At 61.5% G+C, this 56,216-nt stretch carries 53 protein-coding genes and 12 pseudogenes (2 of these 65 running past the window's edge); 35 read left to right on the top strand and 30 right to left on the bottom strand.

The annotated features are described in order from the left end of the window. Nucleotides 1–374, top strand: partial view of a hypothetical protein gene (locus EHW12_RS33350; protein WP_125053462.1) — the end only. The gene continues 1,312 nt to the left of window position 1, outside the view; 374 of the gene's 1,686 nt are visible here — the last part of the coding sequence; the start codon falls outside the window, past its left edge; the stop codon is at nt 372–374. A 144-nt stretch (nt 375–518) separates the two neighbouring features. On the opposite strand, the pseudogene EHW12_RS33355 reads toward EHW12_RS33350, so the two are convergent. Beyond that, nucleotides 519–1,373, bottom strand: a pseudogene (locus tag EHW12_RS33355) (IS256 family transposase); the annotation flags it as partial. 68 nt (nt 1,374–1,441) lie between these two features. On the opposite strand from EHW12_RS33355, the gene EHW12_RS33360 reads away from it, so the two are divergent. The 9 genes and pseudogenes from EHW12_RS33360 to EHW12_RS33395 all read left to right on the top strand — a co-directional run bounded on the left by EHW12_RS33360 (nt 1,442) and on the right by EHW12_RS33395 (nt 8,469). Beyond that, nucleotides 1,442–1,906 (top strand): hypothetical protein, encoded by a 465-nt coding sequence (locus EHW12_RS33360; RefSeq protein ID WP_125053464.1) that lies wholly within the window; start codon nt 1,442–1,444, stop codon nt 1,904–1,906. Between the two features lie 202 nt (nt 1,907–2,108). Next, nucleotides 2,109–2,747, top strand: a complete 639-nt coding sequence (locus tag EHW12_RS33365) for a hypothetical protein (RefSeq protein WP_125053466.1) — start codon at nt 2,109–2,111, stop codon at nt 2,745–2,747. A gap of 434 nt (nt 2,748–3,181) precedes the next feature. After that, nucleotides 3,182–3,403 carry a hypothetical protein gene (locus tag EHW12_RS33370; protein WP_125053468.1) on the top strand — a complete coding sequence of 74 codons (222 nt, stop codon included), beginning with the start codon at nt 3,182–3,184 and terminating at the stop codon, nt 3,401–3,403. A gap of 328 nt (nt 3,404–3,731) precedes the next feature. Then, nucleotides 3,732–4,925 (top strand): IS30 family transposase, encoded by a 1,194-nt coding sequence (locus EHW12_RS33375; protein ID WP_125053470.1) that lies wholly within the window; start codon nt 3,732–3,734, stop codon nt 4,923–4,925. A 38-nt stretch (nt 4,926–4,963) separates the two neighbouring features. Continuing rightward, complete coding sequence (locus EHW12_RS33380) at nt 4,964–5,311, top strand: DUF3024 domain-containing protein (RefSeq protein ID WP_125053472.1); 348 nt, start codon at nt 4,964–4,966, stop codon at nt 5,309–5,311. 28 nt (nt 5,312–5,339) lie between these two features. Further along, complete coding sequence (locus EHW12_RS33385; RefSeq protein WP_125053474.1) at nt 5,340–5,900, top strand: IS3 family transposase; 561 nt, start codon at nt 5,340–5,342, stop codon at nt 5,898–5,900. Between the two features lie 110 nt (nt 5,901–6,010). After that, nucleotides 6,011–6,178, top strand: a pseudogene (locus EHW12_RS35685) (transposase); the annotation flags it as partial. After that, nucleotides 6,145–7,128: an IS3 family transposase gene (locus EHW12_RS33390; protein WP_241064820.1), complete on the top strand. Its 984-nt coding sequence runs from the start codon at nt 6,145–6,147 to the stop codon at nt 7,126–7,128. The pseudogene EHW12_RS35685 and the gene EHW12_RS33390, both read left to right, overlap by 34 nt. A 57-nt stretch (nt 7,129–7,185) precedes the next feature. Continuing rightward, nucleotides 7,186–8,469: an IS256 family transposase gene (locus EHW12_RS33395; RefSeq protein WP_075832375.1), complete on the top strand. Its 1,284-nt coding sequence runs from the start codon at nt 7,186–7,188 to the stop codon at nt 8,467–8,469. A 103-nt stretch (nt 8,470–8,572) separates the two neighbouring features. On the opposite strand, the gene EHW12_RS35985 is transcribed toward EHW12_RS33395, so the two are convergent. Both EHW12_RS35985 and EHW12_RS35990 read right to left on the bottom strand, forming a co-directional pair. After that, nucleotides 8,573–8,707, bottom strand: a complete 135-nt coding sequence (locus tag EHW12_RS35985; RefSeq protein WP_265155426.1) for a hypothetical protein — start codon at nt 8,705–8,707, stop codon at nt 8,573–8,575. Next, nucleotides 8,682–9,062, bottom strand: a pseudogene (locus EHW12_RS35990) (recombinase family protein); the annotation flags it as partial. The gene EHW12_RS35985 and the pseudogene EHW12_RS35990, both read right to left, overlap by 26 nt. A 148-nt stretch (nt 9,063–9,210) precedes the next feature. Here EHW12_RS35990 and EHW12_RS35995 point away from each other — a divergent pair. Next, nucleotides 9,211–9,336 carry a hypothetical protein gene (locus EHW12_RS35995; RefSeq protein ID WP_256670359.1) on the top strand — a complete coding sequence of 42 codons (126 nt, stop codon included), beginning with the start codon at nt 9,211–9,213 and terminating at the stop codon, nt 9,334–9,336. 228 nt (nt 9,337–9,564) lie between these two features. Here EHW12_RS35995 and EHW12_RS33405 read toward each other — a convergent pair whose 3' ends face one another. After that, a complete protein-coding gene (locus tag EHW12_RS33405) occupies nt 9,565–11,757 on the bottom strand; it encodes an Rv1355c family protein (RefSeq protein ID WP_082920565.1) in 2,193 nt (730 codons plus the stop codon). Between the two features lie 274 nt (nt 11,758–12,031). Between EHW12_RS33405 and EHW12_RS33410 the strand changes: the two genes are divergently transcribed. Then, entirely contained in the window at nt 12,032–12,790 is a 759-nt protein-coding gene (locus EHW12_RS33410; RefSeq protein ID WP_064442793.1) for a hypothetical protein, read from the top strand. Here EHW12_RS33410 and EHW12_RS33415 read toward each other — a convergent pair. From EHW12_RS33415 to EHW12_RS35690, 4 genes are all read right to left on the bottom strand, one after another. After that, nucleotides 12,787–13,710 (bottom strand): GGDEF domain-containing protein, encoded by a 924-nt coding sequence (locus EHW12_RS33415; protein WP_241199238.1) that lies wholly within the window; start codon nt 13,708–13,710, stop codon nt 12,787–12,789. The two genes, EHW12_RS33410 and EHW12_RS33415, sit on opposite strands and share 4 nt — an antisense overlap. A gap of 655 nt (nt 13,711–14,365) precedes the next feature. After that, nucleotides 14,366–15,241, bottom strand: a complete 876-nt coding sequence (locus tag EHW12_RS33420; protein WP_241199239.1) for an IS3 family transposase — start codon at nt 15,239–15,241, stop codon at nt 14,366–14,368. Between the two features lie 55 nt (nt 15,242–15,296). After that, nucleotides 15,297–15,560: a transposase gene (locus tag EHW12_RS33425; protein WP_125053477.1), complete on the bottom strand. Its 264-nt coding sequence runs from the start codon at nt 15,558–15,560 to the stop codon at nt 15,297–15,299. 975 nt (nt 15,561–16,535) lie between these two features. Then, nucleotides 16,536–16,763 (bottom strand): hypothetical protein, encoded by a 228-nt coding sequence (locus tag EHW12_RS35690; RefSeq protein WP_231783839.1) that lies wholly within the window; start codon nt 16,761–16,763, stop codon nt 16,536–16,538. Nucleotides 16,764–17,144: 381 nt separating this feature from the next. Here EHW12_RS35690 and EHW12_RS33435 point away from each other — a divergent pair, with 381 nt between their 5' ends. Next, nucleotides 17,145–17,513, top strand: coding sequence for a hypothetical protein (locus EHW12_RS33435; RefSeq protein ID WP_125053479.1), 369 nt, complete (start codon nt 17,145–17,147; stop codon nt 17,511–17,513). 187 nt (nt 17,514–17,700) lie between these two features. On the opposite strand, the pseudogene EHW12_RS33440 reads toward EHW12_RS33435, so the two are convergent. After that, nucleotides 17,701–18,604, bottom strand: a pseudogene (locus EHW12_RS33440) (IclR family transcriptional regulator). Nucleotides 18,605–18,802: 198 nt separating this feature from the next. Between EHW12_RS33440 and EHW12_RS33445 the strand changes: the two are divergent. The 4 genes from EHW12_RS33445 to EHW12_RS33455 all read left to right on the top strand — a co-directional run bounded on the left by EHW12_RS33445 (nt 18,803) and on the right by EHW12_RS33455 (nt 21,653). Continuing rightward, nucleotides 18,803–19,000 (top strand): hypothetical protein, encoded by a 198-nt coding sequence (locus EHW12_RS33445; protein WP_125053481.1) that lies wholly within the window; start codon nt 18,803–18,805, stop codon nt 18,998–19,000. An 819-nt stretch (nt 19,001–19,819) separates the two neighbouring features. Further along, nucleotides 19,820–19,975 carry a DUF6131 family protein gene (locus EHW12_RS34910; protein ID WP_087503832.1) on the top strand — a complete coding sequence of 52 codons (156 nt, stop codon included), beginning with the start codon at nt 19,820–19,822 and terminating at the stop codon, nt 19,973–19,975. Between the two features lie 245 nt (nt 19,976–20,220). Further along, entirely contained in the window at nt 20,221–21,153 is a 933-nt protein-coding gene (locus EHW12_RS33450; protein ID WP_003944048.1) for a DoxX family protein, read from the top strand. 278 nt (nt 21,154–21,431) lie between these two features. Beyond that, entirely contained in the window at nt 21,432–21,653 is a 222-nt protein-coding gene (locus EHW12_RS33455; RefSeq protein WP_178377395.1) for a hypothetical protein, read from the top strand. A gap of 69 nt (nt 21,654–21,722) precedes the next feature. Here the strand turns inward: EHW12_RS33455 and EHW12_RS33460 are convergent, their stop codons facing one another. Continuing rightward, nucleotides 21,723–22,076: a hypothetical protein gene (locus tag EHW12_RS33460; protein ID WP_075836219.1), complete on the bottom strand. Its 354-nt coding sequence runs from the start codon at nt 22,074–22,076 to the stop codon at nt 21,723–21,725. A 1,174-nt stretch (nt 22,077–23,250) separates the two neighbouring features. Between EHW12_RS33460 and EHW12_RS33470 the strand changes: the two genes are divergently transcribed. From EHW12_RS33470 to EHW12_RS33480, 3 genes are all read left to right on the top strand, one after another. Further along, nucleotides 23,251–24,393 (top strand): alkane 1-monooxygenase, encoded by a 1,143-nt coding sequence (locus EHW12_RS33470; protein WP_125053485.1) that lies wholly within the window; start codon nt 23,251–23,253, stop codon nt 24,391–24,393. Beyond that, entirely contained in the window at nt 24,393–24,740 is a 348-nt protein-coding gene (locus tag EHW12_RS35025; protein ID WP_206434869.1) for a hypothetical protein, read from the top strand. The genes EHW12_RS33470 and EHW12_RS35025 overlap by 1 nt, the downstream gene beginning before the upstream one ends. A gap of 77 nt (nt 24,741–24,817) precedes the next feature. After that, nucleotides 24,818–25,024: a BldC family transcriptional regulator gene (locus EHW12_RS33480; protein ID WP_075836434.1), complete on the top strand. Its 207-nt coding sequence runs from the start codon at nt 24,818–24,820 to the stop codon at nt 25,022–25,024. Between the two features lie 66 nt (nt 25,025–25,090). Here the strand turns inward: EHW12_RS33480 and EHW12_RS33485 are convergent. Continuing rightward, nucleotides 25,091–25,338 (bottom strand): annotated as a pseudogene (locus EHW12_RS33485) (carbonic anhydrase); the annotation flags it as partial. Nucleotides 25,339–25,382: 44 nt separating this feature from the next. Continuing rightward, the gene (locus tag EHW12_RS33490; protein WP_125053412.1) at nt 25,383–25,730 is read right to left on the bottom strand and encodes a DUF3024 domain-containing protein; all 348 of its coding nucleotides are present in this window, start codon (nt 25,728–25,730) and stop codon (nt 25,383–25,385) included. 105 nt (nt 25,731–25,835) lie between these two features. On the opposite strand from EHW12_RS33490, the gene EHW12_RS33495 reads away from it, so the two are divergent. Continuing rightward, complete coding sequence (locus EHW12_RS33495) at nt 25,836–27,119, top strand: IS256 family transposase (protein ID WP_075832375.1); 1,284 nt, start codon at nt 25,836–25,838, stop codon at nt 27,117–27,119. An 11-nt stretch (nt 27,120–27,130) separates the two neighbouring features. Here the strand turns inward: EHW12_RS33495 and EHW12_RS33500 are convergent, their stop codons facing one another. Together EHW12_RS33500 and EHW12_RS33515 are read right to left on the bottom strand one after the other, a co-directional pair. Beyond that, nucleotides 27,131–28,309 (bottom strand): IS30 family transposase, encoded by a 1,179-nt coding sequence (locus EHW12_RS33500; RefSeq protein WP_125053487.1) that lies wholly within the window; start codon nt 28,307–28,309, stop codon nt 27,131–27,133. A gap of 1,242 nt (nt 28,310–29,551) precedes the next feature. Next, a complete protein-coding gene (locus EHW12_RS33515) occupies nt 29,552–30,493 on the bottom strand; it encodes a helix-turn-helix domain-containing protein (RefSeq protein ID WP_003941078.1) in 942 nt (313 codons plus the stop codon). Nucleotides 30,494–30,601: 108 nt separating this feature from the next. Between EHW12_RS33515 and EHW12_RS33520 the strand changes: the two genes are divergently transcribed. Further along, nucleotides 30,602–30,913 (top strand): antibiotic biosynthesis monooxygenase, encoded by a 312-nt coding sequence (locus EHW12_RS33520; RefSeq protein ID WP_003941073.1) that lies wholly within the window; start codon nt 30,602–30,604, stop codon nt 30,911–30,913. A gap of 291 nt (nt 30,914–31,204) precedes the next feature. On the opposite strand, the gene EHW12_RS34915 is transcribed toward EHW12_RS33520, so the two are convergent. Then, a complete protein-coding gene (locus EHW12_RS34915) occupies nt 31,205–31,369 on the bottom strand; it encodes a hypothetical protein (RefSeq protein WP_164490679.1) in 165 nt (54 codons plus the stop codon). Nucleotides 31,370–31,545: 176 nt separating this feature from the next. Between EHW12_RS34915 and EHW12_RS33525 the strand changes: the two genes are divergently transcribed. Further along, nucleotides 31,546–32,865: an ISL3-like element ISPfr2 family transposase gene (locus EHW12_RS33525; protein ID WP_125053489.1), complete on the top strand. Its 1,320-nt coding sequence runs from the start codon at nt 31,546–31,548 to the stop codon at nt 32,863–32,865. 57 nt (nt 32,866–32,922) lie between these two features. Here EHW12_RS33525 and EHW12_RS33530 read toward each other — a convergent pair whose 3' ends face one another. From EHW12_RS33530 to EHW12_RS33550, 6 genes and pseudogenes are all read right to left on the bottom strand, one after another. Continuing rightward, complete coding sequence (locus EHW12_RS33530; RefSeq protein WP_075832375.1) at nt 32,923–34,206, bottom strand: IS256 family transposase; 1,284 nt, start codon at nt 34,204–34,206, stop codon at nt 32,923–32,925. A gap of 348 nt (nt 34,207–34,554) precedes the next feature. Next, nucleotides 34,555–34,875 carry a hypothetical protein gene (locus tag EHW12_RS35695; RefSeq protein WP_241199240.1) on the bottom strand — a complete coding sequence of 107 codons (321 nt, stop codon included), beginning with the start codon at nt 34,873–34,875 and terminating at the stop codon, nt 34,555–34,557. Between the two features lie 132 nt (nt 34,876–35,007). Further along, nucleotides 35,008–35,406, bottom strand: a pseudogene (locus tag EHW12_RS36100) (hypothetical protein); the annotation flags it as partial. Then, complete coding sequence (locus tag EHW12_RS33540) at nt 35,393–35,608, bottom strand: antitoxin VbhA family protein (protein WP_075835818.1); 216 nt, start codon at nt 35,606–35,608, stop codon at nt 35,393–35,395. The gene EHW12_RS33540 and the pseudogene EHW12_RS36100, both read right to left, overlap by 14 nt. A gap of 156 nt (nt 35,609–35,764) precedes the next feature. Further along, a pseudogene (gene nhaA / locus EHW12_RS33545) lies at nt 35,765–37,555 on the bottom strand (Na+/H+ antiporter NhaA); the annotation flags it as partial. Between the two features lie 125 nt (nt 37,556–37,680). After that, entirely contained in the window at nt 37,681–40,362 is a 2,682-nt protein-coding gene (locus tag EHW12_RS33550; protein ID WP_051649789.1) for an excinuclease ABC subunit UvrA, read from the bottom strand. Between the two features lie 202 nt (nt 40,363–40,564). Here EHW12_RS33550 and EHW12_RS33555 point away from each other — a divergent pair, with 202 nt between their 5' ends. From EHW12_RS33555 to EHW12_RS35705, 3 genes and pseudogenes are all read left to right on the top strand, one after another. Beyond that, a complete protein-coding gene (locus EHW12_RS33555; protein ID WP_003943355.1) occupies nt 40,565–41,758 on the top strand; it encodes an alcohol dehydrogenase catalytic domain-containing protein in 1,194 nt (397 codons plus the stop codon). Nucleotides 41,759–41,968: 210 nt separating this feature from the next. Further along, complete coding sequence (locus EHW12_RS33560) at nt 41,969–42,943, top strand: helix-turn-helix domain-containing protein (RefSeq protein WP_003943380.1); 975 nt, start codon at nt 41,969–41,971, stop codon at nt 42,941–42,943. A 184-nt stretch (nt 42,944–43,127) separates the two neighbouring features. Beyond that, nucleotides 43,128–43,271, top strand: a pseudogene (locus EHW12_RS35705) (cyclase); the annotation flags it as partial. Between the two features lie 307 nt (nt 43,272–43,578). Here EHW12_RS35705 and EHW12_RS33570 read toward each other — a convergent pair. Together EHW12_RS33570 and EHW12_RS33575 are read right to left on the bottom strand one after the other, a co-directional pair. Beyond that, nucleotides 43,579–44,154: a recombinase family protein gene (locus tag EHW12_RS33570; protein WP_125053493.1), complete on the bottom strand. Its 576-nt coding sequence runs from the start codon at nt 44,152–44,154 to the stop codon at nt 43,579–43,581. 188 nt (nt 44,155–44,342) lie between these two features. Further along, a pseudogene (locus tag EHW12_RS33575) lies at nt 44,343–44,601 on the bottom strand (transposase); the annotation flags it as partial. A gap of 298 nt (nt 44,602–44,899) precedes the next feature. Between EHW12_RS33575 and EHW12_RS33580 the strand changes: the two are divergent. Beyond that, a complete protein-coding gene (locus tag EHW12_RS33580; protein WP_241199241.1) occupies nt 44,900–45,343 on the top strand; it encodes a hypothetical protein in 444 nt (147 codons plus the stop codon). Here EHW12_RS33580 and EHW12_RS33585 read toward each other — a convergent pair. The 3 genes from EHW12_RS33585 to EHW12_RS36000 form a co-directional block, all read right to left on the bottom strand. Continuing rightward, the gene (locus tag EHW12_RS33585; protein ID WP_073513721.1) at nt 45,294–45,617 is read right to left on the bottom strand and encodes a MerR family transcriptional regulator; all 324 of its coding nucleotides are present in this window, start codon (nt 45,615–45,617) and stop codon (nt 45,294–45,296) included. The two genes, EHW12_RS33580 and EHW12_RS33585, sit on opposite strands and share 50 nt — an antisense overlap. Nucleotides 45,618–45,728: 111 nt before the next feature. Continuing rightward, nucleotides 45,729–46,040 carry a hypothetical protein gene (locus EHW12_RS33590; protein WP_125053497.1) on the bottom strand — a complete coding sequence of 104 codons (312 nt, stop codon included), beginning with the start codon at nt 46,038–46,040 and terminating at the stop codon, nt 45,729–45,731. Between the two features lie 334 nt (nt 46,041–46,374). Beyond that, entirely contained in the window at nt 46,375–46,503 is a 129-nt protein-coding gene (locus tag EHW12_RS36000) for a hypothetical protein (RefSeq protein WP_277426221.1), read from the bottom strand. Nucleotides 46,504–46,538: 35 nt separating this feature from the next. On the opposite strand from EHW12_RS36000, the gene EHW12_RS36005 reads away from it, so the two are divergent. The 5 genes from EHW12_RS36005 to EHW12_RS33615 all read left to right on the top strand — a co-directional run bounded on the left by EHW12_RS36005 (nt 46,539) and on the right by EHW12_RS33615 (nt 49,821). Further along, on the top strand, nt 46,539–46,661 hold the full coding sequence (locus EHW12_RS36005) for a hypothetical protein (protein WP_277426222.1): 123 nt from the start codon (nt 46,539–46,541) through the stop codon (nt 46,659–46,661). A 102-nt stretch (nt 46,662–46,763) separates the two neighbouring features. Beyond that, nucleotides 46,764–47,327, top strand: a complete 564-nt coding sequence (locus EHW12_RS33595) for a hypothetical protein (RefSeq protein ID WP_003943350.1) — start codon at nt 46,764–46,766, stop codon at nt 47,325–47,327. A 381-nt stretch (nt 47,328–47,708) separates the two neighbouring features. Next, a complete protein-coding gene (locus EHW12_RS33605) occupies nt 47,709–49,259 on the top strand; it encodes a YhjD/YihY/BrkB family envelope integrity protein (protein WP_125053501.1) in 1,551 nt (516 codons plus the stop codon). Nucleotides 49,260–49,330: 71 nt separating this feature from the next. Next, on the top strand, nt 49,331–49,552 hold the full coding sequence (locus EHW12_RS33610) for a DUF3618 domain-containing protein (RefSeq protein ID WP_003943397.1): 222 nt from the start codon (nt 49,331–49,333) through the stop codon (nt 49,550–49,552). After that, complete coding sequence (locus EHW12_RS33615; protein ID WP_003943358.1) at nt 49,549–49,821, top strand: DUF4235 domain-containing protein; 273 nt, start codon at nt 49,549–49,551, stop codon at nt 49,819–49,821. The genes EHW12_RS33610 and EHW12_RS33615 overlap by 4 nt, the downstream gene beginning before the upstream one ends. Before the next feature lie 647 nt (nt 49,822–50,468). On the opposite strand, the gene istB is transcribed toward EHW12_RS33615, so the two are convergent. From istB to EHW12_RS33635, 3 genes are all read right to left on the bottom strand, one after another. Next, entirely contained in the window at nt 50,469–51,260 is a 792-nt protein-coding gene (gene istB, locus EHW12_RS33625) for an IS21-like element IS1415 family helper ATPase IstB (RefSeq protein ID WP_003944771.1), read from the bottom strand. Further along, nucleotides 51,260–52,801 (bottom strand): IS21-like element IS1415 family transposase, encoded by a 1,542-nt coding sequence (gene istA / locus EHW12_RS33630; protein ID WP_030538069.1) that lies wholly within the window; start codon nt 52,799–52,801, stop codon nt 51,260–51,262. The genes istB and istA overlap by 1 nt, the downstream gene beginning before the upstream one ends. 358 nt (nt 52,802–53,159) lie before the next feature. Next, nucleotides 53,160–53,858: an IS6 family transposase gene (locus tag EHW12_RS33635; protein WP_125053503.1), complete on the bottom strand. Its 699-nt coding sequence runs from the start codon at nt 53,856–53,858 to the stop codon at nt 53,160–53,162. A gap of 867 nt (nt 53,859–54,725) precedes the next feature. Here EHW12_RS33635 and EHW12_RS33640 point away from each other — a divergent pair. From EHW12_RS33640 to EHW12_RS33650, 3 pseudogenes are all read left to right on the top strand, one after another. Then, nucleotides 54,726–55,063 (top strand): annotated as a pseudogene (locus EHW12_RS33640) (DDE-type integrase/transposase/recombinase); the annotation flags it as partial. A gap of 114 nt (nt 55,064–55,177) precedes the next feature. Further along, a pseudogene (locus EHW12_RS33645) lies at nt 55,178–55,591 on the top strand (transposase); the annotation flags it as partial. Then, nucleotides 55,591–55,923: pseudogene (locus EHW12_RS33650) on the top strand (integrase core domain-containing protein); the annotation flags it as partial. The pseudogenes EHW12_RS33645 and EHW12_RS33650, both read left to right, overlap by 1 nt. Nucleotides 55,924–55,937: 14 nt before the next feature. Here the strand turns inward: EHW12_RS33650 and EHW12_RS33655 are convergent. Next, nucleotides 55,938–56,216: the 3' end of an IS110 family transposase gene (locus EHW12_RS33655; RefSeq protein WP_064444782.1), read on the bottom strand. It continues 783 nt past the right edge of the window; 279 of the gene's 1,062 nt are visible here — the last part of the coding sequence; its start codon lies off the right edge, out of view; the stop codon is at nt 55,938–55,940.

Below are 56,216 nucleotides of genomic sequence, written 5' to 3' on the forward strand. Positions count from 1 at the left end.
TGCTCACTGCTGCAAGAGATTTCTGCCGGCACGCCAAGAAGGTGACTCGCCCGAAGGCCGTCGATCAGACTCTCCTCGAGAGGGTCTCTCTCGCAGAGACGGAAATAGACAAGCGACTGCCTGCCGAACACTACGAAGCTGTTCGACAGATGCGGCGGCACGCAGCAACCAACGTCGGCCCCGACTTTCGAACCGGGGAACGAGCCTTCTCTGTAATTGCGGAAGACACGCTGACATCATTGGTTCTGAAGGCGCTGACCAGCGAACGGCTCGAACAGGAGCAGGTAAATACCCTTGCCAGCGCGGCACAGACCATCCACCGCTACCTCCGAGACAGTCGGAGCGACACCTCTTCTGAAGGCATCGATCCTTAAGCAGTCGTAATCTGATTCGGTGGTCGTCGTATCACGCAGGCGGGCGTGAGTGCGCCTACCAACTGCGCCGTAACCGCGTCCTCGATACGGGTTTCGAGGTCGATGGGGTCTGTCCAGAAAACGGTGTAATTGATTGGTTTCTAACTACTTTCGTCCGGCAGACAGCCGTCCGTCGAACGTTATCTCGAAGGCATTCAGTGCTGCCTTCCATCGGTTGGACCAGCGCCTGCGGGCGGTGCCTTTGGGATCGAGGCTCATGATGGCCAGATACACGCATTTCAAGGCCGCGGCCTCGGTCGGAAAGTGTCCACGGGCCTTGACAGCCCTGCGGATTCGGGCGTTGACACTTTCGATGGCGTTGGTCGTGTAAATGACCTGCCGGATGGCGTTGTCGAATTGTAGGAACGGCACGAACTCAGCCCAGGCGTTAGTCCAGAGCCTGATGATCGCGGGATAGCGTTTCTCCCATTTGTCACTGAACTCTGCGAATCGGTCGAGCGCGGCCTGCTCCGACGGCGCCGTGTAGACGGGTTTGAGGTCCTTGGCGATCTCGGACCAGTCCTTGCGGGAGGCATAGGCGTAGGTGTTACGGAGAAGATGGACCACACAAGTCTGCACGATGGTCTGTGGCCACACTTGCTCGATCGAGTCGGGTAGATGCTTGAGACCGTCGCACACGACGATCAAAACATCTTGCACACCACGGTTTTTCAGCTCGGACAACACCCGAAGCCAGTACTTCGCTCCCTCCCCGTCGCCGTGCTCACCGACCCACAGTCCGAGGATGTCGCGGGTGCCGTCGACAGTCACCCCCATCGCGACGTAGATCGGCCGGTTAGCGACGTTGCCCTCGCGGATCTTGACGTGGATGCAGTCGATGAACAACACCGGGTACACAGGATCCAACGGCCGGTTCTGCCACTCGGCCATGCCTTCCATCACCCGCTCGGTGATCGTCGAGATCGTCTGCTTGGACACATCAGCTCCGTACACCTCGGCCAGGCTCGTCTACCGAACCTGCCTCAAGTGAGAGAACAACTGCGAGCGCCACGACACCGAGCTCGTCAGTGGCACTCACACCGGTTTCCAGTGCCACGACGGCGGAGACCACAACGGAAACCATCGTCGAATCGCCCACCGCGGCGGCAACATTCATCGACACGCCAACGCCGGTGGTGACCAAGTACATCGACTACTGCACTTCGCCCGGTCCGAACACCGCGTTCACGGACGGAACCTACGGTTGGACGGACGAATGCGCCGGCCCCGCAGCGATCAACCGGGTCAGCGAAATCACCGCCAACGGAGGATCCTGCGACGGAACCACATGCACCAACTCACTGGGAATGACCTTCCCCGATCCTCGGGCCGCAGCCGGAATGACCGATGCACCGACAACAGCTGGCACTCCTCGGACCACGACAAACACGCCGACGGCAACGAATCCGCCGAATCACCCTCAGGTCCTGTGGTCGGATTGCCTACGGCAAGGCAACACCCCGGAACAATGCCGCGAAATACTCGACAACTGATGTCACACCCAGAGAAAGTCTGTCCAGTCCTGACACTTCGGAGCTGCAATTCCAGGGCGGCGACGGGGAAGGAACATGTAGCGCACACGATTCCACTGATCTGCCATCACCCAGCATGTTTCGGCAGCCGCGTCCCTCCCGTGATGTACGGCAGATCTAAGCTCACCTCAACAACCACGGCCTCAACCTCACAGGAGCAGCGATGAGTCCTCGGCCCACCTGGCTCCACACCCGATCCACCGAATTCAGGGCCGCCCTCCTCGACCTCGGGCTCACGATCACCGACACCGAAGCCCGCACAATCCTCGACGACAAACTCACCGAATACGCGACCCTGATGAGAGTCACCCGCCAGACCGCACAAAGAGACTTCACCGACGAACGCCTGATCGCGTTTGCGCAGTCCATCGCGGTGTCACTCTCCGACGAAGCCCCCGGCGCCGACCTGATCGAATTCGAACGCACCATCTCCATGCCCGTCGCCGCCGTCGGCCTGACCACCGCAGCACTGGCCGAAGCCTTGAAAGTCGCCCACATCAACCTCGACGACAAAGAAGCGGTCGCCGGCCTGTCCCTGCTCTCGACGCTCGGCATGATCACCGCCGACGCGGGTGCTTTCCTCGTCCCGACCCCACGCCCGCTGCTTCTGCGCATCGCCCGCTACCTCGACGGCGCCGCAGCATCCGTCACCAGCGGCGCGAACCTTCCCGACGGACTCGACGACACCCATAGACGGGACTTCGCGGACATCCTCGTCCAGGACGCCGACGGAATCCGGGCCCTCGCCAACACCGACGACGGCGATACCCCGACGCTGTGGCGCACCCCCAACCCGCGCTGACCACCGGGCAGCGAATCGCAGTCCACGCGCCGGAACCTGTAGGACGGCTCGCCCGCCGATAGACCACGGGTGGCTACCGGCGGAGCGTTCGCCATCCCCGTTGGGGACCGGGTGATGCCGCCCCCCGAAAATTTACGTGGCGCCCACCCCGGTTACCAGTCTTCGCACAGTTACAGCTACTTGAGCATTGAACTACCGAGGAGTCCTCGCCGTCGGCAGGTGACGGTACCCGAGCGGTACCCGAGTTAGTTCATCGCGCCCATGGGTGCGCCGTCACTTACCTCCCGCGTACCGACCGCCCAGCAATGACGCAGTAACATCACCCCCTGTGGTGCGCTGCTCTCCGCCTCGGTTCCAGCGCACCACCCGTTACCACCGCGCAGGCAGTCGCCCCTTTCGTTCGGCCTGCATGATCCACACGTGCAGGAGCTACCATGGCCTCTCCCGACGAGCGTCTGACCGCCAAACTCGAGCAACTCCCCATCAGCGACGACGCCCCCATGTGTTCACTCCTGCGCACGACGCTGCTCAATCACGCGCAGCAGGGCAGCGACATCACCGAACCCACCCTGCTCGGGCTGCTCGCTATCACCGGAGTCCTCGAAGAGCGCCTCACCCGAATCGAAGCCACACTCCAACCCGCCCCCACCCCATGACCCCCTCACCGCCTCGCACCAACCGACGACAACGCATGCACGAACGGCTCGGCGTACCAGTCGAACCTGCCCTCATTCTCGGCTGCATCCTCATCGCCATCGGCATCGCCTGGTGGGCAGCCTGAAACAAACCTCTTTGTCGAAAAGGAAAAGTCTGCAAGGTTATTCGACATAGATTTTCGACACGAGTTCTCGACACGAGTTCTCGACACCTCGCCCCTCTGCATGAGCTGAGGATACGCATGTTTCGCAGAAGCGTCGAATACCGATCTTGCTCTCAATACGTCAACGCATCACTGCTGGTGACATGATGCGTGATCGTGGAGGCATGGATGGGCAACAAGGCGCTCGGGTTCACTGTGGATCAAGAGAACTCGGGTTCACTGTGGATCAAGAGAACACGATCTGGGAGATGTGGCGTCGCGGTGATTCGCTGAGTGCGACCGGGCGGGTCCTCGGGGAGAGTGTCCCTCAGATCGGCCGGTTCCTGCGTAAATCCGGCGGTATCCGGCCGCTCCCACGTCGTCGGCGAGCATCTCATCTCACGGCCGGGGAGCGTGAAGAGATTTCCCGTGGGATCGCCGCCGGTGACAGCGCTCGGACGATCGCCGACAAACTCGGAAGATCCCCGTCCACGATCGCACGGGAGATCGCCCGCAACGGCGGCCGCGAACACTATCGGGCGACCCCGGCGGATGCCGCAGCGTATGTCCGCGCGCGCCGCCCTCAAATCTCGACTCTCTCTACCAGGCATTTTCTGCGGGAGGTTGTCACAGGGAAGCTGAGTGAGCAGTGGTCACCGCAGCAGATCTCCGCCTGGCTCCGGCGCGAGTATCCGTCCGATCCGCAGATGTGGGTTTCGCACGAGACGATTTACCGTTGCCTGTACATACCGTCGCGGCAAGTATTCGACGACACAAAATTTCACGAACTGCGTACCGATCGGCGGATCCGCCGGCCTCGTGGGAAGAAACGCTCCCACGGGCGCGGGCAGATACGGAACAGGGTCCCCATCGATCACCGCAGCCCAGCAGCGGATGCTCGTAGCGAGCCCGGACATCTGGAAGGTGATCTCGTGTTCGGCACCCGCCCGTCGGCGGTCGCGACGCTGGTGGATCGGCAATCACGCGCCGTGCATGTGGTCGCACTGCCGAACGGGTACCGGGCCGAGACGGTTGCGGACGCCTTGATCGCCTATCTGGGCCGGTTGCCTGCGCATCTGCGTCGGTCGTTGACGTGGGATCGGGGACTGGAAATGGCCGCGCACGAGCGCATCACCGCAGCACTCGACCTGCCCATCTACTTTTGCGCCCCGCATCATCCGTGGCAACGAGGGACGAACGAAAATACGAACGGGCTCCTGCGCCAGTACCTGCGCAAGAACGCTGACCTGCGCACTTTCAGCCAGGAGGACCTGAATTCGATCGCGGTAAGACTCAACAATCGGCCTCGTCGGGTGCTCGACTGGGACAGTCCACGCCAACGAGAAGACCAGGTGCTCGGTTCCTCCGCAGTTGGATAGCAAAGCTGGCCATAACGGCGGTTGGCATGATGATGGTCATGGCTGCCACCGGACTCCCCGAACTCGATGTCGCCCGTATCGTGAAGTACTGCGCCAGTAGAGTTCCCGATCGTCTGCGTCATGAGATTCGGGTCGAATGCGACATCGCGCCGCGCCATGTCACGATCTGCGAATGCCGGCCGCCGTGGCGTGAGGACTTCGGACCGGAGTGGACGCGATTCCCGATCGCCCGCCTGTCTTACACGAAGAAAACCGGGCTGTGGACTCTGTATTGGCGGGACCGGAACCTCAAATTTCACCGTTACCAGTTCTTGGCGCCGAGCCCTCACGTTCAGGATTTGCTCGATCACATCGAAAACGGTGGCGATCCGATCTTCTGGGGCTGATCCGTTATCGTCGGTGATGCGTTGACCTATTGAGACCAAGCTCTCTGACCGAGTCAATCGCGGCTTCACGGCAAGCCGGCCGAACGAGTTGTGGTTCACGGATATTACGGAGCATCCCGCTCGTGACGGAAAGGTTTACTGCTGTGCAATTTTGGACTGTTTCAGTAAAATGATCGTGGGTCGTTCCTTTTCCACGACGGCCGATACGGCACTTGTCAACAATGCGGTGAACATGGCCGCGCAGGAACGGATCCGTTGGGAGGCAACGATCTTGCATGCCGATCATGGTCCCCAGTTCACGTCATGGGGGTTCGGCGAGAATCTGCGAAGGTGGGGACTTCTCGAGTCATTCGGGACGGTCGGTGATTGCTTCGATAATGCTGTCATGGAGGCATTCTGGGGGCGGTTGCAGACGGAATTACTGAACACGAAGAAGTGGTCGACCACGCTGGAGTTGACTGCAGCCATGGCCGATCACATCGACAATTTTCACAATGGCGAACGGCGTCACAGTTATCTCGGCAACATCAGCCCGATCGAGTATGAGAAGCTCTGGGCAGACATCCAACCGTACCCTCAGCTCTCATAAAGCTGGTGCACTATTGGGGGCACGGATCAAGTTGGCATGACCCCCGTGAAGTGACCCGCAAGTTATGAGAATCCTTCCGCCCTGATCAAGGGCATGAAAGGCTTCATCTCATGGCTGGACGCAAACGGCACACACCCGAACAGATCATCCGCAAACTGCGCCACGGCGACGAACTCGCCGCCACAGGCGCCGACGTCGAGGAAATCGCCCGACAACTCGACGTCTCGGTGCCGACGCTCTACAACTGGCGCAAGCAGTACGGCGGTATGAAAGCCGACGACGCCAAAGAGTTCAAGGAACTCAAGAACGAGAACGCCCTGCTCAAGAAGCTCCTCGCCGAAGCCGAGCTCGAAAAGGCTGCCCTCAAGGAGATTGCTCGGGGAAAATTCTGAGCCCGACCGCCAAACGAAACGCCGTGATGATGCTCCAGGAAACAATGGGGCTCTCGCAGCGTTTCGCCTGCAGAATCGTCGGGCAACCGCGATCGACCCAACGGAAAGAGCCTGCGAGAAACACCCCGGACGATCCGGATGCCGATCTGCGGAAGTGGTTGCGGGACTGGGCCAAAGTCAACCAGCGAAAAGGGTTCCGGCGGGCATGGGCGGACTTGCGTGCCGCGGGCTGGGTGATTAACAAGAAGAAGGTTCAGCGACTCTGGCGCGAGGAAGGACTGCGGGTGAACGTCCGCAAGATACGTAAACGGGCCGGCGCCTCGACTACTCCGATCACCGAGGCAGATGCACCGAAGGTTGTGTGGGCGATCGACTTTCAGTTCGACTCGACCACCGAGGGCCGGAAGTTCAAGATCGCGTCGATGGTCGACGAACACACCCGCCAGTCCGTACTGAACATTGTCGAGCGATCCATCCCGGCAGAGGACCTCGTCGCAGCGTTGAAGAAGGCGTTCGCGCTCTGGGGCGGCCCACCGCAGGTCCTGCGGTGCGACAACGGGCCCGAGTTCATCTCCGAGGCGCTGAGGACGTTCTGCGAGGATCAGGTCGGTATCGGCTACGTTCCACCTGGTCAGCCGTGGAAAAACGGCTACATCGAGTCCTTCAACAACCGTGTCCGTGACGAATGCCTGAACATGAACGAATTCCACAGCCTCCTCGAAGCTCGGGTGGTCATCGAGGACTGGAAGGAGGACTACAACAACCGGCACCGTCATTCATCGCTGGCGTATCGAACTCCAAATGAGTACGCTGCCAGCTGTATTCACACGCATTGATTCTCTGATAGGGGACTGTAAGAACAACGGTGTAACTCTGAAAGGAGATACGCCACTATGACTGACGTGATTGAACGTGAGACAGAGACGAACTCGGCTCAGCCGGGTATCAGCGATGCGCGGCTCAAAGAGCTGGTCGAGCAGGCGCGAGCCGAAGGGCTGCAGTTGACCGGAGATGGTGGATTGCTGTCGAAGCTGACCAAGCTAGTCGTGGAGTCCGCGCTCGAAGGCGAGATGGACGACCACCTCGGATACGGCAAGAGCGACCCGGCAGGGAGGGGCAGCGGCAACTCCCGCAACGGCAGACGAGCCAAGAACGTGTTGACCGAGGCCGGCCCGGTCGAACTCGAGGTGCCCCGTGACCGGGATTCCTCCTTCGAGCCGAAGATCGTGGCCAAGCGGCAGCGTCGGCTCTCAGGCGTGGAGGACATGGTGATCTCATTGTCGGCCAAGGGTTTGACGACCGGTGAGATCGCTGCACACCTGGCCGAGGTGTACGGAGCTGATGTGTCCAAGCAGACGATCTCGACGATCACCGAGCGGGTGATGGAAGGCATGGCCGAGTGGCAGAACCGGCCGTTGGATCCTGTGTACCCGGTGTTGTTCATCGACTGCATCCACGTCAAGATCCGCGAGGGCAACGTCGCTAACCGGCCGATCTACGTCGCGATGGGGGTGACTGTCGACGGCACCCGCGACATCCTCGGACTGTGGGTCGGTGAGCACGGCGACGGGGAGGGAGCGAAGTACTGGCTTCGGGTGTTGTCCGAGCTGAAAAACCGTGGTGTGCAAGATGTTCTGATCGTCGTGTGCGATGGTCTCAAGCATCTACCCGACTCGATCGAGCAAGTGTGGCCACAGACCATCGTGCAGACTTGTGTGGTCCATCTTCTCCGTAACACCTACGCCTATGCCTCCCGCAAGGACTGGTCCGAGATCGCCAAGGACCTCAAACCCGTCTACACGGCTCCGTCGGAGCAGGCCGCGCTCGACCGATTCGCAGAGTTCAGTGACAAATGGGAGAAACGCTATCCCGCGATCATCAGGCTCTGGACTAACGCCTGGGCTGAGTTCGTGCCGTTCCTACAATTCGACAACGCCATCCGGCAGGTCATTTACACGACCAACGCCATCGAGAGTGTCAACGCTCGAATCCGCAGGGCTGTCAAGGCCCGTGGACACTTTCCGACCGAGGCCGCGGCCTTGAAATGCGTGTATCTGGCCATCATGAGCCTCGATCCCAAAGGCACCGCCCGCAGGCGCTGGTCCAACCGATGGAAGGCAGCACTGAATGCCTTCGAGATAACGTTCGACGGACGGCTGTCTGCCGGACGAAAGTAGTTAGAAACCAATCAATTACACCGTTTTCTGGACAGACCCTCTGATAGCGAGTGGCTCACCAAATGGGGTCCTGCCACACGAGCGCGTTCGGTGCGTTCGACGATCATGCGGCGTTCCATTTGAGTGAGCGCGGCCATGAGGTGGAAAGGAATTCGCCGCCAGCGGTGGTGGTGTCGAACCCTTCCGCGAGGGAACGGAACGCCATGCCGCGTTCACCGAGGTTGTGAACGGTGTCGATGACGTGGCGGACGGATCGTCCGAGCCTGTCGAGTTTCCAGACGACGAGGACATCTCACCGTCATGTCGCGGAGGTAGTTCAGGCATTCGGTGAGCTGGGGGCGCTGCATTTTGGAGCCGGATTTGTAGTCGGTGAAGATGCGGATTGCGCCGGCTTGTCGGAGTGCATGTTCTTGCAGTTCGGGGTTTTGTTCGAGAGTGGTGTTGCGCTTGAGCTTGAGCGTCAGCGTAAATTCGTCGGTCTCCTGGGTGAAATCGACCTCAAGGATCGTGTATTTCTTGATCTGCTCGGGGTTGGAGACTTTCTTGTTGGTGTCGGCGACGACCGAGTCGATTTCGGCGATCAGGTCAGCGTCATCCGACTTGGTCGCGTCGCGGAACTGATCGCAGACCGCATCAATCTGGTCGGCATCGGGCGAGTGCTCGAACTCGAAGCACACAGCGCCTCACTGCGACAGGACACTCAACGAATCACCCGCGACTACGTAAAGGATAGTAACGGCCATGACATCCATTCCGCACGCAGCGCACGATGCAACATCAGATGTCGATCGCGGCGAGCAGACAATCCCCGTCGACGATGACGCTCTCGAAAACGAACCCATCACCATCGACAACAACGTCGTCTGACCTGCGTCCCTAAGAGACCTGATCGAGCAGTCAATCCCTGCCCCGGTCGACGACTGACTGCAGTTTTGCCTTTTGACGACTCTAATCCTGCGCAGCGGGATAGGACTGTGCCCGCAGCGCGCGAGAAAAATGAGCAGCTTTACGTGCAACGGTGGCGTTAGTGGACGCTGCGGTCACGAGCATGTCGATCTCTGAGGTTGGTTCCGCCGGCGTCGGTTACCCACACAGTCATCCCTGCCAACCATCCGCCCAATTCAGCCATCGGTGGTCGCGCGCTTCTCTGTCTCGATGCGGCCTAGAGTACGCCTCCCGACGGCTCGCCGGGGCCGGGATCGCTGTGCGGAAGATGCGCACGATGAGGGCTGCATGTTCACCCGTATGGAGTGCCGTGAGTTTTGTCAGCTCGTCCGCCAGTGCGGTGAGCTCGCAGGCTCGGGTCGGCGCGAGGGTGCGGAGCTGGTCTACGTCGGTGGCGTAGAGAGACACGGGTGTGAGTGGGTGCAAGGAGTAACCGAGCGATTGGGCGCGTATCCAGAACTCTTCGGCAAGTACTCCGCTGCGGATGTAGTCCGCTGCGGAAATACCCTGCTGAGTGATGACGGCGACGGCGTCACTGCAGTTCAGACGTGTGCGGGTCTGTGCTCGGAGCGCTTGCCCGGCATCCCAGTCGTTCAATTGTTCCATGACGTCCGGGCGACGCAGGAGTTCGAGGGCGGCGAGTTCTGCCGTGGGAGTGCCCAAACTGGAGATCTCGATACCACGGGTAAGGTCGCGTGAATGCGGCCAGCATAGCTCGGAGATCATCTCCCGGTGCAGAGCGTCGGTGAGGAATCGGATGCGGTCGGTGGCACTGATGTTCTCGGCCAACCGTGCGATCGTATCCCGGTCCTGGATCAGATGTACTCCTGCCGTCGTGGAGGTCAGGCTCGCCGCTAGATGTGAGACGTCCGTCAGATCGCAAGGGGTCGAGTCGGTTTCAGGCATACCGCGATGTGTGCGTCGATCGAGCATTCCGGGGAGTTGGTGAGTGAGGGAGACGTCGGTGCCGGCAGTGAATGTGATTCGCACGGAGGTCGCCGGGCCGTCGCCGGTGATCACTGTGTCTCCGAGGATATGTCGGTGTGCAGCGGCGACCCGGGCGTTGTGCAATGCGGCGCCGAGCGCGACGAAACTTCCGCGGTACTCGATGTCCGCACTCGACGAGCGGGTTTTGTCGATACGGAGGGTGAGGGCATTGTCGTCCGTGTGAATGGTCCAGGGTTGCGCGTTACCTCCGGAGGGCGCGCGTGTAGCGGCAAAGGCGACTGCTTCTTCATTGGAGAGTGAGTCGTACTGTGCCCGTAGATCGATCGGGCGCGACCCGCCCCCCGTTCCTGAGGTGATCGAGTCGTGGGGAATGTGCGGGTCGCTCAGTTGGTCGAGGTGCTCACCGATATCGATGCGCACTCTCCCTGACGGGAGGGCCTCCCCGAGACCGAATCGGCGGATCGCGGCGACAACAGAGGCCCCACCGAGCAAAACATCTCCGCCGAGTTGAGGCCAGGTGGCCAAGGTGGTGCCCACTTCCAGGATCGAGGCGGCCATGCGGGCTGAAATCTCACGCCCTTCTAGGATTCGTAGTCCGAAGGGAATTTTTTCCTTTACGCTCAGCCCGGATACGGTGGCAGCGTCGAGATCCCCGACGAGGCCGTGAAAGAGTGGCCTGGCGGGTTCGAGGTCGAATCGTTCGACGTCGAGGAGACCGCGGTCGCTGGTTTCCATGATGACAGGAATGCCACGCTGCCGGGCCCGGTCGCGAACGAGTACTTTCACGTCGAAGGAGTCGCACTCCTCGATCACCAGGTCCAGTCCTTCGAGGAAGTCGTCGATAGTGGCTTCGTCGACGCCTTCTGTCCAGGCATCGACAGGGAGATACGGGTCCAGTTCTGCGATTCGTTGTTGAGCGAGTGTTGCCTTGTTGACTCCGAGGTCGAAGACCGTGGCCGAGAGACGGTTGAGGTTGGACAGGTCGAGGTCGTCGAAGTCCGCCAGACGCATATAGCCGACGACGCCTTCGAGAGCGAGGGCATGCGCGATAGCACTGCCGACGCTGAGCCCGACGATCCCGACCCGAAGCCGCGAGAGAATGAGTTGTTCCTCGTTGGTGATCTTGTTGCGGTTGCGATCCAGACGCAGACGGCAGAACCCGCCGGGTCCGAGAAGATGCACCAGGGTGCGGCGCCACGGGTAGTGAATCCAGCGAGAGGATTCCGCGACGTCGTCGGCATCCGACTCTTCGTTGAGAGTGAGCAGCGAATGCTGCTGGTCGGCAAGCGTATCGAGAATCATGGCTCCGGACGTGCGCAGTTCGGTCACACGGCGCATCTGCGCCGCGTCGGCTTCGTCGAAGATTTCCGCACGCCGTTGCGTTGTCTCGTTCATTGCCGAGACCTGGTCTGTGCCGGTGAAGTCCTGCATCACGATCCCTTCCGCTTCTCAGTTGTGCGGCGGGCCTTGATCACTCGTCCGTCACCTATATCCAAGCACTTCGTGTGTGAGGCGTTGCTCACCAGGGTGCGTGGTGGGGCAGATGTGTGTGTCGGGAAGCCCTAGCCGAGGCGTCGGCGGACAATCAGCGGGCGAGTGCCCGACTGGGCGGTACTCGCGAAGTTCCGGCTGCAGCTGGCCGATCCGGATTTTCTAGAAGGGGAATGTGATGACGGCGATCACCGAATACACGCTCGGTAACTTCGATGCGAATTACGCAGCTGTCGAGGTGCCCGACACCGATGGTGTCCGGTTGGTTCTCTCCCATCCTGCAGCGGATGAAAATCTCTGGGAAGAATATTTGTGCGGCGCTTGGGAAGCCTACGAGAGGTACGGAGCGCAAGCGGCCTTGGATGTACCGGCGGTGAGAGACGGCATTTCGACTTCCTTGTTCTACGCCCTCGTCGACGACGGGGCGGTCGTGGGCGGGGTACGCGCGCAGGGACCCTACGTCTGCGCTTCTCAGTCACATGCTGTGGTCGAATGGGCGGGCAACAGGGGTCTCGACGCTGTACGTGAGGCGATCGCTACCCGAATCCCCGACGGGGTGGTGGAGATGAAGTCGGCGTGGGTCTCTCCGAAGTCCCCGCATGCCGGGAAATTGTCTGCTGCGTTGGCGAGAGTGGCACTGCCGACGATGGAGCGTCTGCAATCTCGCTTCGTGATGGCAACGGCCGCGGACCACGTACTAAGTAGGTGGGAATCATCCGGGGGCCGGGTCGATACACAGATACCGGCGGCCGCGTATCCCGACGGGCGTTATCGCACGCGCATGATGTGGTGGGATCGTCGATCATTGCGCGCGGACGCAGATCCTGCCCTGTGGCCACTCATGCGGGCCGAGCACCAAACACTGAGCCCGAGCACGGTGAAACACAATCAACGAGCAGTCGACACGTATCTCGCAGCGGCGCAGGGGCTTCGCTAGTGAACGGGGTCGACCGCTGATGTCCCGATCTCGAACAACGCGGGCCGGCTGACATCGCTGGGTTGCCCATGCACCAAGTTCACCCTCATCCTCGGAAGCTGTTGACACCGAACCGTATTGCGTCCCCCTGCCTTGGCGGCGTACATGAGGGCATCCACACGGTGGGTCAAGACATCCGTCAACTCCCCCAACGACATCTCCGGCGAAGCAGGGTGATCGTCGAGTTCACAGTAAATCGCCCCGATACTCACCGTCACGTCGCACGACTCGGCTACCGACGCTCGGATCCGTTCGGCGAGAGCCTCGACTCCATTCAAGTCCGAGGCGGCGAAGAAAGCGACAAATTCTTCGCCGCCGGACCTGGCGACCAGCACTCCCGAGCCCACCGCTCGCGCGATGGCCGCAACAACGCTGCGAAGCGTCTGGTCCCCCGCGCTGTGACCGAACAGATCATTGATCTGCTTGAAATGATCGACATCGATCATCAGAAAACCCATCTGCCCCGTGCTGGCGGGATAGCTGCGGTGATATCGCTCGATTCGATCGAGAAACCCTCGACGATTGGGCAGACTCGTCAACGGATCGGTGTGGGCCAGCTCCCGGTACCGCGCTTGAGTGAACACGAGCGAGCGACGCAAGGCTCCGATCATGAACACCGGCAACCAAATTACCGTCACCGACACAGTGCAGCTGACCAGAGCAGCAGCAAACCCGTGAGCCACGGTGACCGCTACCGCACAAGCGAGTGCTATCGCGACGATCGTGTGCCCGACGATGACCCGTCTACTCGACGCCATCGCCGCGATAGCCGGTATCGCTGAGAGCAGAGTGACGATTCCCCGGGCTGCCAGCGGATCTGTCACCAGATAGGCGGATGCAGCGATGCCGACCATCCCGATCAAACCCACGACGGAAAACATTCGGTCCGACAAACGACCTACGGTCAGTGTCAGAAGAAAGATGACCAACGTGCTGACCCAGATAGCGGCAAAATACAGGCCTGTACCCGTTCGCGTGAATGAAGGAGACAATAGCGCGATCGCCGGCAGTGGGAGGGCCCCGCCCGTGCTCAAGAGGACAGCCAACGACCGAGCATCTGTCCTCTCCCGAAACCTGACATATCTCGCATACAGCCCATTTGGCCTCACTCCGCCCACCCTAGCGGAAAAAACCGCAAAAGTATGTTCAGTAATGCCGGGGTAGACAATTTCCAGCTTTGACGCTAACCGGAGCAATTTCGGGCAAATCAGCAGGAAAAAACCCAATCGTTTCGTCTCACCTTTCCGTTACACTTCGAATCTTCCTATTCAGCACATACTTCGTTACCTCGGTCTCGCTGGACGCGAACCACTCGCACTCGTCTCACTGCGGTTAGTGTCCGATCCATTCTCGGACGAGGCGCCTTCGCAGAATAGCTCCATCTCGGCGCCCCTGGATTACATTCGCTGCCGACGTCTCGGTCCCGTCACGTCGACAGCGACGCCAGGCAAATTACAACAGGTTTCTAGCTTTCGGTTGCTGGCATTCACACCTAGTACCGGTAAATTGAGGTTCACCCCGAAAAGTGGACAGTTGTTACGCGGCCATGATGGGCGCGGTCAGTGACTGTTCGTAGTTGTGGGGGCTGAGCATTCCGATCGTGGAGTGCCGACGTCGAGTGTTGTAGAAGTTCATCCAGTAGTCAACCGCAGCAACCAATTCGGCGGCATGGGTGAAGGTGTGACGGTAGTAGTACTCGTGCTTGAACGTCGACCATAAGCTTTCCGCGCCAGCGTTGTCCCAGCATATGCCCGTTTCACCCATCGAACGCCGCAACCCGTAGCGCTCACACGCCTGCTTCAGGATCCCCGCGGTATATTGAGTTCCTTTGTCCGAGTGCATGATTGTGCCCGCAACATCGCCGCCACGTTCGGCGACCGCCATGCCCAGAGCATCGAGAACGAGCTCGCTGCGCATGTGATCGGCCACCGCCCACCCGAGGACCTTCTTGGAATGTTCGTCCTTGATCGCGCAGAGATACATGTCGCCCTCTCCGCAGGTCAGGTAGGTGATATCCGAGGTCCACACCGCATCGAGGCGCCCCCGATCGAACCGGCGCTGCACCAGATCCTCAGGGAACGATACGAACGGATCGACCACGGTGGTGCGGACCTTGAACGTGCGTGGGCTGATCCCGGCGACACCGAGCGATCGCATGATCTTGGCAACCGTTTTCTCGGTGACGGTTTCACCACGGTCGCGGAGTTCAGCGGTGATCCGCGGTGCCCCGTAGACCCCTTTCGACTCCCGGTGGATCGCGTGGATCTTCACTTCCAGATCAGCTCTGCGCTGCTGTCGTTCTTCTAATCGGGTTGTCACACTGAGACTTTGATGTTTGTAGAAACCGGAGGTCGATACTTCGAGCAGGCGTGCCATCCGATGAATTGCGGAGTTCGCGCACTCCGCGGCCATCAACGCGTAGAGCTCTACTTTTGTTGATTGGCCGCGAAGTACGCGGACGCTTTTTTCAGGAACACGATGTCTTTCTCCTGCTCGGAAACCTGCCGACGCAACCGTGCCAACTCGGTGCGTTCCGCAGTCGTGAGCGGTTGGTCACCGGATGCTGCGGCGGCCTCGATCCGCCGCGTTCGTCGGCGACCCAGCGTCCGAGCAGGGCTTCGTTGATGCCGAGTTCTCGGGCGACCTCGGCGATGGTGCGGCCTGAATCGATCACCCGGTGGGCGGCCTCGACCTTGTACTCGGTCGTGAACGACCTGCGTGTGCGGGACATGAGGACATCCTTCCAGCGGAATTATCAGTCCCGCTATCTCGGTGTCCACCATCCGGGGTGAACCTCAAATGGAGACCCGATGTCCTTCCCACATTCGGCCGCGCAACTAGCCCCTCCCTGCTCCTTCTCGCCGCCGGTTTCATCGCTGCGCCCAGCACCTCCGTAGATCGGGATATTCCCGGCTGCGCACTCGCTAGGTCAGGGACCGAAAGCTGGGCGGGCCCTCGGATGCCTTTTACACCCTGATTAAGAAGGTTCTGGATAACCACAGGGAGCACTCTCACCTACCTCGCCGAGATCTACGCCTCGAAGCCCTCATCACCGAACTCCGCGACTTCCCCATCCGGACTTCAGTTGGTGAAGGCTCGCGCGAACGTCCACCCCCTACTGGCGGACGCCAACTGGAATGTCGATCCGATGGGCGTATTCGGCACTCTCGGTCACTGCCACCATTCCGCGCGGTCCTCCCATCGCTCGCAACGCGACGTATTTTTGCCTGCCCGGCAGGCAAGCAGGAACCGAGGTTCTGACGAGAACCTCGGTACCGGCGGCTCGTTCCCCTCTGTCACATGTTGAGCGAACTTGCTCAGCCGCCTCAAGGTGCTACTCGAGCAGGGCGGTAAGGGAGTGAAGCTTGCCGGCGAGCCGGACGCCCAGAGCCGGCAAAGGGCACGGGACCTCAAGTAGGGGTGGTAGGCAGAGAAATGCCGTGACCCGTCCCCCCGGCGCCATACTCTCGGGGTTGGGTCGATAATCTGGCGGAATCCGACCCTACGTCGGGTAGTGAGCGATCGCACCGCAAACACGCCGAACGTTCTCCGACGATCGAGCACGGCATAGTCGAACGCATCCCGGAGAGCAGTCCCAGTGGTCTTCGAAAACGAGTTCCCCAGTCAGGAGCAGATACTCGTCCCTACCACTCCAGACCGTTCACCTTTCAGCGTCGGGGAACCGGTCTATAGCAGTACGTTTCGGTCAATCAGCGCCCGCAGTGATCTCTGGAAGTTTTTCTGCGCGGCGCAAACGTTCCGCCATGTCGACGACCAGCCCTGTGGACGACTCGGAAAGGCCGACCACTGCAGCCAACAGTTGCCGCAACGCCCCCTGTTCGAGACAGTCGATGACAACCGACGGTTCCGCCCCCTCACTGTCGACCGGCAGATAAAAATACTTGTCATCGACGCCGAAGAAATTAGCAAGCACAGCGACCACATCCGGAGAAGGGTTCGTCCGCCTACTTCGACGTAACTGAGACAGATAAGGGCGGGAGAGGCGAGAGCCACTCGCGGCGAGACCGTCCGCCACCACAGCTTGCGTGACCGGACGACCGAATCGCGGCGAATCCTCGAACAACATATTCAACCGATCAGCGAACATACGATCCTCACGTCGAAAAACCTAGACAGTATCGATTTCAGAACGATGATCACATGTCGCCGCCGGTAAGAGGAGCGCTCGGACTCAGCAGCTCGTATCCTTCCCGCGCATGCAGCGGTTCCCTCGCCGCTATCGCGGTTAACCCTGCCGTTTTCTGCTTCCGACTCCCGTGCGCCCCTGTCAAGCAATGGTGAAAATAAGGACACATTGCAGCACAACACCATTACCGCCAATAGTTCGCTGTCGTGCCGACAAAACGGAAACATTGTCGCAGGCTCGGCACAGAAATTTCCAGCGGCAGCCCCGGCCGAAGCATTGAAAGTCGCCCACATCAACCACGACGACAACGAAACTGAGGCCGGTCTGTCGCTACTATCGACATTATCACCGCAGACGCCCACGTCTTCCTCGTTCCCGCCCCTCGGCCTGCTCCTGCGCATTGCGCGGCACCTCGACGCCGCCGCAGCATCCTTCTTGCGTGGCGCGAACCTCTCCGACGGACTCGACAAATCCAACCGCCACTTCGCCCACATCCTCGCCCAGGACGCCAACGGAATCCGCATTCTCGCACAATGACACATTCAACGAAAAATGTATCTGCTTGCAGCCCAACATGTTCAAAATGACATGGCTGATCCACGGCGAGCCCTGGAGAATGCAAACAAGCGCCATCCAGCGTGGTCGAGGAGTTAAGGATGCGTCAGCGAGTTCTCGGGAATACCGTCCAGGTACTGACACCGCGGACTCGATCGGTCGAGATACGTTAGATCCAGTCTTCCGGTGATGCCGCCAGGAGGCGATCCATCATCTCCACGGAGAATGTGGCCGCAGGAACGGAAGGCGCCTTTCGTGGTCTACGGGAATGGTCCGATTCGGGGTACAACGATCGAGAAATTTCACGGACCGCGTGGACGACCAAGGGGCGAGGCGTTCTAGCTGAACGGATTTGTTGTTGCCGCACAGGGCAATGCTGCCGACGGGTTCTTCGTATCCGCGAACCGCAGCAGCGATGCAGGCCACACCATGAGCTGACTCTCCTCGCTCGAAGGCCACACCGCGGCGCCGGCGGATGCGACTCAGTTCCTGGTGCAAAACATTGATGTTTGTGATGGTGTTTTCCGTACTGCGAGAAAGGACTGAGCCGAAAAGAGCGTCGACGCGTTCGGGGGTGATCCACGCCAGGATCGCTTTTCCGCCGGCGGTGCAGTGGGCGGGGGCGTGACCCCCGACACGCGACGGGATTGCAGCGGCGAAACGTCCGCCGACTTTGTCGAGATCGACGACGTCGGGGCCGTCGAGGACGGTCAGATGCACGACCATACCGGTCTGCTGGTGCAATTCGTGCAGAAACGGTGCGGCCGCTTCACGAAGCGAGCTGCGCCTCTCGCCGTCGCCGTCCCCCGGAGAGCGCGGCGACCGAGGCAGTATCCGAAGGAGGCGTGCTCGACCCATCCGAAGGTGGTGAGTTGATCGAGAATGCGGTGGACAGTGGAGCGAGGTAATCGAGTACGGCATGCAACCTGTTCGAGCGTGATCCGAGCTCCTCGGCCGCCGAAGGCGTCGAGAATCAACGTCAGTCGCTCGATCATCGAGGGTGGCAGGTCCTTGCCCGACTTCATCTCTGTCGAGACGCCCGGCGTTGTGCCATTCTGGTCAGCGATGCCCATGAAGCCCCTTCCGAAATTTACTAGAATTCATTCCATCTCCTGTGTTCCCCACCCAGTCGGTGGCTCGCTTGCAGAATGCGACGGTAAGCGCAGCAGACACATACATCGCGTCACAGACTTACCGGTGTCATCGGTGCGCGGGATGCGTTGCCTGCCAGTAGGAATGCGCGTTCGAAGAATTGGCCTATGGTCGATTTCGTGAGCACTGTGCCCGTCGTCGGCACCGAACTCGGACGCGACTGCCTTCAATGTAGATGTCCACTGTTTATTACCGTGCTCGAGTTCTACGCCGGTTCACCGCCTGAACTGACCGACCGCCGGGAAAGTTTCGTTGATTGCCGCAGCGGATGCAGGGGCGTTATCGAACAGCCGGTCGGTATCGACATCAGTCGTTGACCGATACCACGATCTCGCCACTTCGCGGGGAGTGATCACCAACGTCTATCCGCGTCGCAACCGCTGCAGAATGGCATCGAGTTACGGGCGTGAGGCTTCGCACCGCCGGCGTGATCGAGATGAACATTCTCGGTCCCCCACCCACCCGCGCCAGCCTGGAACGAGGGCCGAACACTACCCTTCTCCGTTACTTGTCAGGAACGCGGCAATGTACTTGTACTGACGCACGGCAGAATGACGCTCATCTGGTGCAGCAGGCGACTCTGGACGACAAGGCCAGCATCAGGGAGTGCTGCCCGTCGCCTTGATCGGTTTCTGCTGGGCCTCGTTGTGCCTGCTCGACAAATACGGCGGGCTGTTCATGTTTGGAGAACAAGGCACCAGGGCATGGAGGATGTTGACCCGCCGGTTGAGTCCCCCACTCCGTCCCGGCGGGTCTTCGATCTGCGTGTCGGAGTTGTCGCCGGTTCTGACACGCACGGTCCACCGACCGATGTTCACACCTGATGTCGGTGGACCGCCCGAACTTCGCGCTCGTCGCCGACACGGCGGGCGCGTGCCCGCCCACCGGGACTCTGCTCGTACTCAGTGTCGGTGGGCCCTTGACTACGCCCTTCCTCAATGTTCGCCAGGCACCGACCGGCCTCGTGGCCGGGCCAGGTCGGCGCTTAACGCCACCTCACTACATCTGGTTTCAATTTTGCCTATAATCTATGTCTGATGGTATAGATTCTGTGATCGATTGAACTTCTCGCACCGCCGGATCTGGTGGCTGGCCGGTGCGCAGAGCGAGAACCTAGCGAGAGAATAGGAATCACTGTGATTGTCCTCGGCATCATTCTGGCCCTGATCGGTTACTTCACCGCAATCAGTATTTTGACGACAGTCGGCATCATCTTGGTGGTGGTCGGCGCAATCCTGACACTTCTGGGCACCATGGGTCGCGCTGTGGGCGGTCGAAAAGTTTGGTATTAACACCCTATATACCCCGGCCTAACCCTCGCCTGGGACATCTGGCTCGCGCGGGTACCTAATTTGCTCGACCCATGATGATGCACCACTACCGGGATCGCCTCCTCCTGTAAGAGAGGGACTGGGCACATCCCACCTCCACGTTTGAGGGTGCCTGTCGACAGAGTTCAGTACAGCTGAGCAACCTGCCGGGAGGCCCGCGGAGAGTGGTTCTCCAAATGTCGCATTCACTCTGGAAGGCTTGAAACATGCTGGTACGTCGAATTGCTCGTCCACTGCTTTCCACGATCTTCATCGCCGGGGGAATCGATGCTTTGCGCAACCCCGCTCAGCGAGCAGCCAAAGCGTCACCGCTGATCGACAAATCCGTCGAGACGCTGCCAGGAGCAGTGACGCAGAAGGTGCCTGCTGATCCGGAAACACTCGTCAAGATCAACGCCGCCGTCCAGATCGGCGGCGGTGCCCTGCTGGCCACCGGCAAGGCGCCGCGGCTCGCGTCGTTGGTGCTCGCGGGGAGCCTGGTACCGACCACGCTTGCCGGTCACGACTTCTGGAACGAAACCGATCCGTCACTGCGAGCGATGCAGCGCACCAACTTCATCAAGAACGTCAGCTTGCTCGGCGGACTGATGATCGCCTCCGTCGACACCGAGGGCAAGCCGTCGCTCGGCTGGCGCGGCCGTCGCGCCGCGAAGAAAGCCCAGGCGTCTATCGCCGCAGCACTTCCATTGGTCGCATCGCAGACCGATCACACTAGCGATCGCGTCGAGCATGCTCTGTCGGTGGCGTCCGAACGCGGTTCCGAACTTGCCGAAACCGCGAAGGCACACGGCACGGATTGGCTCGAACTTGCCAAGGAGCGCAGCTCCGAATTCGCGGAGATCGCGAGCAAGCGAGCCGCGGAATTCGGAGAGGTCGCCAAAGAACGCGGCCCGGACATCCTCGAAGTCGCGCAGAAGCGCGGCTCCGAACTGGCCGAGACCGCACGCGAGCGCAGCGCCGAACTGGCCGAGCTGGCGAGCAAGCGCAGCTCGGAGTTCGCCGAACTCGCCCTCGAAAAGAGCAACGAGTGGGCCGAAACGGCGTCGGAGCAAACCGAGGTGCTGGGTAAGCGGGCCCGCAAGCGCGCCGAGAAGGCACTCGAAAAGGCTCGCGCCAAGAAGGACGAATTGACGCACTGAGTGCACCGAAAAACACGGTCACCATCCTGCAGTGACGTTGTTACGAGTTATTGGCTAGCATTTCCTGGCTAAATTTCATAGCCGACGAAAACACAATGGACATGCACTCCCAGAGATAAGTGCTCCGAGCGGATAACACAGCGGGGCACCTAGCTGCGCTCGCGCGAGGCTTTGTTTGAGAGCGCGACTCGGGGGGGCCGCCAACGAACACGAAGGTAGAGGCAGGTCATATGGGGACCTGGCTCGCGAAATTGACGGATGATCACGGAGAGTGGCTGATGACGGCTCGCGCCGACAAGACCAAGATCACCAGAGAAGACGTCACCCTCCTACGCGGAGGACAGGTGATCGGTGTTGACGACGGTGTCATCGGCGTGGTCGGGTCGATGCCTCTCGATCCGACCACCGCATCTCCGCGGTGGGTCACAGTACGCCGGGACCACTCAGGAGTGGTGCACGCACCACTCCCCCCTGTACAACAGCGAGGTGTGCGGCCCTAGACCTCACGCGTGAGTCGACTGCAGATCAGGAATCATAGGTCCCCGACCGATACCTCGCCGAGTCGTGCGTCATGTGGTCATGGAGAACGCGTTCGTGGGGCATGCTGAAGCGGATCGGCGGACATGCTCAAGCCATTGTGCGTGGCATATGTCTTCTACTTCCGGGAATGCGGGCCCTCCCGAGAGGTCGAGGATCTGGTCCGGTCGTCGAGGTAGGTCGGCGTCGGTCACACGCTCGATGAGCCCCAATGCTTTCCATCCGCACGAGCATTGCGCGCGCCAACCGATCGTCGCTTCATCGGGCACGTACGTTCCGTCCTCGAGTCCGAAGCCCCGGGCGCTGTACGACAGTGCGGTGCGATCGCCGGCGACGATCGTCGCCGGCGCTCCTTCGTGAGCGCCGTCAGTACTCGTCCAGCACATCCCGTCTCCTTCCTGCAAACCCTTTCACAGTCGGACCACCTAATTCGTGCAAACCTCGATTACTGCGCCCGATCACCCCGCGAAGCTCTCCGCTCGTAGCACCAACGCCGAACATGCCTCCGTCAGAACTCCGGCTACATCAGACCGCATTGCTGACTAGCGCGTGCAGTCAATACGGCTGATTTGATGCTCGATCGCACAAGGGTAACGGTCACCCCGTCACGGTGGGCTATCTGCCGCTGTGTCCAACCGCAGTAATATCCCTGGTAGAGGTATCTTCTTGCGCGGCAATCCCCTGTTGACCAACTGAAGCCGTCTTTGCATGCGTGGGCTTCCTCAGCCGATCCGGAGGCCTCCTGAGAGGACCATAAAGCCTCGCGCCGAGGGCGGGGAGCGAATCTTTTCTATCGCTCGCCGGTGAGCAATCATGATTACCCACGCCGTAGGGCTCCCGTTTTCCGTCTTGTACTCGGGCGCGCATGCCCATACCTCGCGATACACCGACCGTGCCAGTTCGTCGCTAACTCGCTGATCACCGAACATCTGCATGAGCAGGTCGCAGACCCAAGGGGAAGTCCGGTCGTAGAATTCGGCGAAAGCTGCACGACTCCCGGAGAAAACAGAACACAGCACAGCAACAAGGTGGTCGTCTGGATCAGCCTTTACCATCACGGTCGCCCCACTCTCACGTGAACTTACAGAGCGAGCATAGTCATCTGCACTCAGCAGGAACCTCGGAAAGTGGGGCTCGAACGTCTCGAATGAATGTCAGTTAGTACACAGCAGCCGGAAGTCGTGTAGCTAGCCCCTGCCATATTGCTGTGGTCTCCATCACCCGCATCCGAGGTTGATGGAGCGCTCGCTCCGAATCCTGGGCACACCCAAAGTCGCAACATGCCCAAGCAGGTTGGCAAAGGCATCCCGGAATGAACACGAGTCTTGTTCTTCACCAAGATCATTCATCGATCGTGCGAAAAAGACGGATTAGCCACCGGCGAGTCATGGATATCCGAGGAGGCCGAGATCGCAGGGCCGCGCCTCAGCCCCCGACTGGCGATCACCTCTTACTTCGATTCCACGTGTAACCCTCGGCTCTGGAATGAGATACACATATCGTAAACGTCCTCTAAGACTGAATCCTTAGGAAAATGCCCCCTATTCACCAGATGTCACCATGACTCCCGCGGCTTCCACACCCGCGAGCATCGAAGGTCCTTCGGTGTGGCGTGATCGTAAGAGGTACCTGTGGCCGCTCGGATTGCTGATTCCACTCAGCCCGTTCCTCTCCTGGATTCTCGTCGACAACCTTCGTCTCGGATTGTTCTGGGCGACCGGCGCGTGGCTACTGGTCATCGTCATCCCGATCATCGACATGCTGGCCGGTGAAGACGGCGAAAGTCCGCCGGACGATGCGATCCCACGACTGCAGAAGGACCGCTACTACCGCTGGTGCACTTACGCGTTCCTCCCCTTGCAATACGCCGGTCTGGTCTTCGCCTGCTGGTGCTGGATCAACGCTCCGATGGGAATCGCGGAGAAGATCGCGATGTCGTTCACGGTGGGCGTCGTCGCCGGCGTCGGTATCAACGCGGCCCACGAACTCGGCCACAAGAGCGAGAAGATCGAACAGTGGCTCGCGAAAGTGGCGCTTGCGCAATCTCTCTACGGGCACTTCTACGTGGAACACAATTTCGGCCACCATGTGCGTGTAGCTACTCCGCAGGACCCGGCCAGCTCACGGTTCGGTGAGAGCTTCTGGAGGTTCTTGCCACGAAGTGTGTTCGGCGGGCTGCGTTCGGCATGGCGCATCGAGAGCGCTCGACTCCAGAGGAAAGGCAAACGAACCTCGAGCTTCGAGAACAATATTCTCAACGCTTGGGCGATGAGTGTTGTCCTCTTCGCGACGCTGATCGGTATCTTCGGTTGGGAGGTCGCGCCCTGGCTCCTGCTGCAGGCAGTTGCCGGATTCACCTTCCTCGAAGCCGCGAACTACCTCGAGCATTACGGCCTGCTGCGTGGCAAGCGTGCCGACGGCTCGTACGTTCGCGCCAGCCCCGCTGACAGTTGGAACAGCGATCACGTCGTGAGCAATCTGTTTCTCTACCAACTGCAGCGGCACAGCGATCACCACGCCAACCCGAAGCTGCGGTACCAAAGTCTGCGTAGCGCGGCCGAAGCGCCGCAACTTCCGGCCGGCTACGCAATGATGATCGTGATCGCGTGGATTCCACCGCTGTGGCGCCGGGTGATGGATCAGAGATTGTTGGACTACTACGACGGCGACACAGAACGAATCAACGCCAGGAGCACGACCTGATGAACGCCCACGACCCAACGGATACAGAGTCAGATCCGTACCCGCACACCGACATAGATCGCCACCTGCAGTCTCACGCCAGATTCGCACGTGTAGCGCCGAGTCCAGAAGTCATCGCCGCCGCGCAATTCCTGCTGCAGCAACCCGATGCCTATCTATACCGCCGCCGCTACCTCGAACTCATCGTCCAGACCACAGACTCAGACGGCACCCCGATCACCGTCTACACCGCTGCCGAAAAATATCTGCTCACCGCGTACAGAAAAATTCTTCGATCCGATACCGGGCATCCGAGTCAGAAAGAATCACGCACCGTCGACTCCTCGAAAGGACAATCATGGGCCTGAACGGGTCGACTCCAGCCACCGCTCAGCACGAAAGCAGCGGCGGCAATGGACCGCCACCTCCTCCCGCTGTCTTCGATATCGGCTCCGAAGACTTACTCACTCCAAAACAAGTGTCCGAACTTTTTCGTGTAACTCCGAAAACAGTCGCTCGCTGGGCTGACGAAGGAAAAATCGGGTTTACCTCGACCATCGGCGGTCACCGCCGCTACCACCGCACCGAGATCCGTATGCTCTTGCACTCGCTTCACACTCCAGGGCCAAAAACGGATCCGACGGCACCCTGAAATTCAAGCCCGAAATGCTGCAACCCAACCCGGACGATACCAATGCACGTTACTTTCGTTCGCGGATCAGATGCTCCCGATGTCGCCGACTGTGCCCTGAACTCGCATGCGACCGTCGGACAACGTGTACGTGACACCGACGATCGCGCACGCACTCTTGTCCATTCTTGTCGGCGATAATCCGCGACCTCTGCATGATCAGCGAGCCGGTCTCCACGACGTGACGGCCTTCGAGTTCGTCGACGGTGGACAAGCCCTCGTTGCTGCCCATCAGAACCACGCTCGACCGCACTGCGGACGAAGCTGTCCGGAACAGTTCTTGGTCTCAATAGGTCAACGCATCACCGACGATAACGGATCAACCCCAGAAGATCGGGTCCGCACCGCTTTCGATGTGATCGAGCAAATCCTGAACGTGAGGACTCGGCGCCAAGAACTGGTAACGGTGAAACTTGAGGTTCCGGTCCCGCCAATACAGAGTCCACAGCCCGGTTTTCTTCGTGTAAGACAGGCGGGCGATCGGGAATCGCGTCCACTCCGGTCCGAAGTCCTCACGCCACGGCGGCCGGCATTCGCAGATCGTGACATGGCGCAGCGCGATGTCGCATTCGACCCGAATCTCATGACGCAGACGATCGGGAACCCGACTGGCGCAGTACTTCACGATACGGGCGACATCGAGTTCGGGAAGACCGGTGGCAGCCATGACCATCATCATGCCAACCGCCGTTATGGCCAGCTTTGCTATCCGACTGCGGAGGAGCCGGGACTGTAAGAACAACGGTGTAACTCTGAAAGGAGATACGCCACTATGACTGACGTGATTGAACGTGAGACAGAGACGAACTCGGCTCAGCCGGGTATCAGCGATGCGCGGCTCAAAGAGCTGGTCGAGCAGGCGCGAGCCGAAGGGCTGCAGTTGACCGGAGATGGTGGATTGCTGTCGAAGCTGACCAAGCTAGTCGTGGAGTCCGCGCTCGAAGGCGAGATGGACGACCACCTCGGATACGGCAAGAGCGACCCGGCAGGGAGGGGCAGCGGCAACTCCCGCAACGGCAGACGAGCCAAGAACGTGTTGACCGAGGCCGGCCCGGTCGAACTCGAGGTGCCCCGTGACCGGGATTCCTCCTTCGAGCCGAAGATCGTGGCCAAGCGGCAGCGTCGGCTCTCAGGCGTGGAGGACATGGTGATCTCATTGTCGGCCAAGGGTTTGACGACCGGTGAGATCGCTGCACACCTGGCCGAGGTGTACGGAGCTGATGTGTCCAAGCAGACGATCTCGACGATCACCGAGCGGGTGATGGAAGGCATGGCCGAGTGGCAGAACCGGCCGTTGGATCCTGTGTACCCGGTGTTGTTCATCGACTGCATCCACGTCAAGATCCGCGAGGGCAACGTCGCTAACCGGCCGATCTACGTCGCGATGGGGGTGACTGTCGACGGCACCCGCGACATCCTCGGACTGTGGGTCGGTGAGCACGGCGACGGGGAGGGAGCGAAGTACTGGCTTCGGGTGTTGTCCGAGCTGAAAAACCGTGGTGTGCAAGATGTTCTGATCGTCGTGTGCGACGGTCTCAAGCATCTACCCGACTCGATCGAGCAAGTGTGGCCACAGACCATCGTGCAGACTTGTGTGGTCCATCTTCTCCGTAACACCTACGCCTATGCCTCCCGCAAGGACTGGTCCGAGATCGCCAAGGACCTCAAACCCGTCTACACGGCGCCGTCGGAGCAGGCCGCGCTCGACCGATTCGCAGAGTTCAGTGACAAATGGGAGAAACGCTATCCCGCGATCATCAGGCTCTGGACTAACGCCTGGGCTGAGTTCGTGCCGTTCCTACAATTCGACAACGCCATCCGGCAGGTCATTTACACGACCAACGCCATCGAAAGTGTCAACGCCCGAATCCGCAGGGCTGTCAAGGCCCGTGGACACTTTCCGACCGAGGCCGCGGCCTTGAAATGCGTGTATCTGGCCATCATGAGCCTCGATCCCAAAGGCACCGCCCGCAGGCGCTGGTCCAACCGATGGAAGGCAGCACTGAATGCCTTCGAGATAACGTTCGACGGACGGCTGTCTGCCGGACGAAAGTAGTTAGAAACCAATCAATTACACCGTTTTCTGGACAGACCCGAGGAGCCGAGCACCTGGTCTTCTCGTTGGCGTGGACTGTCCCAGTCGAGCACCCGACGAGGCCGATTGTTGAGTCTTACCGCGATCGAATTCAGGTCCTCCTGGCTGAAAGTGCGCAGGTCAGCGTTCTTGCGCAGGTACTGGCGCAGGAGCCCGTTCGTATTTTCGTTCGTCCCTCGTTGCCACGGATGATGCGGGGCGCAAAAGTAGATGGGCAGGTCGAGTGCTGCGGTGATGCGCTCGTGCGCGGCCATTTCCAGTCCCCGATCCCACGTCAACGACCGACGCAGATGCGCAGGCAACCGGCCCAGATAGGCGATCAAGGCGTCCGCAACCGTCTCGGCCCGGTACCCGTTCGGCAGTGCGACCACATGCACGGCGCGTGATTGCCGATCTACCAGCGTCGCGACCGCCGACGGGCGGGTGCCGAACACGAGATCACCTTCGAGGTGTCCGGGCTCGCTACGAGCATCCGCTGCTGGGCTGCGGTGATCGATGGGGACCCTGTTCCGTATCTGCCCGCGCCCGTGGGAGCGTTTCTTCCCACGAGGCCGGCGGATCCGCCGATCGGTACGCAGTTCGTGAAATTTTGTGTCGTCGAATACTTGCCGCGACGGTATGTACAGGCAACGGTAAATCGTCTCGTGCGAAACCCACATCTGCGGATCGGACGGATACTCGCGCCGGAGCCAGGCGGAGATCTGCTGCGGTGACCACTGCTCACTCAGCTTCCCTGTGACAACCTCCCGCAGAAAATGCCTGGTAGAGAGAGTCGAGATTTGAGGGCGGCGCGCGCGGACATACGCTGCGGCATCCGCCGGGGTCGCCCGATAGTGTTCGCGGCCGCCGTTGCGGGCGATCTCCCGAGCGATCGTGGACGGGGATCTTCCGAGTTTGTCGGCGATCGTCCGAGCACTGTCACCGGCGGCGATCCCACGGGAAATCTCTTCACGCTCCCCGGCCGTGAGATGAGATGCTCGCCGACGACGTGGGAGCGGCCGGATACCGCCGGATTTACGCAGGAACCGGCCGATCTGAGGGACACTCTCCCCGAGGACCCGCCCGGTCGCACTCAGCGAATCACCGCGACGCCACATCTCCCAGATCGTGTTCTCTTGATCCACAGTGAACCCGAGCGCCCTGTTGCCCATCCATGCCTCCACGATCACGCATCATGTCACCAGCAGTGATGCGTTGACGTATTGAGACCAAGTTCCGTTGTCGAGGGCATGGACGCGTGGTTGACAAACCGCTCGTTGCCTTCGCGAAGAGACGTCCAAGCGGAAAGGGGGGCTTGATCGCGGCATCCATCTACCGTGCATACAAAGTCTGGCGACTCACTATCGACACCTGAATTGAGGGCCTGGAACCGTGCGGCGGGGCGCTGGTCGACGATACTAGAACAGTACGAGGGACTGAGCCCGGAAAACAATTTACTGCGGTGCAGGCCGCATTCTCTTAACACCGTGGTGACGGATCGGGCCACCGCTGAGGGTCTGCACCCGAATCGGGGCTACGCGCCGCCACATCCTCAAGAAGATGCACGTCCATTTGTTGACCCCGAGATTCAGTCCGGCCGGAAGGTGTTCGCCGCGAGACTTGTTCGCCCACAATCACACGTCTCAGCCTAGACAGTGATGCGTACCGGAAAGCTGAATTTCTTCTCACCGTGGATATTACGTATTCCTATTGCCGGCGCCGATGGACCGGGATCAGGAATGACCGCCTCCGCTCCCCTGAGATCTATCTACTCAAAAACTGAACTGCTCCCTACACGTAGGGCCGTGGAGTTCGGTCCCAACGCGCAGGGAGCATCTCGTGGCGAACTCATACCTCGACAGGTTTTCGGTTCGGCGTCAGCCCGAATGTTCGCTCAGCTGAGCGAGTTCAGTGCGGTGATGAAAGAGACGGCGGTGATGCCGAGCTTGAGCAGTTCGCTGATCTTGCCGAGATTCAGTTCCTCGAGCGAGTCGGTGCTCAGCGATGCGGTGTCGAAAGAGGCTCTTCCCAGATGAGGGTGTAGGTCGGCCGGGCGCGTCGGTCCGCAGGTAGACGTCGAGGTCTCCCGACGATGGAGGTTCCTACGCCATCCATCCGAAAGACCTCGACGTGACCGACGCTACCCCGCCGGCCGGCTTCGGCCGCCCTGACCTGACCGCCTTCGCGTCTCATCCCAATCGACCCTGATCGAGTCTGCTGACCCCCTCGACGAGAACGCAGCGACATCACAGCCACCCAACCCCGACCGTCCGGGAAGCCAGGACACGTCACATGGCCTGTGCTGCGGGCGTGTCGAGTGGGTCGTCCAGGGGCGACGCAGGAGCGTCGACGCGACGTGCTGAGAGGTGGTTCCAGTCGAGCACTAGGACACCGGCTACAGGCATGGCGATAGGTCAGGAACGGCGTCGCTCCCTACGCAGGAGGGAGCGCAGAGTCTCGGCGTTCGCGTAGCCGACCCGTAGCGCGATCTCGGCGGAGGTGAGGTCCGTGGTTGCTGAGAGGTGCCGAGCTCGTTCGATGCGAAGCCGTTGGACGAAGCCGAGCGGAGTGAGGTTGAGCGCCGCACGGACTCGTCGTTCGAGGGTGCGCCGGCTGGTGCCGAGCGACTGCGCGACGAAGGCGACGTTGAACGGTTCGTCCAGGCGGGCGCGCACGAAGCGTTCGAACTCGACGACGATCGGGTCCTCGTGCCGGAGATGTTCGTAGGCGACGAAGGCCGCCTGCGACGGACGCTCGTCGATGATGAGGAGCTTGGCGACATGTTGGGCCAGGTCGGGGCTGATCGATCGCACGAGTGAGAGCGCGAGGTCGATGTGGGCGAACGCGGCGCCGGCGGTGACGAGGTTCCCGTCGACCACGACCATGGTGTCGAGATCGAGGGCGACGGTCGGATAGCGCTTCAGGAACTCCGGCCCCAGGAACCAGCTGGTCGTCGCCCGCCGATGATGCATCCGTCCGGTCTCGGCGACAGCGAACACGCCGGTGCACGCCGCGGCGATCCGGGTGGTCGCGTCGTCGAGGCGCCCGAGCGAGGCGATGACCGAACGAGCATCTCGGCTCTGGAGGGCGTCGTTGGTAGCGGCGGCCGTGAGGGTTCCAAGCGCAGGGACGACGACCACGTCGAACTCTGCGGACTCCGACAGCGGGTGGTCCACCGACAGGGTCATCGATGCCGTCGTGGTCACTCTCCGTTTCGGTCCGAGGATGGCGAGTTCGATCGGGTCGATCCGCGGGTCGACATCGCCGCGGGCTCCGTCGGCCACCCGCACGATGTCGATGACCGACGCGACAGCCGAACCGAAGCAGCCGTCGATCGCGATCAGTCCGATACGCATGGCGCAAACAATAGCAATACTGCCGTATACGCCACTTCTCACATGTCCTTGCTCGTCATACGCTGAACTCGCTTCACCAAGAAACCTCGACACCTAGGAGAACCCCTCATGTCCACACCCGCATCACTTCCGTATGCCTTCGTCGCCAAGATCGTCGCGGCAGATGGACAGCACGACGCGCTCGCCGATCTGCTCGCCGGCGCTGTCGCGCTCGCCAACGAAGAAGTAGGAACGATTGTCTGGTTCGCGGTCAGGACCCACGCCGACACCTTCTGGATCTTCGATGCATTCCCCGACGAGGCCGCTCGCGACGCCCACGCCAACGGCGCCATCGTCGCAGCCCTGATGGCCAACCAGCACCTCCTCGGCGCAGCACCCGAGATCCTGGCGGCCGACGTCCTCGCGTCCAAGCTCCCGTAGTCCGCCAACGCACGAGACGATCGCGCCCCGCCGAGCCGTCGCCAGGTCGCGACGCAACGCCACGCTGCGTTGCCGAGCGGTGCGAGGCCTATCGGCACACGGACAGGATGCCGGCCGCGAGCGCTCAGCCGGCGAGGGTTCCGTCGCAGAGGAGAGCGACGTCGGTGTCGGGCAGAGCCGTGAGGCCAGCGCATCGCGCGACCACCAGAACCGAACCGCCCCTGCCCTGCGTTTCCGCAGGTCAGGGGCTGTTCGCCGGAGCCGCCTGTCGGAATCGAACCGACGACCTAATCACATCGGCTTTGCGTCTATCGCTTGATGCGCCCACTGGGCGAACGAGCCGCTGACCTGCGCAAACGCCGAGCGTGGGGGACGCCGCCATCCGGTGGTGACCGACGACGACCGACCAGTACCGACCGTTTCACCGGAGCTTGCGGCGGCGTCGAAGCCGAGCAAGCTCCATTCCTTTAGCTCACCGCGCCCTCCTCCTCGCCGGTCCCGTCGTCGTCGAAGACGTTTCAGGGGTCTTCTCAGATGACGGTGTAGGTCGGCCGGGCGCGTCGGTCCGCAGATAGACGTCGAGGTCTCCCGACGACGGAGGTTCCTACGCCATCCATCCGAAAGACCTCGACGTGTCCGACGCTACGCCGCCGGCCGGCTTCGGCCGCCCTGACCTGACCGCCTTCGCTCGACTCGACGGCCTCGGTCTGAGCGTGACCGGACAACGACTTGAACCGGATCGTGCGGTCCTCGCGTGCCGCGTGGTGGAACCAGATCAGTGGTGCCGACGGTGCGGCAGCGAAGGCGCTGCTCGTGACACCGTGATCCGGCGGTTGGCCCACGAGCCGCTGGGCTGGCGACCGACCGTGCTGGAAGTTGTAGTGCGCCGCTACCGCTGTGCCGACTGCGGACACGTGTGGCGCCAAGACACCAGCGCCGCGGCGGAGCCACGCGCGAAGCTCTCGCGCACCGGGCTGCGGTGGGCGCTGGAAGGGATCGTGGTCGCACACCTCACCGTCGCCCGTGTCGCCGAGGGACTCGGGCTCGCGTGGGACACCGCCAACAACGCGGTCCTGGCTGAAGGCAAGCGGCTGCTGATCAACGACCCCACGCGGTTTGAGGGCGTGAAGGTCATTGGCGTCGATGAGCACGTCTGGCGCCACACCAGGCGTGGCGACAAGTACGTCACCGTGATCATCGACCTCACCCCGGTCCGCGATGGCGCCGGCCCAGCAAGGCTGCTGGACATGGTCGAGGGCCGGTCGAAGGCGGCGTTCAAGACCTGGCTCGCCGACCGCGACGACGCCTTCCGTGACGCGGTCGAGGTGGTCGCGATGGACGGCTTCACCGGGTTCAAGACCGCCGCTGCAGAGGAGATCCCGGACGCAGTCACGGTGATGGATCCCTTCCACGTCGTGCGCCTGGCCGGTGACGCCCTCGACAGGTGCCGGGTCCAACTCGCGATCCACGCGCACCGTGGGTTCAGGGACGACCCGCTCTACAAGTCGCGGCGCACGCTGCACACCGGCGCGGACCTGCTCACCGACAAGCAGAGCGACAGGCTACGCGCGCTGTTCGTTGATGACGCTCACGTCGAGGTCGAGGCGACCTGGGGTGTCTACCAGCGCATGATCGCCGCCTATCGCCACGAGGACCGGCAACGTGGCCGCGAGCTCATGGAGAAGCTGATCACCGACCTCAGCGCCGGCGTCCCCAAGGTGCTCACCGAGCTCACCACCCTGGGCCGGACCCTGAAGAAGCGAGCCGCTGACGTGCTCGCCTACTTCGAACGACCCGGCACCAGCAACGGGCCGACCGAGGCGCTCAACGGACGGCTCGAACACCTGCGCAGCTCCGCACTCGGATTCCGCAACCTGACCAACTACATCGCCCGAAGCCTGCTCGAGACCGGCGGCTTCAGACCCCAACTCCTACACCCCCGATTGGGATGAGCCGGTTAAGCGGCGGTGGGGTCTGTCCAGAAAACGGTGTAATTGATTGGTTTCTAACTACTTTCGTCCGGCAGACAGCCGTCCGTCGAACGTTATCTCGAAGGCATTCAGTGCTGCCTTCCATCGGTTGGACCAGCGCCTGCGGGCGGTGCCTTTGGGATCGAGGCTCATGATGGCCAGATACACGCATTTCAAGGCCGCGGCCTCGGTCGGAAAGTGTCCACGGGCCTTGACAGCCCTGCGGATTCGGGCGTTGACACTTTCGATGGCGTTGGTCGTGTAAATGACCTGCCGGATGGCGTTGTCGAATTGTAGGAACGGCACGAACTCAGCCCAGGCGTTAGTCCAGAGCCTGATGATCGCGGGATAGCGTTTCTCCCATTTGTCACTGAACTCTGCGAATCGGTCGAGCGCGGCCTGCTCCGACGGAGCCGTGTAGACGGGTTTGAGGTCCTTGGCGATCTCGGACCAGTCCTTGCGGGAGGCATAGGCGTAGGTGTTACGGAGAAGATGGACCACACAAGTCTGCACGATGGTCTGTGGCCACACTTGCTCGATCGAGTCGGGTAGATGCTTGAGACCGTCGCACACGACGATCAGAACATCTTGCACACCACGGTTTTTCAGCTCGGACAACACCCGAAGCCAGTACTTCGCTCCCTCCCCGTCGCCGTGCTCACCGACCCACAGTCCGAGGATGTCGCGGGTGCCGTCGACAGTCACCCCCATCGCGACGTAGATCGGCCGGTTAGCGACGTTGCCCTCGCGGATCTTGACGTGGATGCAGTCGATGAACAACACCGGGTACACAGGATCCAACGGCCGGTTCTGCCACTCGGCCATGCCTTCCATCACCCGCTCGGTGATCGTCGAGATCGTCTGCTTGGACACATCAGCTCCGTACACCTCGGCCAGGTGTGCAGCGATCTCACCGGTCGTCAAACCCTTGGCCGACAATGAGATCACCATGTCCTCCACGCCTGAGAGCCGACGCTGCCGCTTGGCCACGATCTTCGGCTCGAAGGAGGAATCCCGGTCACGGGGCACCTCGAGTTCGACCGGGCCGGCCTCGGTCAACACGTTCTTGGCTCGTCTGCCGTTGCGGGAGTTGCCGCTGCCCCTCCCTGCCGGGTCGCTCTTGCCGTATCCGAGGTGGTCGTCCATCTCGCCTTCGAGCGCGGACTCCACGACTAGCTTGGTCAGCTTCGACAGCAATCCACCATCTCCGGTCAACTGCAGCCCTTCGGCTCGCGCCTGCTCGACCAGCTCTTTGAGCCGCGCATCGCTGATACCCGGCTGAGCCGAGTTCGTCTCTGTCTCACGTTCAATCACGTCAGTCATAGTGGCGTATCTCCTTTCAGAGTTACACCGTTGTTCTTACAGTCCCCGGCGGTGGCGCCTTCGCTCTGGTTTTCGGGTTACGTGCGAGTGTGTCTGACACGAGTCGGAATCTGTCCTACGGTGGGTTGATGGATCAGTCAACGCCGGTGACGCAGCCGTGTTCAGAAGTGATCTCGCCGGGCGTTCTGTGCGGTGGGGTGTGGGTGTCGATGCCAACTGTGGTCGGTAGTCCACAGGGTTCGGGGAAGTGTGAGACGTGTGGGAGTACCCGGCGGACGCCGAACGTGCCGACAGTGTCGCATGTCGTCGATGCGGCTGACCTGCGCTGACTCCGCGCTATCGCGAGGGTCAGTCTCTGCCGAGGTCGTGTTCGCGTTTCGGTGTGGCCGGCCGTTTCGGTGTGGTGTCTTCGGGGGCCGCGCTGCGGGCACGGTGCGTGGGTGATGCGGGGAAGCTCATGCGGGCGCGGTTGGCGATGTCGCTGAGTTCGTTGGGGTTGTAGGGTTCGCGGTTTCCGCTGCGGAGGTGCTCGATCATCGCTTTGTGGTGCTCGGCTACCTCGAGGTGGATGACGTTGCCTTGAGTTTTGGCGAGTGTGGGCGGTTCGGTGTTGTTGCGGTGCACGCCGGGGGCGAGGACGTCGCGGAGTGGGGTGTGGGTTGCTTCCATGGCGACGTAGCGGGCTGCTTGTACTGCGGAGGCGTGGACTTTTTGCCAGTCGATGGTCCAGCCGGAGGATTTGAGGAGTTCGTCGAAGAAGACTCGTTGTGTGCGGGAGTTGCCGTCTCGGAATGGGTGCAGGACGGTGGTTTCGCCCCAGTGGTAGGCGAGTCGGTCGACGGCGCGGTCTTTCGGGAGGCCTTGGGGAAGTTGTCTTTGGCGATTCCGCGGAAGATGAACGCTGCTTGGTTTTCGATGTGTTCGGGTCGGCAGTGTGGGAGGTTCATGCCGACGGCGCCGGTGTCGCGGGTGCGGAGGGTGCCTGCCCAGTCGTAGACGTCTTGCAGGATGAATTGGTGGATCTTTTTGAGGTGGTCGAAGTCGAAATTGCCTGGTATGGGCTGTGTTTCGAGTTGCAGGATTCGCTGGTAGGCGGCTGCTCGTTCGTCCTCGAGGAGTGCTTGGGGGTCGGTGTGCCCGAGTTTGTTGATCAGGACCCCGGTTTCGGGGTCGACGTACGGGTCTTTCAACTGCGGGCAGCTCGGCGGCGGCGGTTTTCGGCGAGGACGAGTGCGACTGCTTCGTCGCCGGTGATTTCTCCGCGTAGTTGCCGGCGTCCGATTTCGATGTCGTAGTCGGTGGGTTCCATGCCGGCCATGCGGTGGCCGGCGGTGGCGGCGGCGATGGCTCGGTCGATCTGGGCTTCGGTCATGTGCGACTGTGCGTTGCGTGCAGTGGTCACCGGTGCTCCTTCGTCGACTCGGGCGAGTGTGGCGGTGCGCGGGGGAGCTGCGCACCGTTGTCTATTCTACCTGATCATTGCCTGTTTTCCTGCGGTCAGCAATGGTTGTGGGTTGGTATCAGTACAGGACGTTCCGGGCGGCGGAGTCTGCGGCGTTTACTGCAGGGACGTGCGAGCGCCTCGGCGGCTGTGCTCGAGTTCTTTGGTGAGGGTGCGCGCGTCATAGCTTCCGATTATTCGGCAGCCTTCGACGAAAAAGGTCGGTGTTTCTCGGGCACCACTGGACTGGGCGCTGGAAATGTCACGTTGTACGCGCTCGGCGACCGCGTCGCTGTCGAGGTCCGCGACGAACTGGTCGACGTCGAGTCCTATCTCGGCTGCATAGCCGATGAGATCGGTTCGCGCGAGCGCGTTCTGGCGGGTGAACACGAAGTCCAGCCATTCCCAGAACATGTGCTGCCGTGCGGCGGCCTCTGCTGCATGTGCGGCAACCAGTGCGTGTGGATGGATGTCCACCAGCGGTAGGTGACGGACCACGTAGCGCAGATCGTCGCCGAAGTGGACGTGCAGGTCGTCCCATCCTCCGGTGGCATGTGCGCAGAATCCACATTCGAAGTCGACGAACTCTACAAGGGTCAGCTGGGCGTCTTCGGGTCCACGAATGTGGTCGATCTCGGGATCTACGGGAGGTTCCAGCACGATGGGGAGATCGGCTTCGGCCTCACCCAGCTTGGTCGCTGCCACGCGGAAGATCACCGCACCCAGTACTGCAGCCAGCACCATGGCGACGAGCACGCCGACGGTCGCCTGCCCGGCCAGTTCGGGAGATGTGCCGAAAGCCAAACCTATGATCAGCAGCGATACGGTGAATCCCATCCCCGATAGCGCAGATCCGCCCATCACACTGCCCATGCCGACCCCCTGCGGTAATCGGCCCGCTCCGAGTCGGATAGCGATGTATGTGGCTGCTCCGATGCCGAGGAGCTTGCCGAGAACCAGGCCAAGCACAACTCCCCAGGTCACACGGGCACTGAACGCTTCGACGAGCAGTCCGCCACGCAGGTCGACGCCGGCGTTGGCGAGAGCGAAGATCGGTACCACGATCAGCGCGGTGGGTACCCGGAGGTATTCGTGTATCCGCTCGTTGACGGCTGTGCCTTTGGCCAGTCCACGTGATACTGCACGACCTGATGCGGCGCTCGGAGACTGCCAGAAGTCACGAAACAGTTCTCGAGCCGCCTCCACCTTGTGCCGCTGTGTCGGGTACGCGGGAATCAGAAGGCCGGCGACCATTCCGGCAAGCGAGGGATGAACACCCGACTCGATCGTGCTGAACCACAGCACGATCACCACGAGAATGTATGGCGCGGCTCGCCACTGTCGCGCCCGCCCGAGTAGCCACAATGCTGTCAGGCATGCCAGGGAAACGAGCAGTGGAATCAGGCGAATGTTTTCGCTGTATACGAATCCGATGATGGACACCGCGAGGAAGTCGTCGACCACCGTGACGGTAAGGAGAAACACTCGCAGTTGGCCTGATCGTGCGGGCCCGAGGAGCGCCAAGGCCCCGAGCATGAAGGCGGTATCGGTGCCGACGACCACCCCCCAACCCTGCAGGCTGTCTCCGCTGCCGACGATCACGGCGTAGATGACGGCGGGTAGACACACCCCCGCGACTCCGGCGATCACGGCGATACGAGTGCGGGTTCGATCACGTAATGACCCGTGGGCGAACTCTTGGCGTACCTCGAGCCCGATCAGAAAGAAGAAGACGACCGTCAACCCGTCGTTGATCCAATGGTGAAGGCTCATGTGCAACGCCACCGGGCCGAGTTCGAATCCGGCGCCTTGATGCCAGAGGTCGAAGTACGCGTCCGAAGCCGGCGAATTTGCCCACAGCAGGGCGGTCACGGTTACCACCAGCAGCAGCACCGCGGAGCCGGACTCACGCCGGAGAGAGGCCGGAGAGAGTTGGAGAGCTGATTACGCAGGCCTTGGGGTTTCAGTGCCTGTCGTGCCATCGCTAGTTGATCCTTATCGCCGTTCAGTCCAGGCGGTGGTGCGCGGTCAGGTCAGTGTTGTGTGGTGCCGGCGCCTGTGTTTTCCAGCGCCGCTCGTAGATAGGGGGCAGTCGCACTGTCGGCAGTGGCAGCTACCTGCTCGGGGGAACCGGTGGCGACGATACGTCCGCCGTCGGCGCCCGCTCCCGGTCCGAGGTCGATGACGTGGTCGGCCTGGGCGACGACGCGCATGTCGAGTTCGACCATGACAACGGTGTTGTCGGCGTCGACGAGCCCCTGCGCGTGAGCGAGCAGTCTGTCGCTGTCGGACGGGTGGAGCCCAGCAGTGGGCTCGTCGAGGATGTAGAGGGTGTCGCCGCGTTGCGCGCGCTGGAGTTCGGATGCCAGCTTGACACGCTGGGCTTCGCCGCCGGACAGCTCGGTGGCGGGTTGTCCGAGTCGCAGGTAACCCAACCCGACCTCGCGTAGGACGGTGAGCGAGCGAAGAACGTCGTTCTCACTGGTGAAGAAGGCGTGGGCTTCGTCGATGCTCATCGCGAGAACGTCGGCGATGTTGCGGTCCCGCCAGGTGATTTCGAGTGTGCTCTGCGTGTAACGAGTGCCGTTGCAGTCCGGGCACGGACTGTAGACGCTGGGCAGGAAAAGCAGCTCGACCATCACGAAGCCTTCACCTTCGCAGGTCGGACAGCGGCCACCGGCGACATTGAAGGAGAACCGCCCCGGTTTGTAGTTCCGTTTCTTGGCCGCAGGTGTTGCGGCGAACAGCTTGCGGATGTGGTCGAACATGCCGGTGTAGGTTGCAACATTGGATCGGGGTGTGCGCCCGATAGGGCGCTGATCGATGGCGACCACCCGACGGAGCCCTCCCAAGGTGCCCTCGATGCGGCCGCGGACCGCGCCCTGATCTCCGGTGAGCAGCAGATCGGTGTCGTCGCGCGGTTCGACGTTGGCATCGGGCGCGGCGGGCCGGCCCAGTTCAGCGTTGATCAACGCTGGTAGAGCCTGGCTGACGAGGCTCGATTTCCCCGAACCGGAGACTCCGGTGACCGCGGTCAAGACCCCGAGAGGGAAAGACACGGTGAGGTCGCGGAGACTGTTGCGCTCGACGCCTTCGACGCGAAGCCACCCGCGGGGGGTACGCCGCTGGCGGCGCACCTGCTCCGACGTGTCGAAGAGATAGCGTGCGGTGACCGAGTCCGGTACGTCGGCCAGCCCGGCGGGTGTTCCACTGTAGAGCACGCGTCCACCGTTCTCGCCGGCACCGGGACCGATATCGACCAGCCAGTCCGCTTCTCGGATGACGGGTAGGGAGTGCTCGACGACGAGGACGCTGTTTCCTCGCTCACGAAGTCCGTGCAGAATTCTCAGCAGCGCCGTCAAGTCGCCGGGGTGCAGTCCCGCCGAAGGTTCGTCGAGGATGTAGGCGACGCCGAACAGCTTCGAGGACAGCTGCGTCGCCAGGCGCAGTCGTTGCAGCTCTCCGCCGGAGAGTGTGGGCGTCGTCCGGTCCAGTGACAGATATCCCAGCCCGAGGTCGATGATGGGTTGGATTCTTTCGAGGAGGTCGTCGAGCAGGCGCCGCGCCGCCACCTGTTTTTCCGCTGACACGTTCGGGGTGCGTCGCACGTCGGGAGCGGCGGTGTGCGCCGATCCTCCCGATGCGACACGTCGTCGCGTGGCCTCGGCTCGTCGGGTTTCGTCGAGAGCTTCTCCTGCCGCCTCGGGTAGCCAGTCGCTGGACACAACAGTGCGCGCGATCTCTGCCAGTCGTGCCAGGGGCAAGGACGCGAACTCGGCGATATCCAGGCCCTCGAAGGTGACCGAGAGCGCCTCCGCCTTGACCCGCTTGCCCTGGCACATCGGGCATACCTCGCTGGTGACGAACTCAGAGACCCGCTTCTTGACGATCGAGCTCTTGGTGTTCGCGAAGGTATCGAGCACGAACCGCCGGGCGCCGACGAAATTGCCCTCGTAACTGGGTTCGGTTCCGGCTTTGATCGCTCGCCGAGTCTGTGCCGGGGTAAATCCCGAGTACACAGGAACGGTGGGGCGGTCCTCGGTGAACAGGATCCAGTCGCGATGTTTCTTCGGCAGCTTCTTCCACGGAGAGTCGACGTCGTATCCCAGTGACACCAGGATGTCGCGAAGGTTGCCACCCGGCCAGCCCGGCGGCCACGAAGCGATCGCGCGCTCCCGGATGCTGAGTGTGGGATCGGGGACCATCTTGTCGACATCGACCTCGTAGACGCGCCCAATGCCATGGCAGGTCGGACATGCGCCCTGCACGGTGTTCGGCGAGAAGTCCTCCGCGTAGAGCATCGGTTGGTCATCTGGGTAAGACCCGGCACGGGAATAGAGCATCCGCACGAGACTGCCCAATGTCGTCACGCTGGCGACATTCGATCGAGCATTACCGATGCCTCGGTGCTGCTGCAGTGCAACCGCCGGTGGCAGTCCCTCGACGACGTCGACATCGGGTACACCGACCTGGTCGATCAGCCGACGGGCATACGGTGCCACCGACTCCAGATAGCGCCGCTGCGATTCCGCGAACAGTGTCCCGAACGCCAGCGAGGATTTCCCCGAGCCGGACACACCGGTGAACACCACCAGACGGTCTCGAGGAACATCGAGATCGACGTCGGCAAGATTGTTCTGCCGAGCTCCCCGCACCACGACACCCTGCCTCCAGCGATCATCGGCCTCGGCGAGATGTTCGGAACGGTTTGTCATGCCGGTGACCATAACGAAGGAAGGGAGCCTTGCGGCAGACCCCACAGCACTCCTGGCACACATCGTCACTCAGTTGACACGCAAGGTCACTGACACGTATCGCCACGTGCGCATACGTTCGAAAGGTCCCCCGGTGGCCACGCCACCACAACCGGGTCCCGAATCGCAGCGTGCAGGGATCCCCCAGGTTAGGAGCGACAGCATGGCAGACAGCAACCGCGCAGTGGTGTTCGAGAGCCCCGGCACCATGAAGGTCGAGAAACTCGACTTCCCCAAGCTGGAGATGCCGAACGGACGAAAAGCGCCCCACGGCGTCATCCTGAAAATCGTCGCTACCAACATTTGCGGCAGCGACCTGCACATTTACCGAGGGTCCTTCCCCGTCCCCCAGGGTATGGTCATGGGCCACGAGATGACCGGAGAGATCATCGAGGTCGGCTCCGACGTGGAGTTCCTCAAAGAAGGCGATCTCGTCTCGGTCCCCTTCAACGTCGCCTGTGGACGATGCCGCAACTGTAAAGCTCGCCGCACAGATGTCTGTGAAACCGTCAATCCTGCAGTCTCCTGCGGCGCATACGGTTTCAATCTCGGCGACTGGGTGGGCGGACAAGCCGAATACCTGTTCGTCCCGTACGCGGACTTCCAACTCCTCCGTTTCCCGGACAAGGACCAGGCCATGGACAAGATCCTCGATCTTGCCCTGCTCTCGGACATCCTTCCCACCGCCTTTCACGGACTCATCGAGGCAGGGGCCAAACCAGGTTCAACGGTGTACATCGCCGGCGCCGGGCCGGTCGGACGCTGCGGCGCAGCAGCAGCACGCCTTCTCGGCGCATCCTGCATCATCGTCGGCGACTACTATCAGGACCGACTCGACCTGGTCAAGAACAACGGCTGCGAGACCATCGACCTGAGCCAGGACATCCCCTTGCCCGACCAGATCGAGGCCATCCTCGGTGAGCGCGAAGTCGATTGTGGCGTCGACTATGTCGGCTCCGAAGCACACGGCATCGGCTCGGAGTCCAATCAGCCTCAGCCGGCAGGTGCCATCAACGACGTCCTCGAAGCCACCCGTGCCGGCGGCGCCACCGGCGTCATCGGCGTCTACGGCCCCGACCCTCTGGCACCGACAAAGGCCGAACAGGAAGGCATCTTCCCGCTCGAATTCGGCAAGGCCTGGATCAAGTCACCGCGCCTGTCCGCGGGGCAGGCACCGATCATGCATTACAACCGCGAGTTGATGATGTCGATCCTGTGGGACCGCATGCCGTATCTGAGCGCAATGCTCAACACCAAGGTCATCGGCCTCGACGAAGCACCCGCCGCCTACGAGACCTTCGATCAGGGGTCATCGAGCAAGTTCATCATCGACCCACACGGAATGATTCCAGCCTGAGCACGATCCAGCACGGAAAGCTCACGGTCTCAGCACAATACAGCACGGAATGCTCACGGCCTGAGCGTTTTGCAGCACGCGTAGATTTCCGGCCCTGTGATCGCCCCCGACTGGCGGACACAGGGCCGGCTCGCTCTCTCCCCGACCCGCAGGACTTTCCCCGCGCGGCTCAGTAAACTCAGTGGTATCCGAAAGGCAGGTGATCCGGCCATGGCTGATGCAGACGAGCCCTCATTGCCACACTTCGAAACGTTGTCGACCTCGCGGGCGCCGGACGACGGTGTCATCGACTACTGGCGAGAGGCCCGGCGCCATGCCTACGTCGACGTCAGCACCGACCCCGCCGACCCCGACTTCTACGGCGATGTCCGTCTCGGCCGATACACGAACTTCACTCTGTCCACGAAACGAGCCACCGCCGAGCAGACACACCGCAATCGCAGCCGAATCGCCCAAGGGCGGGAACAGGACGAGTATCTGTTCGCCACATTCCAGACGCGCGGAAGTTGCGTCATCGAACAGGCCGGACACACTGCAGTAGTCCCGCCAGGATCCATGGTCATCTACGACAGTTCCCTGCCCTTCGCTTTCCGCGCCGATGCACCCTACGAACAGGTCATCGTCAAGGTGCCCGCCGATCGAGCCTTCGCGCTCGCCGGCATCGACCGGACCACAGACATCCTGGCCACGACCATGAGCTGTGCAGGAGCGATGTCCGCCGTCGCAGCCTTTTTCACCCAACTGGCCCAACACCAAGACAGCGATCCCCACGGCGCCGCACAGCTCGAGACTCACGCCTCTTCACTGGCCACATCACTACTGAGTCTCGTCACACCGGTTCGCTCTGCCGCCGAAATACCCGCCTTCCTACGACGAGATCAGGTTCTGGCCTACATCCATGCCCACCTTGCAGACCCCGACCTCGACGCCGAACGCATCGCCACCGCGATGCGACTCTCCCGCCGCAGCCTCTACCGCCTGTTCCAGGGAACCGACCACACAGTCATGGGATATCTCCGCGCAGCGCGCATCCAGTCCGCCCAGCACCTACTACGAAAATACCCTTCCCGGCCCGTCTCCCTCATCGCTCGACAAACAGGATTCTCCGACCCCCGCACCTTCTACCGAGCGTTCCGCGACACCACCGGCATGACACCCAACGAACACCGAGAACGCCTCGATTGACAACGCACTGCACATATCCGCTCTACAGCTCAACGAGGCCGCCGGACGGGTCAACAACGACCGGCTCGGGCGAATCATGGCCCGCATACGACAGGTGGCCAGAAACCTGACCCCAATTGCGAGTCTGAAAACGAAACGCTTCGAACCTCATCATCTGAACACGGACCGTCCCGACCTGCACTTCATGTCCGGAGTACGGGAAATTCGACAAACCGACGATGTGCACACACAGTGGATCCTCGAAATAGCCGGACAAACACGAGAATTCGACGCCACCATCACCGAACAGCACCCGGACGAACGCATCGCGTGGAAATCGGACGCAGGCCTCGCAGTCCTGGTGTGCTGTACACTTCTCGCTGCGGCTGCGCTGTTGGGGTATACGTGGTGGTCGTGGAACTCTTCCGCACCACGGCGGGCAGAAGACATGGCTGATGATTATGTGTTGACCCACGGGGGTTTCCGAGCCAATTCTGTTGTATTTGAGCGCTCTCGCCGCCGATCCCACGGCCAAAGGAACGGCGGCGCATCGGGACCCTGCCGATGGGTTGGCTCGAATGGAGGGAAAGGCTGCGGACACAGGGCGGTACCGCGTCGGTTTTGACGGTTCGGCTCGTGCTTGGTTCGTGTGAGGATTACTGCTGCCCGCCGGCCTTCTCGGGTGCGAGGGCACGACTGACGGAGGATCTGCCGACACGGAGTGTCGAAGCTATCGTGTCGAGGCTTTTGCCCTGTTCACGCATCGTGCGGGCGAGTTCGGTGCGTTCGGGGGTCATGACGGTGGGCCGGCCGCCGTGTCGACCTTGGCGTCGAGCGGCTTCGAGGCCGGCGTGGGTGCGTTCGACGATCATGCGGCGTTCCATTTGGGCGAGGGCTGCCATGATGTGGAATAAGAATTCGCCGCCTGCGGTGGTTGTGTCGAATCCTTCGGTGAGGGAACGGAATTCGATACCACGTTCGCCGAGGTTGTGGACTGTGTCGATGACGTGGCGGACGGATCGTCCGAGGCGATCAAGTTTCCAGACGACAAGGATATCACCGTCGTGATCGCGTAGGTAGTTCAGGCATTCGGTGAGCTGGGGGCGCTGCGTTGTCGAGCCGGATTCGTAGTCGGTGAAGATGCGGATCGCGCCGGCTTGGCGGAGTGCGTGCTGCTGCAGCTCGGGGTTTTGTTCGAGGGTGGAGACGCGGGCGTATCCGATGATGCTCACAGTCTCGGTCCTTCTGGTCTGCTGCTGTGTTGTGGGATGGTGCGGCTGTTCATGAGTTGGTGGTCGACCTCGGGGCTCCAGTGGGTATGGAACTTGGTGGTGTCGAGGTCAGCAAGTTCGCGCTCCGGAGCGACTGGTGTGGGAGTTGGCCGAACCTGGGTCGACTGTGACTCGTGTTGTGATGCTTCGTCCGGTAGGCCTTTGAGCCCGTCGCAGACCAGGAAGAATACGTCCCGGGTGCCGCGATGTCGGATGTCTGTCAGCACGCTCATCGAAGAAATTGGCGCCCTCACCGCCGGGCCGGCCCACAATCCGAGCACGTCGCGGTGTCCGTCGAGGCTAACGCCGATCGCGGCATAGATCGGCCGGTTTGCGACCTGACCGCCGGCGGACTTTGACGACGATCGCATCGACGAAAATCGCAGCGTATACCTCGTCGAGCGGTCGGGCAGCCCAGTCCTGTATCTATCTTCTGGCTGAACCACATACTTCGAGAACAGCGGACACTGTCCCCAGCGCTGCGGTCTATGACATCAACTACCCGTGCAGGCCACATTCAAACAGACGGCCAAGCGATGTGGTGCTGAAGAACGATCACGGCAATGCCCGCGAGAGCAGTCGTCGTTGCCAATCCGAGATAAGATCAGGAACAGTCCTGAGTCGACAGCGGCGCCAGGCCTGCCTTGAGCCATGCAAGCAGCATCGGCCCCGAACAGATAGGCCGACCAAGACCATGCCCCTGACAGTGAAGTACTCGCAAACCTACAGCGACGCATTGACCGCATTGGCTGCCGTAACCCAACGTCCGGTGAACGTCGTCAACCTCGCCGGGATGTACGCCATCCGCGTCGAGCTGGAATACAACCGCTACGTCGTCGCCACCAACACCCCGCACGGACTCTCGGATGACCCCGAGATCGAAGGCTCCTGGCTGGTGCGAATTTTTCAAACCAACGCCGACGACACACTGGACGAACTACTCACCGCAGCCACCCAAGTCTGGCTCATCGACGCCTTCGATTCTGCTCTCGAACAACTCGAAGCGGACGGCAACAAGATCCTCGCGGACGCAGACTTCGGCGACATCAGTCGCTCCGAAGGAGCAATCGTCTCTCCTACCGGCGAGGGGCTCGGCCTCGTCACTCTCGGCGAAGACGGCGCTCACGCTGAAGCGGTCCCGCCCCACTGAACTGACCGAGACGCGCCTCAAGCAGTGCATTCTGGGCTTCGAGGGAGAGAATCAACCGAACCCCCACCACGTTGACCCCCTCGTCGATCAGTGCGGTGATTCGGTCCAACGTGTTCAGATCCACGTCGCTGTACCGGCGCGTCCCCCCTGCAGTGCGAGTGGGGGCCAAAAGACCGCGCCGCTCGTACAGTCGTAGCGTTTGAGGGCCCACTCCAGAAAGCTCCGACATCCCCGAAATCCCATAGACCCCTTGCTGTGAACGCTTGTTCGTCATCGCCACAACTCCCTAACTGCATACGCACAAAAATTTAATCTGACCTCCACGATACATATTTTCTTCATTCGCGGAATAAAGCCCGGTAGAGACGTCGGGAGCGCGGGGAACTCAGGTAGGCGATATACAGCCCCACGCGCGATCGAAACGGGCGCTGATCAACCGGACGAGATCATCATCGCTGATTGCCGAGTCGCCGAAGGCGATCGAATCCATCGGCATGCCGGCAATAACCGCGTTTCCCACAAGGCCGGTCATCGAACCATCACCACCGAACGCGACGGCGCAACCCGCCGCAACCACCTGCTCGATCACCCACCCACGATCGGACCCGGAGCCGCCGCGATAGCGAAGAAAACCGGATCCCTCATCCCATATCGATACGAACCACTCCACAACTTGCCCCTCCATATCGGCGCGCATAGACGTCCAATCCTTAGACACCAAAGGCGGGTTCTGCCAGCTTCTGCCCCTTCCACTCTGCTTCAATGCCCGCGATCTTCAGAAGACCTCCACACCTCTGGGCCCGCATAGATGGAAGCCCGAACGTGTACCCGGCGGTTATATGCTCAACACGGATGAGAAAGAAGGGAGCCCTCGGCCGTTGACGGAGAACGAAATCTCCGCAGATCAGGAAACTACGCAACAACCAATGACGCAGCCCCTTTCAATCGGTGGACAGCTCGGCAGCTGTTCATAATCTGTATCCGATGGTATAGATTTTAGAGTGTTGTTGACGTAGGTACGAAGAAAGCACTCACAGAGTCGGGAGCCCGATAATGACGATCGCCATCTCACCAACTCGGCACAGCGAGATCAGCTTCACCGGCGCGAGCTGGGGTGCAGCGGACGTCGGGCGGCGTATCGCTTCGATGCTTCGAGGCATCCCGTGGGCCTTTCATCGATGTCGCGTTGGTGGTCATGGCAGCTGTTGTCCTGGGGCTCACGGTGGGGTGGCTGCTTACCAACGTCGCCACAGGCTTGGCAATTACGCTCGGCACCGCGGCAGCTTTCCGCTTCGTTCTAGGCACGCTCACTACGTGAGAGACCACAGTTCGCTGCCGCAACTCACCTCGCGACATCGAGCGGCTTCGAAGTCGGCGACATCCCCCGACGCCACCGTCCATCCCAGTCCAGGAGGAACTTATGCCATCACGTAATACCGTCATTCGCAGTCTGCACGACCTCGGAGCAGCAGCATGGTTCGGCGGCTCGCTGATGGGGGCAGTCGGTCTTAACGGCGCCGCCGATGCGGTTCGTGACCCCCAGGACCGCGCACGGGTCGCCTCGTTGGGATGGGCGAAATGGGCTCCGGTCAACGCGGCCGCTATCGGTGCTCACCTCGTCGGCGGCGGGGCACTGCTGTATGCGAACAGGGACCGAGCGCAACACCAGGGCGGGGTCAAAGCGAACACGATCACCAAGATCGTTGTCACGGGCGCTGCCCTTGCGGCGACCGCATACAGCGGTGTCCTCGGAGCCAAGATCGCCACAGCAGACGGCGAATACGTCGAGGGTGCTACCGAACCGGCGCCCTCGACCCCCGACGAGGTCACCGCCGCTCAGCGGCAACTGCAGTATGTGCAGTGGGCTCTGCCGGCTCTGACCGGGGCCATCGTCGTTCTGGGAGCGCAGCAGGGCGAGCAGCAACGCCCCGCACAAATTCTCACCGGGCTCGGTTCCACTCTGGCCCGTCGTGTCCGCAAGTGAACCCGCACTGTTTCCCGAACAGACACGATTGATGATGCAAAACAGTGACAGTTCGACGATTACGGTGGAGGACGCTCGACTGCTGCGCGGAGGGCAGGTAATCAGAGTTGACGGCGATGTTATCGGTGTGATCGGGTCGTTGCTTCTCGATCCGATCACAGCGTCACCGCATTGGGTGACTGCGGACTTCGATGACGCTGGGTATGCCTTGGTTCCCCTGACTGGTGCTTATCGTGACGGGCAAAGCCTGCGAGTGCCGTTCACCGGCGCCCAGGTCAGCGCTGCACCGGAGCGGGGACATGTCGATGCTCTAACTCCTGATGACGAACAGGTTTTGCGCAACTACTACGAACAAGTTCGAGCGAGAGGAACTGATCAGAGATGACCGGCGCTGACACCGCTCCGGTCGAGGCGGACCCGGACGACCCTCGCAAACCGCAGTCGCCGACCGAGCTGACGAAATCGTCGTGGCTCTACGTACTGCGCTCGACCGCTCGCCAGTTCTCGCGTGATCAGTGCACTGACCTCGCGGCTGCGTTGACGTATTACGCTGTGCTGTCGCTGTTTCCGGCGATCCTGGCAGTGGTTTCCCTTCTCGGAGTATTCGGCCAAGGTCAGTCGACCGTGGATGCGGTTTTGCAAATTGTCGGCGACCTCGGTCCATCCTCGGCAGTGGATACCCTGAGGGGACCGATTCAGCAGCTCGTGCAAGCCCCGGCGGCTGGGTTCGCCCTCATCGCCGGTATCGCGGGCGCGCTATGGTCCGCTTCCGGGTATGTCGGAGCGTTCGGGCGTGCGATGAACCGCATGTACGAGGTCGACGAAGGCCGTCCAGTGTGGAAACTTCGGCCGGTGATGCTGCTGGTGACTATCGTCGCGTTGACGTTGATCGGTTGCGCTGCAGCGATGTTGGCGATCAGTGGGCCCGTTGCACGAGCGATCGGCGATGTGATCGGGGCGGGAGACACCGCCTTGACTGTCTGGAATATCGCTCGCTGGCCGGTGGTGCTGGTGTTCGTCGTTCTCGCCGTTGCGATTCTGTATTACGCCACTCCGAACATCCAGCAACCGAAGTTTCGGTGGATCAGCGGCGGCGCCGCCCTGGCCATTGTGGTGTGGATCCTCGCATCGGTCGGTTTCGGGTTTTACGTCGCCAACTTCAGCAGCTACAACAAGACCTACGGCTCCCTCGCCGGCGCGATCGTGTTCCTGCTGTGGTTGTGGATCACCAACCTTGCACTGCTGTTCGGCGCAGAACTCGATTCCGAACTCGAACGCGGACGACAACTTCAAGCCGGGATCGCCGCCGAAGAACAACTCCAACTCCCGCCCAGAGACACTCGCGTCTCGGACAAGAACGCCCAGAAAGACGCCGACGAGGTCGAACGTGGGCGAGAGTTGCGTCAGGCGCACATCTCCGACCACGGTAGCGAAAAGTCCAGGGCTGCTAGTTCTGCCGACCCGTACCCACCGAAACCGGGAGGAACACCGATGAGTGATCCCACACGCGACCACGCTGAGCGCACCCCTACGCCGAGCTCCCCCCAAGCGGCGGACTTGTCGACCGTTCAACTCGTCGAGCGACTCACCGAGCAAGTGTCGACACTGGTGCGCACTGAAATCGCCGCCGGACTGGACGAAGTCAAAAACAAAGGCACCCGACTCGGGATCGGGATCGGCATCTCCGGAGCGGGAGCCGTCTTGGCGTTGTTCGGACTCGCAACTCTGATCGCCGCAGCAGTACTCGGACTCGCCACCGTCGTTGCCCCCTGGCTCGCAGCGCTGATCGTCGGCGTTACTGTTCTGATGATCGGCGGAGCGGTGGCCGCGGTGGGCGCAACCCGATCCAAGAAGGCACTACCACCAGTTCCGCAGGACACCGCGGCCAGCGTCAGCGAAGACATCTCCACCATCAAGAAGGGCATCCGATGACCGACAGTCATGACAACCCGTCCGAGAGCATTCCACCTGGGGCGACCGCGTCGACTGACCCGGAGCGGAGCGTGGAAGAACAGCGCGCCGATCTCGCGGACACCGTCGCCGCGCTCGCCGCCAAAGCGGATGTACCCGCGCGGGTGCAGGACAGTGCGAATGCACAGCTGCACGAAGCGAAAGCCTTTGCCAAAGAAAACCCGCAAATCCTCACCGCAGTCTCGCTCGGCATCGCCCTCGTCGCGTTGATCATCTTCCGCCGCAAGCGGTCTCACAGAAGGAGTGATCGATGAGCGCGGTCGTGAAAGCAATCTACAAACCGCTCTCCCTGGCGACGAGCGTGCTCGGCGGTATCGCCGCCGGCGTGGTGTTCAAACAGATTTGGAAGCGCGTCGACGACAACGACGCGGCCGCACCGAACCCAAAAGATCTCCACCGTAGTGTCCGAGAAGTATTGATTGCCGCAGTCATTCAAGGGGCATTCTTCGGCCTGGTCAAGGCAGCAGTGGACCGAGCCGGTGCCACCGGTTATCGTGCCTTGACTCACGAAGATCCGGTGTAGACGTTCTCGGTCACCGAGGTTGCCGAAATAAGTGGGTTGACTCTCGGCATCGAAAGATGCGCGGTCGGCGACGATGCCGCGGCTCGGCCTGGTCGATGGAACCAGTCGTGAGGACCGGCTCGCGTGAAGATACGACGCGCCGCACGGCCGGGGGACGCGGACGAACCGACCATCTTGGTGCAGGTGGGCAGACCAACGTTATTACCCGGGCAATAACCGATGTGCACCCTTCTCCGACGCCTTCGGCGTGGAGTACAGGACTGACGAGTCGCTGCGACAACGACAACGACGTCAACCCTCAGGCGTGATCCGGGCACCGCAACTCAGACGGTACGGTCCATCCGCTCGCTGTGAGCCACCGGCGCACCGGGTCCGGAAAACCATCACCACTGTGGGCGGCCTGGGCGAGATCGCCGGCGAGGATTCGGCCCGTCGCCGCACACCGCGCACGCGACATCGAAGGCCGGCGGCGGTTCGCACTGGTCGCAATGAGATCGGGCGATGACCGAACCAAGAAGGTCCGCGCGTTGGTGTGTCAATGGCCACGAAGTTCTCCCCGTAGGCGGCCAGTAGTTCTCCCCGCTGGTGGCCACGGGTTCTCCCCGGTGGCGGCCAGTTGTTTTTCCCCACCCGCTTTCTGATTTGGGTTAGCTGAAGGGCTTCACCCCCTTGCCGGTGGTGGCTTCGGTGAGGCGGAAGGAGTCGCCGTCGGTGACGACGACGTGCGCATGGTGCAGGAGCCGGTCAACGGTGGCGGTGGCCAATGTTTTGGGCATGATCTCGTCGAAGCCGGAGGGGTGCAGGTTGCTTGAGACGGCAATCGCTCGGCGTTCGTAGGCAGCGTCGACGAGGCGATAGAATCCTTCGGCGGCGTCTTCAGAGACCGGGAGCAGACCGATGTCGTCGACGATGATCAGGTCGGAGCGGATGATCCTCGTCAGGGCTCGGGCGATGGAGTCGTCGGCACGGTGCCGGCGGACCAGGGCACCGAGGTCTTCGATGGTGAACCAAGACACCGCCAGCCCAGCTTCGACTGCGGCCTGCCCGAGTGCCTCGGTGAAGTGAGACTTGCCAGTTCCCGAAGGCCCACAGACGCAGAAACATTCACGCCGCCCGACCCACTCCAGGGTGCGGAGCGCGTCCTGGGTGGCGCGGGGAATCGACGATTTCGTTTCGTCCCAGTCGCCGAAGGTCTTGCCGGTAGGGAAACCCGCGCGTTTGCGGCGAGTGTGCAGGTTCGCCCGGTCCCGGCCGGCGGCTTCCTCAGCGAGGAGAACCCGCACGACTTCGGCGGGGTCCCAGCGTTGGGCTTTCGCGGTCGGGATGATATCGCTCAAGGACCTGCGGATATGGGGCAGTTTCAGGCGTTTAGTCAGGTCGATCGCCTCGGCCAACGGGTCGCCGTTAGCGCTGGTAACAGTGCGCAAAGGGGTGCTCATCAGGCGTCATCGCTTTCATCGTCAGTAGTGGCTGGGCTGGCCGGCGCTGGTGTCTGGCCGAAGGTGGACCAGGCGGCGGTGCCCGGTTGCAGAGTGTGGTTCTCGCTGCGACGGACCGGATCAGCGTGTTCGTGGGTGACTTGGTAGTCGAGGATCGAGATCAGGTCCCGATCGGCGAACCGGCCGGTCATCGCCGCCGTCCCCAACGCTCTGTCGACTGCGTCCGGGGAGTGCAGCTTCGAAAGGTCCACGGCCTCGGCCATCTTCGCCCTGATGCGGCGCGCTCCCGCGGCGGCAGCCTCGACCAGCCAGCTGTTGGCACCCTGGCCCAACTGTAGGAAGGCGAGCTCGGCGGCGGTACGAGGCTTGGGCACCCGGTCGGCGGCGTCGCGGTCTGGGCGGGGTGGGTAGTGGTCGTTGTCGAGGACCGGTGAACCGGGTTGGCCGCGGCGGTGCCGCGCGACTTCGACTGCACCGCCATCATTGTCGACGGCGGTCACGATCAGCTCCTCACCATGGAAGCGGGCCCAGACCCGAGTGTCGATCAACGTGTGCGGCACCGAATACCGCACCCCTTCCACCGAGATCGTCGACTCCCAGTTCACCCGCCGGGTAGTGCCGAACACCGCGGTGAACGGAGATTTCGGCAGCGGATGCAGCCGCTGCAACTCTTCGGCCAGCCGCTCGACCGGCCGCCGCCGAGTAGAGCTGTGGACGCGGGTGTTGACGTCGGTGCAGAACTGCCGGCAAGCCGACTCGAGCTCACCGAAAGAGTGATACTGCTCGCGCAGGTTCACCTCCTTCGGCAACAGGTCGGCTTTGGCGATCCGCACCGTCGCCTCACTTCCTCCCTTCGACTCCGGATCAGCAGGTAAACACGTCCGCAGCGTCGTGCCGTAATGCCGTGCCACCTCCACGATCTCCGGATTGCGGACCGCGATCCCGGCCACGTGATCGATCGTCGCGGTCTTCTCGTTGTCGGTGAGGACATAGACCGGAACCCCGCCCAAGCGGCGGAATGTCGCATCCAAACACGCCGCCACCGTCGGCAATGTCTTGTCCCAGATCGGGATCACCACCCGAAATCGCGACCACGCCAACCATGCGCAGAACAACGTCGTCTTCCGGCCGGAAATCGTTGGCCCGTCACCGAAGTCGTACTGTAACCACAGCCCAGGTTCGGTTACCCACGGCCGATACACTCGCCGCCGACCAGCCCGAAACTGGGCCTTCGCCTCCGCGACCGTCCGGCGCGTGGTCCGCTCACCGCCGGTGAACCCCAGCGCGACGATCCGTTCGTGGATGACATCCGCGCGGACCTTGCCCTGCGAGCGGACCACCAACTCCTCGATCTTCGGCAGAAAGTCGTCGATCGCCCGCGCTCGATGCCGCCGGCGGTCCGGCGGCTGCCCCGCAGCGCGCATCTGCACATACCGGGCCACCGTGTGGTGATCACACCCAGCCAGCTCCGCCGCCGCCCGATAACTACCCGTGAGGTCGTACGCCTCCAAAATTTCCATGATCTCCCTGCTCGATTTCATCCACCCAGCGTTGCCGGGACCGAATCTGACTCACAGCAGGTGGGGAACTATCTGGCCGTACGCGGGGAGAAACCATGGCCACAAAATGCGCCATAAATGGCCGCCAGTGGGGAGCTTACGATGGCCGTCGACATTGGTGGGCGTCTTCGGCTCTGGTGCTCGGCTCGTAGCCGCAGAGGCAGATCCGCGGCGACAGCATCGCCACAACAGGGACCGCAGCCCACCATGTTCACCGGTACAGCCGACGAACTCGCAGCCCGGGTGCGTGTGTTGAGGCACTGTCACGTTAATCGAAAAGTGAAGCGGCGAAGGATGTTTGGGGAATTCTGTTACAGGGCACTGCTGGGGCAGTTCACTTTCAGGCGGCGACACCGGCCGCGGTGACTTCCTGCCAGACCGCGAAACGGTCGGCCATCTCGGCACGCCATTCGGGCGCGGTCAGTCGATACCGACCGGGCTGGAAATGCGGTGAGATCGAACTAAACGCGGACAGGAAACGTTGCGCGTGCCGGGCCGATGCGAACCGTTTCATCGCATGTTCCCGCTGTCTGGTGGGTTGATGCGAGTTCTCGGCCCGATTGTTCAAATACTTGGATCGGCGATGCTCGACCGAGGCCAGCATCTCGCGGTGAGCGACGCTGTAGCTGGTCAGCTTGTCGGTAACGATCACCCGCGGCACATACTGCAAGCCCTTGAGCAGCTTACGGAAGAATCGCTTGGCGGCGTTGCCGTTTCGGCGCGACTGGACCAGCACATCGAGCACGTTCCCGTGCTGGTCGACCGCCCGCCACAAGTAATGCAGTGTGCCGTTGATTTTGATGAAGACCTCGTCGAGATGCCACTTGTCGCCGGGCCTGGACCGCCGTCGGCACAGCTGGTTGGCGTAGGCCTGCCCAAACTTGGCGCACCACCGGCGGATCGTCTCGTAACTCACCACGACACCGCGTTCGAGCATCATCTCCTCGACTTCACGGAAGCTGAGCGGGAACCGAAAGTACAACCACACACAGTGATTGATGATCTCGACCGGGTAGCGGTGGCCCTTGTACGACAGCATTGCGGTGCTCACGCCACATTCTCCCAGTTTGCCGCGTTCAACAACGTGACAGTGCCGTGGGAAAGGTAGTGATGACGACAGAATCGGCGGATTACAGGCCTCCGATCGATATGCCGCTGCACGTCAGCATCAGGTGGTCGTAGGTTCATCTCGAACGGGAAAGCTACGCGTCCGGTTGCGGCTCAGTATCGGTCCGTCTGATTATGCAACGGCCGGTCGGGTACGCCTCGGGCGTACCGAACGCCACTGTTTGGGCTTTCACGCAAGTCAAACGCATCATGAAAATTAACGAGCACCACCGTGTGAGTCTCGGAATTATGTGGCACGTTCTTCCTGAATTATTTGGCACGATGGTAGCCGTCAGGCACTCTCACCTTGGATCCTCGGTCGAGTAGGAGGTGGGCGGTATCTCGGACCTCTCTGTGTTGAGATCCGCCAACCCGGCATTCTCCGAGCTACCGGACAACTCCTCGACGCGGCGACTGTTCAGAAAACCACTGATCAACTGCCACAGTTCATCCGCGAACGCCGGGCATCTGGTCCGACCAAGCGAAGCAAGAGCACGAACGCATCATCATCATCATCATCATCATCGAGCGCGGCCACGATCCCGCGCTCGGCGATCACCCTCGAATCATCGGGGTACACCCCGCCCAGGAACTCCAGCCCATGCAGATAACCGTCGGGTTACCTGTTCGGGCGCATCCCCTCATTCTTCCACCACGATCACTCCTGCAAGATCGGCGGCGTCAAGTATTCCAGCGCTGCTAAGCAGGCCCGTCTGATCACATCTGTGCCCGGTGGGAGTGGGCCCGAGGCATTGTCACGTTGACGAGCTATCGAGGGCCAGCTGGCACGATTTCGATCGTGACCACCACCGCCGCGCCGTCGTACAAGCGTCACCGCTACCCCAGCGAGATCATCGACCATTGTGTGTGGCTGTATTTTCGGTTCACGATTTTCGGTTCACTCTGAGCTTTTGCGACGTGGAGGAACTCATGCTCGAACGTGGTGTCGTGGTCTCCTACGAGACGATCCGGCGATGGTGTGACAAGTTCGGGCAGGCCAACGCGAATCGGCTGCGTCGCCGCCGTGCTCGCCCCGGCGACAAGTGGTTCCTCGACGAAGTTTTCGTCCGGATCAACGGAGTTCAGCACTACCTGTGGCATGCCGTCGACCAAGACGGCACAGTCCTGGACGTGCTAGACGGTATGAGGGTCGGCCCGTTTCGGGCCGGGGACTCGCTTGCAAGTTGCCGTGGGTTGCCGAGTAGGCGAAGCCTGGATCGGTAGTGCCTACATTTGCAGGAGGCCCCGGTGATGTATCAGCGTACGAGTGTCGGATTGGACGTGCACGCACTGTCTGTAGTGGCATGTGCGATCGACGGTCAAACCGGTGAAGTATGGAAACAACGATTATGTCCGGACTCCGGTGAGATCCTCGCCTGGTTGCGTTCGTTGCCGGGTCCGGTGAAAGCCGTCTACGAGGCCGGACCGACCGGATTCGGCCTGTACCGAGCTCTGAATCAAGCGGGTGTGGAGTGCGTGGTGGTTGCGCCGTCGAAATTGCAGAGACCTGCTGGTGACCGCGTCAAGACCGATGCTCGCGACGCGCTGCATCTGGCGCGGTTGCTCCGACTGGACGAGATCGTCGAGGTCACGGTCCCTTCGGTAGAACAAGAGGCAGCCCGAGATCTGGTCCGTGCCCGTGAGGATGCTCGCGGGGATCTGATTCCGCGATCGACGGCAATACGCGCCTGGCGTACACCGAGGCCCGCGACAACGAAACCGCAGCAACAGCCGTCGATTTCATGAACAACGCCCGCGTCTTCTTCGCGGCGCATGGCATCAACCGGATCGAGCGCGTGATCACCGACAACGGATCATGCTATCGGGCAGCCGATTTCACTGCTTCATTGCGAGAGGCGCGGCACTACCGCATCAAGCCGTACACACCGAAACACAACGGGAAAGTGGAACGCTACAACCGCATCCTCGCCGAAGAGCTGCTGTACTCCCGTGAGTACACCAGCGAGGAGCAACGACGTACTGCCGTTGAGGTGTGGCGCCTCTCTATTTGTCAAGCGGCAGTGAGGGATTCTCTCGATACGGCTCGAATGCTCCGTTTTTCATCTGCGAGCATGACCCGCCACAGGTGTGTAGCGAGGTGGCGTTTAAGTGCGCGGGCAGCTGATCGGGGTGATTTTCCTTCGGCGATTTTCTTGTCGTAGAACGCCCGACCGGCGCTCGACGGCATCCGGATCTGGATCATGGCGATCGTGTGGATGGCGGAGTTCAGTTGCCGATCGCCGAATCTCGACAATCGGTGATGAGAGGCGTCGGCGCTGGCGATCTGGAC

Source organism: Rhodococcus sp. NJ-530 (genome assembly GCF_003860625.1).
Taxonomy (GTDB): Bacteria; Actinomycetota; Actinomycetes; order Mycobacteriales; family Mycobacteriaceae; genus Rhodococcus_F; species Rhodococcus_F qingshengii.

What these genes read in the sequence shown, in the direction of transcription:
- EHW12_RS33365 (WP_125053466.1), top strand. Translation starts at nt 2,109, where the DNA reads ATGAGTCCTCGGCCCACCTGGCTCCACACCCGATCCACCGAATTCAGG.
- EHW12_RS33370 (WP_125053468.1), top strand. Translation starts at nt 3,182, where the DNA reads ATGGCCTCTCCCGACGAGCGTCTGACCGCCAAACTCGAGCAACTCCCC.
- EHW12_RS33375 (WP_125053470.1), top strand. Translation starts at nt 3,732, where the DNA reads ATGGATGGGCAACAAGGCGCTCGGGTTCACTGTGGATCAAGAGAACTC.
- EHW12_RS33380 (WP_125053472.1), top strand. Translation starts at nt 4,964, where the DNA reads ATGGCTGCCACCGGACTCCCCGAACTCGATGTCGCCCGTATCGTGAAG.
- EHW12_RS33395 (WP_075832375.1), top strand. Translation starts at nt 7,186, where the DNA reads ATGACTGACGTGATTGAACGTGAGACAGAGACGAACTCGGCTCAGCCG.
- EHW12_RS35995 (WP_256670359.1), top strand. Translation starts at nt 9,211, where the DNA reads ATGACATCCATTCCGCACGCAGCGCACGATGCAACATCAGATGTCGAT.
- EHW12_RS33405 (WP_082920565.1), bottom strand. Translation starts at nt 11,757, where the DNA reads ATGAACGAGACAACGCAACGGCGTGCGGAAATCTTCGACGAAGCCGAC.
- EHW12_RS33410 (WP_064442793.1), top strand. Translation starts at nt 12,032, where the DNA reads ATGACGGCGATCACCGAATACACGCTCGGTAACTTCGATGCGAATTAC.
- EHW12_RS33415 (WP_241199238.1), bottom strand. Translation starts at nt 13,710, where the DNA reads ATGTTTTCCGTCGTGGGTTTGATCGGGATGGTCGGCATCGCTGCATCC.
- EHW12_RS33420 (WP_241199239.1), bottom strand. Translation starts at nt 15,241, where the DNA reads ATGGCCGCGGAGTGCGCGAACTCCGCAATTCATCGGATGGCACGCCTG.
- EHW12_RS33425 (WP_125053477.1), bottom strand. Translation starts at nt 15,560, where the DNA reads ATGTCCCGCACACGCAGGTCGTTCACGACCGAGTACAAGGTCGAGGCC.
- EHW12_RS33450 (WP_003944048.1), top strand. Translation starts at nt 20,221, where the DNA reads ATGCTGGTACGTCGAATTGCTCGTCCACTGCTTTCCACGATCTTCATC.
- EHW12_RS33455 (WP_178377395.1), top strand. Translation starts at nt 21,432, where the DNA reads ATGACGGCTCGCGCCGACAAGACCAAGATCACCAGAGAAGACGTCACC.
- EHW12_RS33460 (WP_075836219.1), bottom strand. Translation starts at nt 22,076, where the DNA reads ATGTGCTGGACGAGTACTGACGGCGCTCACGAAGGAGCGCCGGCGACG.
- EHW12_RS33470 (WP_125053485.1), top strand. Translation starts at nt 23,251, where the DNA reads ATGACTCCCGCGGCTTCCACACCCGCGAGCATCGAAGGTCCTTCGGTG.
- EHW12_RS35025 (WP_206434869.1), top strand. Translation starts at nt 24,393, where the DNA reads ATGAACGCCCACGACCCAACGGATACAGAGTCAGATCCGTACCCGCAC.
- EHW12_RS33490 (WP_125053412.1), bottom strand. Translation starts at nt 25,730, where the DNA reads ATGGCTGCCACCGGTCTTCCCGAACTCGATGTCGCCCGTATCGTGAAG.
- EHW12_RS33495 (WP_075832375.1), top strand. Translation starts at nt 25,836, where the DNA reads ATGACTGACGTGATTGAACGTGAGACAGAGACGAACTCGGCTCAGCCG.
- EHW12_RS33500 (WP_125053487.1), bottom strand. Translation starts at nt 28,309, where the DNA reads ATGGGCAACAGGGCGCTCGGGTTCACTGTGGATCAAGAGAACACGATC.
- EHW12_RS33515 (WP_003941078.1), bottom strand. Translation starts at nt 30,493, where the DNA reads ATGCGTATCGGACTGATCGCGATCGACGGCTGCTTCGGTTCGGCTGTC.
- EHW12_RS33520 (WP_003941073.1), top strand. Translation starts at nt 30,602, where the DNA reads ATGTCCACACCCGCATCACTTCCGTATGCCTTCGTCGCCAAGATCGTC.
- EHW12_RS33530 (WP_075832375.1), bottom strand. Translation starts at nt 34,206, where the DNA reads ATGACTGACGTGATTGAACGTGAGACAGAGACGAACTCGGCTCAGCCG.
- EHW12_RS35695 (WP_241199240.1), bottom strand. Translation starts at nt 34,875, where the DNA reads ATGGAAGCAACCCACACCCCACTCCGCGACGTCCTCGCCCCCGGCGTG.
- EHW12_RS33550 (WP_051649789.1), bottom strand. Translation starts at nt 40,362, where the DNA reads ATGACAAACCGTTCCGAACATCTCGCCGAGGCCGATGATCGCTGGAGG.
- EHW12_RS33555 (WP_003943355.1), top strand. Translation starts at nt 40,565, where the DNA reads ATGGCAGACAGCAACCGCGCAGTGGTGTTCGAGAGCCCCGGCACCATG.
- EHW12_RS33560 (WP_003943380.1), top strand. Translation starts at nt 41,969, where the DNA reads ATGGCTGATGCAGACGAGCCCTCATTGCCACACTTCGAAACGTTGTCG.
- EHW12_RS33585 (WP_073513721.1), bottom strand. Translation starts at nt 45,617, where the DNA reads ATGACGAACAAGCGTTCACAGCAAGGGGTCTATGGGATTTCGGGGATG.
- EHW12_RS33590 (WP_125053497.1), bottom strand. Translation starts at nt 46,040, where the DNA reads ATGCGCGCCGATATGGAGGGGCAAGTTGTGGAGTGGTTCGTATCGATA.
- EHW12_RS36000 (WP_277426221.1), bottom strand. Translation starts at nt 46,503, where the DNA reads ATGCCTCGAAGCATCGAAGCGATACGCCGCCCGACGTCCGCTGCACCC.
- EHW12_RS36005 (WP_277426222.1), top strand. Translation starts at nt 46,539, where the DNA reads ATGGCAGCTGTTGTCCTGGGGCTCACGGTGGGGTGGCTGCTTACCAAC.
- EHW12_RS33595 (WP_003943350.1), top strand. Translation starts at nt 46,764, where the DNA reads ATGCCATCACGTAATACCGTCATTCGCAGTCTGCACGACCTCGGAGCA.
- EHW12_RS33605 (WP_125053501.1), top strand. Translation starts at nt 47,709, where the DNA reads ATGACCGGCGCTGACACCGCTCCGGTCGAGGCGGACCCGGACGACCCT.
- EHW12_RS33615 (WP_003943358.1), top strand. Translation starts at nt 49,549, where the DNA reads ATGAGCGCGGTCGTGAAAGCAATCTACAAACCGCTCTCCCTGGCGACG.
- istB (WP_003944771.1), bottom strand. Translation starts at nt 51,260, where the DNA reads ATGAGCACCCCTTTGCGCACTGTTACCAGCGCTAACGGCGACCCGTTG.
- istA (WP_030538069.1), bottom strand. Translation starts at nt 52,801, where the DNA reads ATGAAATCGAGCAGGGAGATCATGGAAATTTTGGAGGCGTACGACCTC.
- EHW12_RS33635 (WP_125053503.1), bottom strand. Translation starts at nt 53,858, where the DNA reads ATGCTGTCGTACAAGGGCCACCGCTACCCGGTCGAGATCATCAATCAC.